At 73.7% G+C, this 57671-nt stretch carries 40 protein-coding genes, 4 tRNA genes and 1 pseudogene (1 of these 45 running past the window's edge); 26 read left to right on the top strand and 19 right to left on the bottom strand.

Annotated features, from left to right (window positions below):
• Together FM119_RS13970 and FM119_RS13765 are read right to left on the bottom strand one after the other, a co-directional pair.
• Positions 1-111: pseudogene (locus tag FM119_RS13970) on the bottom strand (hypothetical protein); its annotated part reaches 91 nt to the left of the window's first position; the annotation flags it as partial.
• Positions 108-281 (bottom strand): hypothetical protein, encoded by a 174-nt coding sequence (locus FM119_RS13765; RefSeq protein ID WP_179205136.1) that lies wholly within the window; start codon positions 279-281, stop codon positions 108-110. The gene FM119_RS13765 and the pseudogene FM119_RS13970, both read right to left, overlap by 4 nt.
• Before the next feature lie 131 nt (positions 282-412).
• Here FM119_RS13765 and FM119_RS13760 point away from each other — a divergent pair, with 131 nt between their 5' ends.
• The 4 genes from FM119_RS13760 to FM119_RS00280 are packed head-to-tail and all read left to right on the top strand — an operon-like array spanning position 413 to position 14260.
• Positions 413-7720 carry a hypothetical protein gene (locus FM119_RS13760; protein ID WP_087135696.1) on the top strand — a complete coding sequence of 2436 codons (7308 nt, stop codon included), beginning with the start codon at positions 413-415 and terminating at the stop codon, positions 7718-7720.
• Between the two features lie 48 nt (positions 7721-7768).
• Positions 7769-10792, top strand: coding sequence for a hypothetical protein (locus FM119_RS00290; protein ID WP_087135695.1), 3024 nt, complete (start codon positions 7769-7771; stop codon positions 10790-10792).
• Positions 10793-10802: 10 nt separating this feature from the next.
• Positions 10803-11276 carry a hypothetical protein gene (locus tag FM119_RS00285; RefSeq protein WP_087135694.1) on the top strand — a complete coding sequence of 158 codons (474 nt, stop codon included), beginning with the start codon at positions 10803-10805 and terminating at the stop codon, positions 11274-11276.
• Complete coding sequence (locus FM119_RS00280) at positions 11261-14260, top strand: AAA family ATPase (protein WP_087135693.1); 3000 nt, start codon at positions 11261-11263, stop codon at positions 14258-14260. The genes FM119_RS00285 and FM119_RS00280 overlap by 16 nt, the downstream gene beginning before the upstream one ends.
• A gap of 152 nt (positions 14261-14412) precedes the next feature.
• On the opposite strand, the gene FM119_RS00275 is transcribed toward FM119_RS00280, so the two are convergent.
• Entirely contained in the window at positions 14413-14937 is a 525-nt protein-coding gene (locus tag FM119_RS00275; protein ID WP_087135692.1) for a sigma-70 family RNA polymerase sigma factor, read from the bottom strand.
• A gap of 120 nt (positions 14938-15057) precedes the next feature.
• Positions 15058-16977, bottom strand: a complete 1920-nt coding sequence (locus FM119_RS00270) for an Hsp70 family protein (RefSeq protein WP_179205135.1) — start codon at positions 16975-16977, stop codon at positions 15058-15060.
• A 165-nt stretch (positions 16978-17142) separates the two neighbouring features.
• Here FM119_RS00270 and FM119_RS00265 point away from each other — a divergent pair, with 165 nt between their 5' ends.
• Both FM119_RS00265 and FM119_RS00260 read left to right on the top strand, forming a co-directional pair.
• Entirely contained in the window at positions 17143-17814 is a 672-nt protein-coding gene (locus tag FM119_RS00265; protein ID WP_087135690.1) for a response regulator transcription factor, read from the top strand.
• The gene (locus FM119_RS00260) at positions 17811-19613 is read left to right on the top strand and encodes a hypothetical protein (protein WP_143822581.1); all 1803 of its coding nucleotides are present in this window, start codon (positions 17811-17813) and stop codon (positions 19611-19613) included. The genes FM119_RS00265 and FM119_RS00260 overlap by 4 nt, the downstream gene beginning before the upstream one ends.
• 102 nt (positions 19614-19715) lie before the next feature.
• Here the strand turns inward: FM119_RS00260 and FM119_RS00255 are convergent, their stop codons facing one another.
• The 7 genes from FM119_RS00255 to ppa form a co-directional block, all read right to left on the bottom strand.
• The gene (locus tag FM119_RS00255) at positions 19716-20675 is read right to left on the bottom strand and encodes a sensor histidine kinase (protein ID WP_087135688.1); all 960 of its coding nucleotides are present in this window, start codon (positions 20673-20675) and stop codon (positions 19716-19718) included.
• A 68-nt stretch (positions 20676-20743) separates the two neighbouring features.
• Positions 20744-21925: a type II toxin-antitoxin system HipA family toxin gene (locus FM119_RS00250; protein WP_143822580.1), complete on the bottom strand. Its 1182-nt coding sequence runs from the start codon at positions 21923-21925 to the stop codon at positions 20744-20746.
• Positions 21918-22223 carry a helix-turn-helix domain-containing protein gene (locus FM119_RS00245; RefSeq protein WP_087135686.1) on the bottom strand — a complete coding sequence of 102 codons (306 nt, stop codon included), beginning with the start codon at positions 22221-22223 and terminating at the stop codon, positions 21918-21920. The genes FM119_RS00250 and FM119_RS00245 overlap by 8 nt, the downstream gene beginning before the upstream one ends.
• 378 nt (positions 22224-22601) lie before the next feature.
• Positions 22602-22674: transfer RNA gene (locus tag FM119_RS00240), tRNA-Phe, on the bottom strand.
• A gap of 64 nt (positions 22675-22738) precedes the next feature.
• Positions 22739-22815, bottom strand: a tRNA-Asp gene (locus tag FM119_RS00235).
• 66 nt (positions 22816-22881) lie between these two features.
• A tRNA-Glu gene (locus FM119_RS00230) sits at positions 22882-22954 on the bottom strand.
• 243 nt (positions 22955-23197) lie between these two features.
• Complete coding sequence (gene ppa, locus FM119_RS00225) at positions 23198-23692, bottom strand: inorganic diphosphatase (protein WP_087135685.1); 495 nt, start codon at positions 23690-23692, stop codon at positions 23198-23200.
• Positions 23693-23870: 178 nt separating this feature from the next.
• Here ppa and tilS point away from each other — a divergent pair, with 178 nt between their 5' ends.
• Positions 23871-24899: a tRNA lysidine(34) synthetase TilS gene (gene tilS, locus FM119_RS00220; protein ID WP_087135684.1), complete on the top strand. Its 1029-nt coding sequence runs from the start codon at positions 23871-23873 to the stop codon at positions 24897-24899.
• A 206-nt stretch (positions 24900-25105) separates the two neighbouring features.
• Entirely contained in the window at positions 25106-25657 is a 552-nt protein-coding gene (hpt, locus tag FM119_RS00215) for a hypoxanthine phosphoribosyltransferase (RefSeq protein ID WP_087135683.1), read from the top strand.
• A gap of 64 nt (positions 25658-25721) precedes the next feature.
• On the opposite strand, the gene FM119_RS00210 is transcribed toward hpt, so the two are convergent.
• Genes FM119_RS00210 through FM119_RS00185 form a run of 6 tightly spaced genes read right to left on the bottom strand, consistent with a single transcriptional unit; the run spans position 25722 to position 33465 of the window.
• Positions 25722-27236 carry a phytoene desaturase family protein gene (locus FM119_RS00210; RefSeq protein WP_087135682.1) on the bottom strand — a complete coding sequence of 505 codons (1515 nt, stop codon included), beginning with the start codon at positions 27234-27236 and terminating at the stop codon, positions 25722-25724.
• The gene (locus FM119_RS00205; protein ID WP_087135681.1) at positions 27233-28384 is read right to left on the bottom strand and encodes a glycosyltransferase family 2 protein; all 1152 of its coding nucleotides are present in this window, start codon (positions 28382-28384) and stop codon (positions 27233-27235) included. Before FM119_RS00205 ends, FM119_RS00210 begins: the two co-directional genes overlap by 4 nt.
• A complete protein-coding gene (locus tag FM119_RS00200; protein ID WP_143822579.1) occupies positions 28381-29937 on the bottom strand; it encodes a carotenoid biosynthesis protein in 1557 nt (518 codons plus the stop codon). Before FM119_RS00200 ends, FM119_RS00205 begins: the two co-directional genes overlap by 4 nt.
• Positions 29934-31544: a phytoene desaturase family protein gene (gene crtI / locus FM119_RS00195; protein ID WP_087135679.1), complete on the bottom strand. Its 1611-nt coding sequence runs from the start codon at positions 31542-31544 to the stop codon at positions 29934-29936. Before crtI ends, FM119_RS00200 begins: the two co-directional genes overlap by 4 nt.
• Complete coding sequence (locus tag FM119_RS00190) at positions 31532-32398, bottom strand: phytoene/squalene synthase family protein (RefSeq protein ID WP_087135678.1); 867 nt, start codon at positions 32396-32398, stop codon at positions 31532-31534. Before FM119_RS00190 ends, crtI begins: the two co-directional genes overlap by 13 nt.
• Entirely contained in the window at positions 32395-33465 is a 1071-nt protein-coding gene (locus FM119_RS00185) for a polyprenyl synthetase family protein (protein WP_087135677.1), read from the bottom strand. Before FM119_RS00185 ends, FM119_RS00190 begins: the two co-directional genes overlap by 4 nt.
• Before the next feature lie 228 nt (positions 33466-33693).
• On the opposite strand from FM119_RS00185, the gene ftsH reads away from it, so the two are divergent.
• The 17 genes from ftsH (at position 33694) to FM119_RS00105 (ending at position 55010) form a co-directional block, all read left to right on the top strand.
• Complete coding sequence (ftsH, locus tag FM119_RS00180) at positions 33694-35721, top strand: ATP-dependent zinc metalloprotease FtsH (protein WP_087135676.1); 2028 nt, start codon at positions 33694-33696, stop codon at positions 35719-35721.
• A 5-nt stretch (positions 35722-35726) separates the two neighbouring features.
• Complete coding sequence (gene folE, locus FM119_RS00175; RefSeq protein ID WP_087135675.1) at positions 35727-36359, top strand: GTP cyclohydrolase I FolE; 633 nt, start codon at positions 35727-35729, stop codon at positions 36357-36359.
• A 44-nt stretch (positions 36360-36403) separates the two neighbouring features.
• Positions 36404-37204, top strand: coding sequence for a dihydropteroate synthase (gene folP / locus FM119_RS00170; RefSeq protein WP_087135699.1), 801 nt, complete (start codon positions 36404-36406; stop codon positions 37202-37204).
• The gene (gene folB, locus FM119_RS00165; RefSeq protein WP_218778701.1) at positions 37191-37562 is read left to right on the top strand and encodes a dihydroneopterin aldolase; all 372 of its coding nucleotides are present in this window, start codon (positions 37191-37193) and stop codon (positions 37560-37562) included. The genes folP and folB overlap by 14 nt, the downstream gene beginning before the upstream one ends.
• A 2-nt stretch (positions 37563-37564) precedes the next feature.
• Positions 37565-38173, top strand: a complete 609-nt coding sequence (gene folK / locus FM119_RS00160) for a 2-amino-4-hydroxy-6-hydroxymethyldihydropteridine diphosphokinase (protein WP_218778700.1) — start codon at positions 37565-37567, stop codon at positions 38171-38173.
• Complete coding sequence (locus FM119_RS00155) at positions 38170-38646, top strand: DUF3180 family protein (protein WP_087135672.1); 477 nt, start codon at positions 38170-38172, stop codon at positions 38644-38646. Before folK ends, FM119_RS00155 begins: the two co-directional genes overlap by 4 nt.
• On the top strand, positions 38615-39757 hold the full coding sequence (locus FM119_RS14070) for a PH domain-containing protein (RefSeq protein ID WP_245827145.1): 1143 nt from the start codon (positions 38615-38617) through the stop codon (positions 39755-39757). The genes FM119_RS00155 and FM119_RS14070 overlap by 32 nt, the downstream gene beginning before the upstream one ends.
• Positions 39754-41367: a PH domain-containing protein gene (locus FM119_RS00145; protein ID WP_087135671.1), complete on the top strand. Its 1614-nt coding sequence runs from the start codon at positions 39754-39756 to the stop codon at positions 41365-41367. Before FM119_RS14070 ends, FM119_RS00145 begins: the two co-directional genes overlap by 4 nt.
• Positions 41364-42053: a Rossmann-like and DUF2520 domain-containing protein gene (locus FM119_RS00140; RefSeq protein WP_087135670.1), complete on the top strand. Its 690-nt coding sequence runs from the start codon at positions 41364-41366 to the stop codon at positions 42051-42053. The genes FM119_RS00145 and FM119_RS00140 overlap by 4 nt, the downstream gene beginning before the upstream one ends.
• A gap of 56 nt (positions 42054-42109) precedes the next feature.
• A complete protein-coding gene (gene lysS, locus FM119_RS00135) occupies positions 42110-43639 on the top strand; it encodes a lysine--tRNA ligase (protein ID WP_087135669.1) in 1530 nt (509 codons plus the stop codon).
• A gap of 18 nt (positions 43640-43657) precedes the next feature.
• Entirely contained in the window at positions 43658-43834 is a 177-nt protein-coding gene (locus FM119_RS13755; protein ID WP_179205134.1) for a hypothetical protein, read from the top strand.
• Positions 43835-43917: 83 nt separating this feature from the next.
• Positions 43918-45378, top strand: coding sequence for a cardiolipin synthase (gene cls / locus FM119_RS00130; RefSeq protein WP_087135668.1), 1461 nt, complete (start codon positions 43918-43920; stop codon positions 45376-45378).
• A gap of 132 nt (positions 45379-45510) precedes the next feature.
• Complete coding sequence (locus FM119_RS00125) at positions 45511-48039, top strand: ATP-dependent Clp protease ATP-binding subunit (protein WP_087135667.1); 2529 nt, start codon at positions 45511-45513, stop codon at positions 48037-48039.
• Between the two features lie 153 nt (positions 48040-48192).
• On the top strand, positions 48193-48711 hold the full coding sequence (locus FM119_RS00120; RefSeq protein WP_087135666.1) for an amino-acid N-acetyltransferase: 519 nt from the start codon (positions 48193-48195) through the stop codon (positions 48709-48711).
• A gap of 242 nt (positions 48712-48953) precedes the next feature.
• Entirely contained in the window at positions 48954-53597 is a 4644-nt protein-coding gene (locus FM119_RS00115) for an ExeM/NucH family extracellular endonuclease (protein ID WP_218778699.1), read from the top strand.
• A gap of 204 nt (positions 53598-53801) precedes the next feature.
• On the top strand, positions 53802-54467 hold the full coding sequence (locus FM119_RS00110; protein ID WP_143822578.1) for a hypothetical protein: 666 nt from the start codon (positions 53802-53804) through the stop codon (positions 54465-54467).
• 156 nt (positions 54468-54623) lie between these two features.
• On the top strand, positions 54624-55010 hold the full coding sequence (locus tag FM119_RS00105; protein ID WP_087135664.1) for a dehydrogenase: 387 nt from the start codon (positions 54624-54626) through the stop codon (positions 55008-55010).
• Between the two features lie 97 nt (positions 55011-55107).
• On the opposite strand, the gene radA is transcribed toward FM119_RS00105, so the two are convergent.
• Positions 55108-56460 (bottom strand): DNA repair protein RadA, encoded by a 1353-nt coding sequence (gene radA / locus FM119_RS00100; RefSeq protein WP_087135663.1) that lies wholly within the window; start codon positions 56458-56460, stop codon positions 55108-55110.
• A 175-nt stretch (positions 56461-56635) separates the two neighbouring features.
• On the opposite strand from radA, the gene FM119_RS00095 reads away from it, so the two are divergent.
• Positions 56636-56723 (top strand) — tRNA-Ser (locus FM119_RS00095).
• 102 nt (positions 56724-56825) lie between these two features.
• Here FM119_RS00095 and FM119_RS00090 read toward each other — a convergent pair.
• Positions 56826-57476 carry a VOC family protein gene (locus tag FM119_RS00090; protein ID WP_087135662.1) on the bottom strand — a complete coding sequence of 217 codons (651 nt, stop codon included), beginning with the start codon at positions 57474-57476 and terminating at the stop codon, positions 56826-56828.
• Between the last annotated feature and the right edge of the window lie 195 nt (positions 57477-57671).

The raw sequence follows: 57671 nt of genomic DNA, 5'->3' as shown, positions 1-57671 counted from the left end.
CGGCCCGGCCGGGTCCGGTTTGGTCGCGCCGGCCGTGTCCTCTTCTCTTCCTGCGGCGTCTGCCGCTGCGCCCTCGGCTGCGCCGTCTGCTGTTCCTGCCGCTGCGCTCACGGCGACTGGCCCCGATGCTGCGGCTGCGGCTGCGGCTGCGGCTGCCGCTGCGGCTGCTCCATCCACTTCCACTCCCACTTCCACTTCCACGTCCACTCCTGCTCCCGTTCCCGCTGCTCCGGGGTGGGCCGCGTCGGCTGCTCCGGAGCCAACTGCGCAGACCGCGGCATCCGATGCGCCATCCGTGATCACCACGCCGATGACACCCGTGCCCGCGGCGCCCGCGACGGTGTCAGGGGCCAGCCGAACGGGGCGCGTGGCCGACACGGCTGCGGCTGACACGGCTGCGACTGACACAGGCGTGGCCGAGACGGGTGCGACTGAGGCGGGTGCGGCTGGCACGGGTGCGGCTGACACGCGCGTCGCCGAGGCGGGCGTCGTGACCCCGGGTGCCCTGGGCGCTCGGTCGAGTGCGCACGCCGAGACGGGTGCGACTGAGGCGGGTGCGGTCGAAGGAACGGGGGGCCCCTCCACGGTCGCCGCGGCCGTCGCCGAGACGACCGCCTCCGCCGTTGACCGGACGGTTGCGGCCTCGGTGACGACCGACACGGTCGGCGCAAGGCCGAAGGCACCGATCATCGGTGCGATGTCGGCCGCCGCGGAGCCTCCGGCCAGCGGAACCGGAACGGGGACGGAGCCCGGCATCGTGTCCGGGGAGCCCGCGCCGCCCCTGGCGGGCACGGCGTCCACGGAGCCGACCGCGGGCACAGCAGACACGGTCGGCACGTCCGCGGCAGCGGACGCATCATCCCCCGCGGTTGCTGCCGACGCGGTGGGCACGGCGGACACGGTGGGGCCCACGGAGGCGGTGAGCACCGCGGACACCGCGGGGGCGGCGCTCACGGCGGACGCGGTGGGGCCCACGGAGGCGGTGAGCACCGCGGACACCGCGGGGGCGGCGCTCACGGCGGACGCGGTGGGGCCCACGGAGGCGGTGAGCACCGCGGACACCGCGGGGGCGGCGCGCACGGCGGACACGGTGGGGCCCACGGAGGCGGTGAGCACCGCGGACACCGCGGGGGCGGCGCTCACGGCGGACGCGGTGGGGCCCACGGAGGCGGTGAGCACCGCGGACACCGCGGGGGCGGCGCTCACGGCGGACGAGTCCGGCTCCGCGGGCACGTCCGGCACCTCGCCCGAGGGAGGCGTCTCCGACCCGACGGTCGCGGAGATGAGGGCCACCCCCGCGACGTCCACCGCCGACCCCGGGACGGGAACGCGCATGGACGCCACGCCGGACGGGGGCCCCGACGTTGCGGCCCCGGACGGTGGCCGGGAGCAGGCGTCCAGCCCCGGGACCAGCACGGGCTCCGAGACCGCGACAGGGGCGGTGGCATCAGCGACGGAGGCGACCCCGGTCGCGACCGCGCCGGACGGCGCTCACCTGATCGCCGACCACGGTGGCACCGGCGAAACAGAGCTCGCGGACACGGCCGAGAGTGTCGCGGAGGCGTCGGCGAAGCCCGAGATCCCCGGCACATCGGTGCTCCCGGAACCGTCGGATGCGTCGGTGCGCCCAGAGGCAGACGACACGTCAACCGTCTCAGCATCCTCCGACGCGCCGGAGGCGTCGAGCATCGCACCCGAGTCGGGCATCAGGTTCGACGCGGACGCGGACGCGGTCCAGACGGCCACCCCCGCGGGCACGACTCCTTCGGACACGACCCTCGCGGACACGACTCCCGTGGACGCGACTCCCGTGGACGCGACTTCCGCGGACACGACCCCCGCGAGCACGACTCCCGCGAGCACGACTCCCGCGAGCACGACTCCCGCGAGCACGGCAGCCGCGAACACCCCGGCGTCCGCGGACGCCGCGTCCACACCCCCCGTCGAGTCGGGGACCCCGCGCACCGATCACTCCGCGGTCCCGGGCCCCGACAACACCGGGGCACTGAACGCCGGCCACTCCGGGGTCGCGCAGGCCGATGGTTCCCCGCACCCGTCGGGACCGCCCGATGCGACGCCGGCCCCGGTCGAGACCTCCCGCCCCGCTCCCGACCAGGGCCCGCCGCCGGTGGCCGAGACGGCGGACGCCGGGAGCCCGCCCGCCGCCGGGTACCCCTGGGAGGCGATGCTCGCCGGTCAGCCCCTGCCGATCGTCAGCGTCGACGCCGACGGTCACGCTCGGCTCGTCTCGGCGATCGAGCAGCAGCTGATCGGTGGGGGGATGCCCGACGCCGTCGCCGCGGACGGGGTCCGGCACGCGCTCGGCCTGGGCGAGAACCCGACCGTCGCGGAGCTCGCCGCCGCCTGGCGTTCCGCGCTGGACGACGGCGGGATCAGCGTGGACGGCCACCGGGTGGGGCTACGGGTGGACCAGCTCGCCGATGCGGTCCCCGCTGCTGCGGCCCCGGACGACGGCGCCGCCCCCGCCGCTGCCGACGGCGCCGCCGCTGCCGACGGCGCCGCCGCTGCCGACGGCGCCGCCCCTGCCGACGGCGCCGCCCCTGCCGACGGCGCTGCCCCTGCCCCCGCGGCGACGGCCGCTCCCGCTGACGGCTACACGCGCACGACCTCGGCCGAGGCGTCGAGCAAGTCCGGTGCCAACCACTCCCGACGTATCGAGGTCCAGCTCCAGATGGGCCACTCGGCCGCACCGGTGTTCCCGACCGCCTCCGTCACGGCGGCCACCACCCGGGCCGAGGACGTCTCCGTCAAGGAGGCGCTCAAAGGCTCGCTGACCGCGACGGCGGTGGCGGAGGGGCTCCCTGCCACGGCGAGCATCCGGCTCGTCGACGCCGATCCCGCCCCGAGAGCGGAGGCCGCCGCGGACATCGCGCTGGACACCGTCGTCCCCGTCGACGTGCGCCTGTCGGTGCCCGAGCTTCGGCAGGTCGATGCGGCCGCTCAGCCGCAGCCGGTCGGGACACCCACCCCCGCCCGCGCCGGCGACGAGGGGACGGGGACGCCCCCGGACGCCGCCCCCGACCGCCCGCGCGGCGTCGATCTGCGCGACGTCGATCCCGTCCGCATCTCCCACCTGGACATCGGCGGCAGCCGGCACCGCGATGCATCGACGCTCGACGCGGCTGGCCGTCTCCTCCTCGCGGACGGCGACGTGACCGAGACGGTGGGGCCGCACCGGCTCCGCACCGTCGCCACGGAGCCGCCGACCGTGACCTTCGTCGCGCTCGCCGACGGATCCACCAGCCGCACCCGCAGCACGGCGGTCTCGCACGGGCAGTCGGCGACGAGCGAGCTCGGCGTCGGCGGAGGGGCGAGGGGCAGCGCGGGCGGCAGCATCGTCCGAGCGGGCGGTGTCGCCGACCTGGGGCTGAGCGGGCAGAACGGCCGGTCGACGGACGAGAAGCACACGCGGACCCGGCGCAGCGACGACGAGGTCGCCGTGTTCTCGATCAGCAGGACGCTCCGTCGCGAGACGCCCCCGGCGGGTGTGCTCGGCTCTGCCGTCGCCTCGGCGTTCGGGAGGCGCGCGGACGCGCGGAGTGAGGAGTTCGTGGTCAGGACCCGCCTGGAGCTGAGCGTGGCGGAGGCCGTGGAACGCGGTCTGCACGTGCCGGACGAGGTCAGGCGCGGGGCCGTCCAGGCGCCGGCGGCCGCGACGCGGACCGTCGACCGGTCCGCCGCACCCGGCGCCGGCACCGCCGGCACCGACGCCGCCGCCGCGGATGCCGCTGTCGATGCCGATTCCGCCGTCGCAGCGGTCGCCGATCCGGGCACCGTCGCGCCGGTCGTCGCCGATCCGGGCACCGTCGCCCCGGCTGTCGCCGATCCGGCCGCTGCCGATCGGGCCGCCGCTGCCCGCACGACGACTGATGTCGACCCCGCCCGTGACACCGTGGAGTCGGTGCCGGCCGACCTCGTCGACCGTCTCGTTGACGCCCTGCACCTCTCCGGGCGGGGGGCCGAGGCCGTTCGTGCCGCGTTCTCCGGCAGGAACGGCGTCGAGGCGCTGCACCGTGCGGCCACCGACACCACGACGGTCGTCTGGTCGGAGAAGGGACGCACCCACCGCATCGAGCTGACGGCGGACATGCGTTTCGGCGAGCTGCTGTCCCGGCGAGCCGACGCGACGCTCGGCACCGAGCACACCGTGGCACACAAGAGCGAGATGAGCACCGAGAGCAAGACGAGCCAGCGACTGTACGCCGGGGCGCAACTGCTCATCCCCGCCGGAGGGCGCTCGTCGATCGGGACGGGGACGGCGGGGGTCGCGTTCGGCATCCAGAGCACGGCGAAGAACTCGACATCGCACACCGACAAGGAGCAGCACGGCGCGGAGGGCACGGGCACGGTCAGCCGGAGGGCCGCCGCGACGGAGCTCAGGGCGGTCCACCGTTCCACGGCCGAGCCCTCGATCTGGCAGCGGTGGCTGCTGGGCGGTCGCCAGTTCGGCGGGTCGGCCGAGGACCGGCTGCGCGTGCACGACGAGGGCGCCCGCATCCCGCTCGACGGGACCGCGCGGGTGCGGCGCGAGGACGGCGGCGGCACGGTGCTGCCGCCCGGCCCCGCCCCCGCCCCCGGAGCTGGGGGACGCACGGTGGCCGGCGACGGCGACGGCGACGGCACGGTGTTCGCGGCGATCGATGCGGCGCAGCTCGGCCCCTTCGCGACTGTCGACCGGGTCGAGGGGGCTCGCCAGCATGCCGAGCTCGTCGAGGCCGCGCTGTCGAAGCGGAGCGGCGCGCTCGCAGGGAACGGAGGGTACCGCACCCCGCTCGGCAGCGGCAACTTCTCCAGCTGGGGGGCCACGGCGATCACGGTCGGCGGCGACGAGCACAGCTTCACGCTGTCGCCGCTGACACGTCCCGGCTCGACGACGGAGCCCGTCGTCGCACGTCTGGCGGGGGCGGACGGGCTGGCCGCCGTCGCCGAGGCCGGACTCCGCGGCGACGGGCTCGGCACCGGTGCTCTCGTGCTCCCCGGCACCCTCGGCGACCTGAGGGGGAGTGTGACGGTGCGGCAGAGCCTGGCGAACCCGGTGGTCGTCGAGACCCGCACCGGCCGGACCCTGTCCCGCGGTCACGCCGCGGAGCACGCCGTGGCGCGGTCGAGCGAGCGCAGCGTCACGCTCGGCGCGGACGGGACCGTCAGGGTGACGCCGCTGACGTCGCGTCCCGGAATGATGGCGCAGCTCGCGCTCAAGCTCGGCCTCAGCCATGGCCGCTCGAGGGACAGCGAGTACTCCACGGGAACGACGGTCTCGCACGGTTCTGCACAGGACACCGTCGTGCTGCGTTTCGACGCCAGGCGGGTGTACTCGCCGACGCTGACGATCGCGGGCATGGGGATGCGGCGCGACTTCGCCGCGGCGACGCTGACGCGCTTCGAGCCCGGCTCGGTCGACGTGGAGCTCCCCGTCAGCGACGCGGTCGCCTTCTACCGTGCGAACGGGCTGGAGGTCCCCGAGGCGCTGCGCCCGGCGGCGGAGGGGTCCGCGGCGCCGGACGTGCCCGGAGCGGCCGAGGGCGGCGATGCGGCTGCCGGGGCTGACGCGGTGGCCGGGGTCGTCGACGCCGCCCCCGTTCCCGCCGACGCGGCGATCGCGGACGATCCGGGCGATCCGCTCAATCTGGGCGATCCGCTCGATCCGGGCGATCCGCTCGATCCGCTGCGGGCGCACTCCGACGCCGCGGTGTCCTCCGTCGTCTCGGACGGGCTGGACGCCGCCGCGCGCACGCGCATCTCCGAGAGGGCGCACACGGCAGGGCTGTCGCCGGAGGACATCGACCTCGTGCTCGCCCGGGTCGACCGCCTGGTGAACGCCCCCGCGGGGTCGCCGTTCCTGCGCGACGCCCTGGTCGAGCCGGGCCGGGTGCTGGTCCCCCTCGCCCCCGGTCGGCTGCATCAGCGGGTCGCGAGCATCGAGGTCACGGTGTCGTCGCGCACGGAGGACGGGCCGCGCGGCGCCCGCCCTCCCGCGCGGCTGGAGGGTCGGACGATGACGACCGAGCGCGTGAGCGGTGCGACGACGAAGACGACCAGGTACACCCAGGTGACGGCCGGACTCGACGCGAGGGCGGGACTGCACGTGGCGCCGACGGAGACCCGCGGCCGTGTCACGGGAGGCGAGGTCGCCGGGCAGCTGGGCGTGACGCCGCTGAGCAGGCGATGGGACCGCAGTGCCACGGGCACCCCGCTGCCGTCGCTCACGGTCACGGCCGAGCACTCGACGCTGGAGCACAGCAGCCACCCCGTCGACATCGGTCTCCGCATCGACGTGCACGAACACCTCGCCGGAGCGGCCGACGCCCTCACGCCGCGGGCGGTGAGCGGGGGGACGACGACGTCGCTCGGCAGCTACGGAGTACCGGCGACCCTCGACGTCGTCGCGCCCGCGGGGACGCCCGCTGCCGCGCCCGCCTCCGATGCGGGCGTCGAGAACCCGGCGGACCGCGCCGGCGCCGCCGCTGCCGCTGCCGACGCGGACGCCGGTCCGAGCACGACGGTGCCGCTGTCGGACACCGGGGCCTGGCGTCCGCTGCGCTGGGAGGCGGACGGGGCGGCCGCGGTCAGGGAGGCGGTGGCCGGTCTGCTCGGCGACCGCGCCGCCGCGCGGCAGGGCGACGTGTACGACGACGCCCTGCGGACCGTGCTCTCCGGAACGTCGTTGTTCAGCGCGCTGCCCTCGATCATCGGCGGGCGTGAGCACCGCATCGACGGCCTGATCGCCCGGCACGGCGCGTTCCGTGACCGGCGCGTGTCGATCACGGTGTCAGGGGGCATCGCCGACCCCGCCGTCCGGCGCGGCGCCGTGGCGCCGGAGACGACGCTCAGCCACACCGTCGGCTCCTCGCACGGCGGCGGAACCGCGGTGAAGAGCGGCACCGAGGCGGGCGCGGCTGCCGCCGGGTCGGTGACCGGGCGTCCGGGGCCCGACACCCTCACGGGGACGGTCCTGCCGAGCGTCCGCCTGAGCGAGGGGCGCTCGACGGAGTCGTCCACCGAGGTGTCCACGTCCGAGAAGCATCGCCACGGGGGCGAGTCGGCGATCGTCGATGCCGAGCTCCGGCTGACCGTCAGGGTCGAGGTCGACAACTCCACCCCTGTCGGCCGCGCGGCCGACAGGCTCCGCGGCGGGTCGGGGCCGCAGGAGGTGACGGTGTCCAGCCCGGTCGTCCTGCAGATGTGGGCACAGCAGCTCGAGGCGCTCGGCCTGGTGGGCGGGCCGGGGCTCGAGCCCGGTGACGGCGTCGAGGCGGAGCGGGTGCCGGTACCCGCGACCGAGCCCGAGCCCGAACCCGAGCCCGAACCCGTGCACGGCGGCACTGCCGCAGGACTCGAGCCGGGAGATCCGGCGGACGGGCCCGAGCCGGACGACGTCTTCGCGGACTACCTGCTGTTCCAGGACCTGCTCGGGCTGGCGGACACCGCCCCTTCGGCCCCGTCCACGGCACCGCTGCACGGGGCGGGGCACGCCGTTCCTCCCGGTGACGTCCAGGCCGTCGCAGCCGTCGAGCCGTCGCCTGTCGCGCCCAGCGAGTCGTCCACGGCCGCAGCCGTCGAGGCGTCGCCGGGAGCGCCCGTCGAGGACGGGCTCGTCGACGTGCAGGAGCTCTTCGACTCCGCCTTCGCCGAAGCCGAGGCGGACGCCACGTCCGGCGACGTCCTCCCCGGCGACGGTTCCCGTCCGCCCGGCAGGTGAACCGGCGCACGCCCCGGGCACGTGTGCATGCTGAGGAAGGGAAGTGACGTGAGCCCGATCACCGTGGAACGCACCGACGGCGGCATCGTCGTCGCCGAGGCGAACGAGGCCCGTGACGCCGCAGCCACACTGCTGGACGGGCTGCCGCCGCTTTCCGCCGACCGCTACCTGGTGGCGCACACCTCGGCCGGGAATGCGCTCGCGTCCCCGGACGGGCTCCTGCTCGACACGCTCCGCCCTCTGGTCGGCGGCCGCGTCGTCGTCCCGGCCGCCGGGTTCGCCGCGGCGGAGGGGGACGAGGACCCCGCCGCGGCGCGGCTCGCCTCCGCACTCGGGGTTCCGGTCGTCGCTCCGACCGGACGGTTCATCCGCGCGGAGGGCGCGCTGTTCGCCGTCGGCGGCGGCGACGGCTGGGTCGCGCACGGGCCGGACGGGACGCGCACCGGCCTGGGCCGCCGCCAGCCCGCCCCGTCGTGGCAGAGCGGACTGGCGCCGCGCATCGACGGCTGCGCCCACATCCCCGCGGGGATCTGGGCGACGGCCGGATCCCCGCGCGCTCACGCGCTCACGCTGGCCCGCGTCGCGGTGCGTTCCGGGCGGATGCTGCTCGTCGTCGGCAGCCCGGCCGAGCCGGCGCCGTCGGTGGAACGGCTGGCCGGGGCGCTTCGCGCACTGCCGCCCGCCGCGGCCGATGCCGCCGTCCTCGTCGGCTACGGACGCCACAGTCTGACCTCCGCCACGGTGCGCGCGCTCGCCGACGAGCTGGCTCGGCCGATCCGGGTCGCGCACGGCGTCGAGATGAACGGGAGGGTGGTCCGGCTGGACGCCGCGCCCGAACGGTTCCCCGGGACCCTCGCCCTGGAGAGCGTCTGCGCCCCGCACGGTGAGCCGGTGCTGGAGCGCTGGACGGCTCCGGCCGGGCTGGCCGAGCGCGGGGGAGGGGTCTTCGCGCTCGCGCCCGGCTGGGTCGCGCAGGCGGTGCCCCAGGGGGTGATCGTCCGGCCCGTGTCGGACGCCCCCGACATCACGGAGGCGGATGCGACGACGCTCCCCGACGCGCTCGCGGTGTTCGTCCACGGCGACGGGGGAGACCTGTCGTGCCTGGCCGGGCCGCTCGGCCGGATGGTCGACGAGCTGGGCGCTCGCACCACCGTGCGGGTGATCCCCCGCGACGACCCGGCGAGGAGGATGCTCGTCGATGAGCTGCCCCGCCTCTGGGCGCCGAGCGTCGGTCTCGCGATGACGGACGACGGCAGGATCATCGCGGCCGAGACCGTCCCCGACGGTGACGGCGAGCCGGGAACGGGAGCCGAGCGGGGACCCGGAGCCGAGCCGGGAGCACGCACCGGAGCCGCACCGGCAGGAGGGGGCCGCCGCGGCGCGCGCTTCGCCGGGGGAGGGAGCGCCCCCGCGGCGGCGCGGCCGTCCGGCGGAGCCGACGACGTCCTCCCACGCACGGCGGCGGGTGTCGAGCCGGTGCTCGTCGTCGCGGAGTGGGGTGCGGTCGTCGCCGTCGCGGAGCAGAAGTCGGAATCGGAATCGGACCCGGACCCGGACCCGGAACCGGAACCGGACCTGGACCCGCACCCGAATTCGGAAAGCGACGCGACTCCGGCGCCGCGGACGCAGAGGGCCGGAGCGGGCGAGTCCCTGGCCGGCGCACTGCGCGGTCGATCCTCGACCGGCGTCCCCCGCTCGGAGGGACGATCGCGGCCCGCTCCTGTTCCCGCTCCTGTTCCCGCCGCGAGCGATCACACCATGAACGCTCTTGCCATGAACGCTCCCGCCACGACCGCGGACAGCGCGGATCGCTCGGCGCGGCCCGCGCTCGCGGACGCCGCCGTGCTCGGGGAACAGGCTCGCTCGGGCGCAGCCGGGGCGGTGGCCGCGCGACACCCCTCGCACGGCGTCGCCCTGTCGGCCCCTGGCTCCGCCTCGTCTGTCCCGACTCCGGCCCCTCGCTCCGCCTCGTCTGTCCCGACTCCGGCCCCTCGCTCCGCCTCGTCTGTCCCGACTCCGGCCCCTCGCTCCGCCTCGTCTGTCCCGACTCCGGCCCCTCGCTCCGCCTCGTCTGTCCCGACTCCGGCCCCTCGCTCCGCCTCGTCTGTCCCGACTCCGGCCTCTCGTCCCGCCTCGGCAGCCCCGACCTCTGCCACACCCGCGGCGGCCCAGCCGTCGGCCGAGCCCCCACCCGCACCCGCACCCGACCCTGCGGCGGTTCCGGACACCGCGTCGACCGCGGGGTCACGGGCGGCGCCCCCGGCGACCGAGGCCGCATCGGCCGGCCTGTCCGCGCCCGCACCGGCACGGGAGGCCGCCCCCGCGCCCGCACCGGCACCGGCACGGGAGGCCGCGCCCGTGCCCGCCCCGGAAGCGACGCCGGCGGACCCGACGGTGCCCCGCGACCTCGGCATCCCCACCCCGGCGCGCTCGACGCCGGAGCAGCGCCACCGGGTGCGTGCCGCCCTCGGCCCCCGCTACGACGTCGCGAGCCGCACCGTCGCGCAGTTGCTCGCGCAGCAGCCGGGGATGCGCGTCGCCGCCGACCGCTCCGCCCTGCTCACCTCGCTCTCCCTCGTGCGCGTGTTCGCCGCCGAACCGCGGTCCGGCTACGACCTCGACTTCCACACCTGCCTGGCGGAGGGCCTCGCGTTGCTGCCCACGGCCCGCGCCGTCGTGGTCAGGGGGCTGCCCTCGCTCGGCGACACCCGCATCGGGGACATGCTGAGCCTCGGCGAGCCGCTCGTGTCCGCCCCGGTCGACGGCCCGCGTACCGGCCCGGCGGAGGCCCTCATCTGGACGACGAGCGGCCGGCGCCTGGACCGGGTCCTCGCCCCCGCCGAGGGCGGGACCGACGTCGTCCTGCCCGCCCACACCCGATTGCGGGTGCTCGGCACCGTCGACGGGCCGGTCCCGCGGCTGCTGCTCGCCGAGCTCGGCTCGGACGAGGACGCCGCCTCGACGCGGCTGCGCGCCGCCGCGGACGGCCGGGCCGAGACGGGAGGGGACGCCGCCGTCCCCCGCCACGCCGATGACGACCGCTGGCTCGGCGCGCTGCCGATCGCCGGCTGAGAGGACCGCCATGACCGTGAGCATCGACAGGGCCGCCCCGTCCGAGGGACGGGGACGTGCACGCCGGGCCGTGACACCGGAGCCGACCGCCCCGCCGCGTGTCGCCCGGGTGTTCGACGGCTGCAGCGACGGGAAGCCGTGGTTCGCCGCGGCCCGGCCCCTCGTCGTCGACGAGCGCGAGCGCGCCGAGCTGCTGGCACTGCTCGCGACGGGGACGCCGCTGCTGCGCTCCGCCGCGCTGAGGGACGCCGTCACCGGTGAGGAGTCGGCCGTCCCGGCCGGGCTGCGCTCGGACGGCGTCTGGATCTGGAGCGACGCCTCTGCCTACTACGTGGACCAGCACTGGATCGCCCCCGATCCGGAGCTCGTCGCCCACCTCCGCGTCTCCGGCGAGCCCACGCCCGTCGACGCCCCGACCCGGCGGCGCCTGTACGCGGCGCTCCGCCCCGACAACTGGGAGAGCACGACATGGCCCCTCGCCTGACTGCCCCGGACCGAGCCGTCCTCACCGTCGCGGCCGGCAGCCCCGACTGCCACCAGACGATCGCCTCCGCCCTCGCCGCGGCGAGGGACGGCGACATCGTCTCCATCCGGCCCGGCGTGTACCCGGAGTCCCTGCTCGTCGACCGCTCGGTGACGCTCTCCGGTGTCGGCGACGCGGGCGGGGTGCGGATCGAGCCGGTCGCGGGCGCCGCCGTCCGCAGCAGGGCAGGGGTGGCGCGGATCTCCGGCATCACCGTCGCGCGCGCCTCCGGCGACGTCGCGGTCGACGTCGAGTCGGGCGCGCTGTCGTTGGACGAGTGCGTCGTCGAGGCGGCCACGGAGGTCGCCGTCGTGGTCAGGGCGGACGCACGGCTGGCGGTGACAGGCTCGCGGCTCGGCAACTCCTCCGGCGCGGGTGTGCTCGTCTTCGAGGGCGGCGCGGCCGAGCTCGCCGGCACGCGGCTGAGCGGCGTGGCCACGACCGCGCTCGTCGTCAGGGGGCCGAGCGAGGCGCAGCTGGACGACGTGCGGATCTCCGGCTGCGACGGCGGTGTGCTCGTCGCCGACGGGGCGCGGCTCGTCGTCACCGCGAGCCGCATCGACGGCGCCGGAGGCGCCGCGGCGACGGTCGAGGGCGGGGGCCGGCTGGAGATGAGTGACGTCGGCATCGGCGACGGCGCGGTCGGTGTCCTCGCCGGCTCCGGTGCGGAGGTCACCCTCACGGACGTGCGGATGGACGGGCTCGGCGCGCAGGGGGTCGTCGGGATGGGCGGCGCCGTGATCGCCCTGGAGCGGGTGATCGTCGCCGACGGTGCGGCCCACGCGGTCCAACTGGTCGAGGACGCCCGGCTGGACGCGGACTCCTGCCGTTTCACCGACGCGGGACACGACGCCGTCGTCGTGTCCGGCACCTCGGCGCTCCGCCTCGTGTCCTCGCGCATCGAGCGGGCGGACGGCGTGGGGGTGCTGGCGTCGGGCGAGGCGACGGCGAGCCTCGTCGACGTCGTCGTCGTCGCCGCGACGGCCGCTGGCGTCCTCGTCAGGGACGACGCCAGGGCCGACGTCGAGGGCGGTGCGCTGCGGGACTGCGGAGCGGGAAGCGTGTGGGAGGGCCGCGCCTCGGGCGCGGTCAGCGGAACGGTCGTGTCGGGGACGGAGCGACCGAGCGAGATCGGTGCCGAGACGGACGTGACGGTGACGCTCGGCGACGACGAGGGCGCCGGCGCCGAGGCCAGGGGCGCGGGCGGGGCACACGACGGCGCCGAAGACGAGGGAGCGCGGGCGAGCGGCGGGCAGGGGGGACGCGACGGGGAGGAGCTCGAGCGCCTCCTCGCCGAGCTCGACGCGCTCGTCGGCCTCGACGGGGTGAAACGGCAGGTGGAGACGCTCGTCCGCATGCACCAGATGGCCGAGAAGCGCGCCGAGGCGGGGCTGCCCTCGCCGCCGGTGTCCCGTCACCTCGTCTTCGCCGGCTCCCCCGGGACAGGGAAGACGACGGTCGCCCGCCTCTACGGCCGCATCCTCGCGGCGCTCGGCGTGGTCAGGACGGGGCAGCTGGTCGAGGTGGCCCGGCCCGACCTCGTGGCCGCCGTCATCGGAGGCACCGCGATCAAGACCTCGGAGCGCTTCACCGAGGCGCTCGGCGGCGTGCTGTTCATCGACGAGGCGTACGCGCTGTCGAAGGACTCGGGGTCGAGCAACGACTTCGGCGGCGAGGCGATCGACACGCTCGTCAAGCTGATGGAGGACCACCGCGACGACGTCGTCGTCATCGTCGCCGGGTACACGAACGACATGCGCAGCTTCATGGCCGCCAACCCCGGCCTGTCGTCGCGGTTCTCGCGGACGGTGGAGTTCAGCGATTACGCCTCGGCCGAGATGGTCACCATCGTCGAGGGGCTGTGCCGCGCCAACCACTACAGCCTCGAGTTCGAGACCCGCGCCGCCCTGCACAACTACTTCACCGAGCTGCCGCGTGACGAGACCTTCGGCAACGGCCGGACCGCGCGGAAGGTGTTCGAGGAGATGCTCGGCCGACAGGCGTACCGGCTCGGCTCGACCGCCGACGTCGACGCGCTGACGCTGACCCGGCTCATCCCCGACGACCTCGGCCCGCTTCCCGGCTCGTCGATCGGTGCGGGGGTGGGCCGGGTCGATGAGGAGAGGGTCGAGCAGCTGCTGGCGACGCTGCGCGAGCTCGTCGGGCTCGATGACGTCAAGGCCGAGGTGCAGGGCATGGTCGACCTGCTCACCTCCGCCCGGCGGCGTCAGGCCGCGGGGCTGCCCGCCCCCTCGCTCAGCAGGCACCTGATCTTCGCCGGTCCCCCCGGGACGGGCAAGACGACGGTCGCCCGGCTGTACGGCTCGCTGCTCACCGCCCTCGGCGTCCTCGCCCAGGGGCAGGTGACCGAGGTGTCGCGCGCCGACCTGGTCGGCGAGTACGTCGGGCACACGGCCAGGCGGACGACGGAGGCCTTCGACCGGGCGCGCGGCGGCGTGCTGTTCATCGACGAGGCCTACACGCTCTCCTCCGGAGGGGGAGGGGGCAACGACTTCGGCAAGGAGTCCGTGGACACGCTGGTGAAGCTCATGGAGGACCACCGCGACGAGGTCGTCGTCATCGCCGCGGGTTACGAGCGCGAGATGGGCGACTTCCTCGCCACCAACCCCGGGCTGGACTCGCGCTTCTCGCACCGGGTGCGCTTCGCGAACTACACCCCCGACGAGCTGGTCACCATCGTCAACCAGCACGCCACCGCCTCCGGCTACGAGTGCACCGGTCCGACCGTCGCCGCACTGCGCGGGCACTTCTCCTCCGTCGACCGCACGGCATCGTTCGGCAACGGCCGCTACGCCAGGCAGGTGATGGACGCCGCGATCGCCAACCACGCCAGGCGCACCCGCTCGATCACCGCCCCGTCGATGGACGACCTCGTCCTGCTGCTGCCGGAGGACGTGCCGGGACCCGGCGAGATCGGGGCGTGAGCCGCGGGGCCGAGCGAGATCGGGGCGTGAGCCGCGGGACCGGGCGAGGTCGGGGCGTGAGCGCCCGGCCGCGGGGCCGAGGCGCCCGCGCATGACGCTGCCCGCCCGGGGGGAACTCGGGCGGGCAGCGGGGGGACCGCGTCCGGCGCCGCTCAGGCGGCGAACGCGGCGCTCTGGGTGCGCATGCTGCGCAGCGCGTGGAACACGCGGCTCTTCACGGTGCCGACGGGGACGCCGAGCGTCGCGGCGGCGCCCGCGGCCGTGAGGTCGGAGAAGTACACCTCGTGGATGGTGCGGCGGTGCAGCTCGGAGACGTGCCCGAGGAGCTCGGCGACGACGATCCGGTCCTCGACCTCGTGGGCCGGGTCATGCGGTGCGGCGACGCGCTCGGTGTCCAGCTCGGACCAGGCGACCTCCGCCGGCCGGCACCGCCGGGCGCGCAGCTGGTCCATGGCGATGTTGTGGGTGACCCGGGTCAGCCAGCCCCGCACGGAGCCCTGCTGCTCGGTGAGCCGGTCCAGGTGCCGCCAGGCGCGCAGCCAGGTCTCCTGGACGACGTCCTCTGCCGCCGCCCTGTCGCCGTTCATCAGCCCGGTCGCGTAGCGCAGCAGGCCCGCACCGTGGGCCCTGACCAGCTCATCGACGGTCGTCGTCGTCGTTGCATCGCTCGTGCCCATCGTGGGCTCCCTCCGGTCGGTCGGCGTCTGATTCGATCGTCCGACCGCGCGGAGGCGGTGTCTCTGGGTGCACCCCCCGTTCAGGGGGCGGCATCCCCCGTCCGGGGGGTGGGGCTGTCCCTACCCCTCGCCGCAGGGCAGGGCGTCGGGGTCCGCCCCGGTGTTGTCCTCCCAGCGGACGTCGTCGACGCTCACGTCCAGGTCGCCGGTGCCGAAGGCCAGGAACGGCGTGTCCACACGCGACGGATCCAGGCCTGCCGCGGTGAAGCAGGAGGCGGGGACGACGAGCCGTCTCGTCCCGCCGTCGGGGATGGCGTTGACCGCGTCGGTGACGTCCACCGTGCCGCCACAGGGGTAGCCGCAGTGGGCGGCCAGCTGGAACGTCCCCGCCGTGCCGGAGGCGACCGTGACGTCGAGCACGAGGGCTCCGTCGTTCTCGGCGACGGGCGCGAGGTCGAGGGTCTCACCGGAGGCCTGCGCGTAGAACTGTGCGGGGTCGGCGGCGCCCGACCACTGCGCGTGCAGGCCGTCGGCCGACTCCGTGAGGGTGAGCTGGTCGCGTGCCGCCGTGCCGTCGTCGAGGGTGCTGACCTCCCAGTCGCCGGTGACGCCCGCGGACTGGACGAACCAGCCGAGCCCCTCCGCCGTCGCACCGTCCGTGAAGACGGGGGCGACGACGGTCGGCTCGGGGACGACGGCCGGCTCCGGCTCGATGACCGTCGCGTCCTCGCCCTGATCCTGGCCGTCCTGGTCCTGGTCCTGGTCCTGGTCGGCCGGTTGAGCGGGCGTCTGCTCCGCCGTGGTGAAACTGTTCGCCGCCTGGCCGAGCAGCGGGGGGATGGTGAGGGCCGCGGCCGCGAGGGCGACGACCGCGACGCCGGCGAGCGCGACAGTCCGGCGCCCCGGGCGGCGGCGGGCGCCGCCGCGCCCCGCGAGGGGAGCCGTCGCGTCGCGCGGGTCGGGCTCAGGCGACCCGACCGGCCCCGACTCGAGGAGCCGGCGGGCGACCTCCGCCGCCCCGAGTGCGACGGTCGTCGTCGGCCGGTGCGTGGCGTGGACCGGCCGGCCGATCGCGGCGACCTGGGCCGCCACGAGGGGGATGCGTGCCGAGCCCCCCGACAGGATGATCGTCGCGAGCGCGTCCTCGTCGACCCCCGCGGACGCCACCGACCGGCGCAGTGCGGCGACGGCCAGCTCCACGGTCGGTCGGATCGCCTCGTCGAACTCGTCCCTCGTGATCGTGACACGCCGCTCCCCGTCGGGCAGGGGGACGACGACGACCGTCTCTCTCCGCGACGAGAGCAGCTCCTTCGCCTCGGTGCACGCGGCGTCCACCGCGGCCAGGGCGGCGGCGTCGCCCTCCACGGCGGGGTCGAGGGCGGAGAGCAGACCGCCGAGCCTGCGGTCGACGAGCCCGCGCACGGCGTCGTCCAGGTCGTCGCCGCCTAGGTGCTCGATGCCCTCGGGGCTGCCGAGCGTCTCGATGCCCTCGGGCCCGACGCGGAGCACCGTCGCCTCGAAGGTGCTCCCGCCGAGGTCGAACACGGCCAGGAGCGCCCCCGTCCCCAGCCCCCGCTCGCTGACGACGTGCGTCGCCGTCGCGACCGGCTCGGTCACGACGGCCCGCACCGCGACGCCGGACAGCTCGGCAACGCGGTCGAAGCGTTCTCTCCGGTACGGACCCCACGCGGCCGGGGCGCTGAGGACCACGGCGGCGGGGGCCTCGCCCCTGGACTCGGTGAGCGCGGCGACGACGTCGCGCAGCTGGGCGGCCATGAGCTCCTCGGGGCTGCGGCTCGTCCCGCCGACGACGAGTGGCGTCGGGTCGCCGATGCGCCGCTTGAAGCCGGTGACCGTCCGTGCCGGGTCCCGCTCGGCCAGGGCCGCGGCGCCGGTGAGGATCGTGCCGTCCGCCGCGCAGTACACGACCGAGGGGAGGACGTCCCCCTCGGACAGGGCCACCGCCCGCGTCCCCCGCTCGTCGCCGATGGCGACCGCGACGGTGCTCGTTCCGAGGTCAACGCCGATGCTGTACCGCATGGATCCCTTCCCGGCCGCCGCGCAGCGGACGCACGACACCGTGACGCACATGTTATTCGGCCCGTGTGACGGCGACGGTACCGTGCACCGCCGCACAGGGGAGTCGGACGGGCGGTATCGTTGCGGTGTTCGGAGGGACCGGGCCGGAAGGGGCGTGGTGCGCCGGTGCGCGTAGCGATCGCAGACGACGGGACGCTGTTCCGCGAGGGGCTCGTCCTGCTGCTCGGCGCGGCCGACCACGAGGTCGTCGCCGCCCACTCCGACGGCGAGGCGCTCCTGGCCACGCTCGGCACCGAGCCCGTCGACATCGCGCTCCTGGACATCCGCATGCCCCCCGGCGAGGAGGGCGGCCTGACGACCGCTGCGCTCATCAGGGAACGCCACCCTGAGGTCGGCCTGCTGCTGCTGTCGCACTACTCCGAGACCCACTACCTGCGCCGCATGCTCGCCATCGGCACGGAGGGCATCGGCTACCGGCTGAAGGAGCGCATCGCCGGCGTCCAGATGCTCAACGACACGCTCGAGCGCATCGCCGCGCGCGAGATCGTCATCGAGCCGGTGCTGGCCGGCCGGCTCGTCGAGACGGGTGAGCGCGGCGACGGGCCGCTGAGCGTCCTCGCGCCCCGCGAGCTCGAGGTGCTCCGGCTGATGGCCGAGGGCCGGGCGAACAGCGCCATCGCGCGCGAGCTGTTCGTCTCCGTCAAGGCCGTCGAGAAGCACGTCGCGTCGCTGTTCGTGAAGCTCGGCATCCCCGGCGACGCGACCGTCCATCACCGGCGCGTGCTCGCGGTGCTGACCTATCTGCACTCGCAGGGGGTCGGCGGCGGACCGCGATGAGCCCGCGCGCCCGGCGCGTGCTCGACGTCGTCGCCTCCACCCCGCGTGAGGGCCTCGTCCCCGCTCTGCTGGAAAACCTGGCCAGGGGGGTTCGCCCCGAGCGGCACGGCCCGGCTCAGGTGCGGCTGGTCCGCTGCTTCGACGACGGCCACCGTCAGCAGCTCGCCGCGTGGCCCGACCGCGCGGGCGCGGAGCTCGCGCCGGAGGGCAGCCGGACGGTCGACGTCCCCGGCCTCGGCGTCCTCGTCGTCGACCCCGCACCGCGGATGACCTCCGCGCGCGCCCGGCTGCTGAGGGAGACGGCGGCCTGGCTCGGCGCGATCGTGCGCGCACTGACCGCGACGCGCGAGCTGCGCCGCGCCCAGGAGCAGGCGCACCGTGCGGGCGCGGCCGCTGAGGCGGCGCAGCTGCGGGCGGTGCGCGTCGGCGAGGGAGAGCGCATCCGGCTCGTCGAGACGGTGACGACCGCGACCGTCGGCGACCTCGCCGAGCTGAGGGGGATGCTCGCCGTTCCCGCCGGCGAGGTGCCGTGGGAGCGCGTCAACGCGTCCGCAGAGCGGCTCATCGACGAGCTGAGGGGCGCGGTCCGCGGCGTCTTCCCCGCGATGCTGCCCGAGCGGGGCGCGGCGGAGACGCTCGCCGAGCTCGCCTCCGGCCTGCCCGGCTCCGTCGTCGTCCGGGGCGACCTCGGCCGGCGGGCCGGCTGGGACGTCGAGTCGGGCTTCTACCACGCCGTCGCCGGGGTGCTGCGGGTCCTGGCGCGCGGCCCTGAGCGGGTGGAGGTGCGCCTGCGCGGGGGAGACGCCCTCGTCGCCCGGGTGACGCGCCGCACCGGGGGGCTCGCCGACGCGCTCGCGGGTGACGCGGCCGTCGCCGAGGTCGAAGCGGCGCTCGCCGCGGACAGGGAGCGGCTCGCCTCCCTCGGCGGCACGCTGCGGGTCGGCCCCGGACGCGAGCACGTCGAGGTCGTCGTCTCCCTGCCGACACGGGCCGAGGTCACCTCGCTGCCCCCGGGCCGGCGCCAGCTCGCCTCGCGGCCCGTCCACGGCCGGGTGGCGACGCTGCTGGAGTCCGCTGGACTGCCGGAGACGGTGAGGGAGCGGCTGCGCGTCCGGCTCACGGCGCCCGTCGCGCTCCTGGTCGTGCAGGGCCCGTCCCCCGTGCCGGCGCCCGGCGTGCGGACGATCGACTGCGACGAGGCGCCCGACGCGGCGCTCGCGGCGCGCATCCGCTCCGGCGAGGAGTGGGGCGGCGTCGACGCGGTGGTGTGCGCGCTCAGCCCCCGTGACGGCTTCGCCGCGGCGCTCGCCGGGGGACCGCTGCTGTTCGCCGACGGCACCGGGCCCGGCGAGGCGGTCGCCCTGCTCGCCGCCCGCGCGCCCGTCATCGCCGCGGTCAGGGTGGCCGACGAGCTGGCGCGGATCGCCGAGGACGAGGGGGAGAACGGCGTGCTGCGCTGGCAGCTGGAGCAGCTCGTCGTCGGAGCGCACGAGCTGGCCGAGCACGGCCTCCTCGACGCCGTGGCCGAGGGGCGAGCACCCCGGATCGTCGACGCCGATGCCGCTCGACTGGCCGGTTCCGCCGGCGGCGACGCCCGAACGCGACTCGGCCTGGACCGGAAGGCGGGCGACGACCTCGTCGCGGCGACGGCCGCGGCGGCGGCCGCACACTGGGCGGCGGTGGCGCGCCGCCCGGGGCTGGACGCCGCCTCGCGCCGTGCCGCGGAGCTGCTCGCCCGCAGCGCGGCCGGCATCGGGGCCGTGCCGCCGGCGTCGGCGTCGGCGTCGGCGTCGGCTTGAGCGTACGCGTGGGCGTCGGTGTCGGTGTCGGTGTCGGCGTGGGCGTAGGTGTAGGCCGTGCCGGTCTGCGCGGGTGGCGCGGGTGGCGCGGGTGCTCGGCCGTCAGCGGGGGGCGGACGCCGTGATGACGGTCCCCTCGCCCGGGGCCGAGACGACGTCCAGCTCGCCGCCGATCGCGGCCAGGCGCTCCGCCAGGTAGGCCAGCCCGCCCGCGCTGCCGCCCACGGCGAAGCCCGGCCCGTCGTCCGCGACGACCACCCGCACGCGCTCCCCCACGGCCGCCGCCGTGACGGTCACCGTCGCGCCCGGCGCGTACTTGAGGGCGTTGCTGATCGCCTCGAGCGCGATGAAGTACAGCGCCGACTCCACCGCGGGCATGACCCGGGGAACCTCGGCGTCCACGACGACGCCCGGCTCCCGCAGCGACCGCAGCGCACCGCCGAGCCCCTCCGCGGCGAGCACCCGCGGCAGCACGCCCCTCGCGGTCGCCAGCAGCAGCCGCTCCGCCTCGTCCAGCTGCGCGCGAAGCGCCGCGAGCCGCTGCTCCGCGCCGGGCTCGTCCCTGCGGTGCTCGGCGAGGGCGATCGCCATGCGCAGCGCGACGAGGTGGTGCTGCGCACCGTCGTGCAGGTCGCGCTCCAGCCGTCGCCGCTCGTGCTCCATGTCGGTCGAGGCGCGCCAGCGCACGTCGGCCAGGCGGCGAGCCGCGGCGGCCCCGGCCCGGTGGGAGGACTCGATGCCGTCCGCCACCGCGAGCGGCGCGACCAGGATGAGCAGCGGCTGCCACAGCACCCTCTCCGGCATCAGCCGGGACGGGGACAGCTCGACCACGACGAGCGGGTCCGACTGCAGCACCAGCCGCGCCGTGTCCTGCGGCTCGCCCGCGGTGTCGGGCAGGCGGGGCGAGAGCCAGCGTTCGGTCCGGGAGCCGAGCGTGATCGCGCAGGAGTCCGCCCGCAGCGTCGAGCCGACCACCCCGACCAGCTCGGGCAGCTCCGGGGCGACCCCGTGGTCGAGCAGCGCGGCGGTCAGCGCCGCCCTGACCCGCCGCCGTCCCCGCATACCGGCGACGTTAGCAGCGGCGTGGGGCGGGGACGCGCGCCGGACGTGGCGGCACGTGCCCGACGGGGCTAGAGCGCCTCCATCGCGGACGCGATGCGGCTCTCCATCACTGCCACCGATCGTGGGTCGGCACCGTTCGCGGCGGCCCGCGTGCCGGCGTCGGCGAGTGCGCTGCGCACCTCGCCCGCATAGCTGTCCGCCTCGGCAACACGAACGCCGAACAGCTGGAGTGCATCGCGCTGGCGGAGCGCCTCCACGGTGACGGTGCTCTCACCGCCCAGCGCGAGCTGATGCTCGTCGCCGTCGCCCCGCGGTTCAGGGTTGACGTCGAAGGCGGGGGAGAGCTGCCAGTCGTTTCCCCTGCGCAGGAACCCGTGGTTGCGCAGGTGATCGTCGAGGTTCCCGACGGCGGCGCCGAACAGGGCGCGCCGCCAGAGTTCTCGGGTGTCGGCACCGTTCAGGCGCGCGACGTCGACGAGGTCGACCCAGTCGCCGCCATCGCCGTCGGCCGACTCCAGAGCGGTCATCGCGGAGATGTACGGGATTCTGGTGCCCGTGTCTGAGCGGTCGAATCGCTTCAGCAGCAGGACGGTGCGTTGCTCGCCGTCAACGGTGATCTGCGTGGTGGTGTGCGTGGGGACGGTGATGCCGACGCGGCCCATGAGTTCGAGCATGGCCGCCTCCCACGCCATCTTGTTCCAGTGGTCGCCCTGGGGCTTCGGGAACTTGGCGAGCCACAGTTCCGTGCCGAGGCGAACGTTCGCCTTCGGGCGCGCACCGCCCAACGATCCGGTGGCGCGAAAGAGTCGGCGCACGGCGACGTTGTCGATGTCGCGCTCGTTGCGTTCGACCTGGTCGGCCACACGCAGCAGCTCGCTGAGCTCCGCTTCTGGCGGGACGCCGTGCTCGTCGGCGCGGGCGACTCCGTCTGTCCAGAACCTGGTGGCACCCTGGCGGCTCTCGTCGCTGACGCCGAGGAGCAGGCTGATTTCGTCGAGCGTCCTCCCGGCCGCGCGGTTGAGCACCTTGCGTCCCCACGTGTCCGGGGCGGAGTCGCTGAAAGGGTTCGCCACGGACAGGGGGAACGCTCCGCGGTGGAGCCCGAGCGCGGGTGCCAGGGCGAAGGCTGCGCGGTTGCGGAGGTAGTCGTCGTCGTAGGTGAAGGAGCCGGTGGCGCGCGTGCGGTGAATTCGGCCGGCCAGGACGTCCCGGCCCGCGATGACGGTGGTGACCTCGATCGGCTCAGGCATCGCCACGCACTCGCACGCGAACAGGGAGCGCCTCGTCCGCCATGAGGCGACCGCGGTCGGTCTGGTACGGGTCCGTGGCGGTGACCACCTCGGTCATAAGGCCCAGGACGCGGAGAACACTCATCGTGATCTCCAGAGACGCGCCGTCACCCCGCTCCAGCTTGCTGATGGTGGGCGGTGTGGTTCCCGCGCGCTCGGCGACCATCTTCGCGGTCAAGCCGAGCAGTTTGCGCTGCGTAGCGATGTTCTGGCCGATGGTGCGCAGCGCGCGCCGCACCGGCGGCGGGGTGGACTTCATGGCCTCAGTCTAAAGTGCAGAAACCATTATCTAAAGTATCTTTGGTTCACGTTTTCTTTATCTTAGGCACGTCGGGTCCTTGGCGGCGTTGGCGGATCGCGTCGTCACGAGCGGTCGTGACAGTTGCGCCTGCCTCGGTGCCTTCCTTGGCATCGCTCGCCGAGCTGAAGCTGCTCGTGTGAGGCGAGAGGGGTGAGGCGTGTGCGTGCGGCGGTGGGGATCAAGATCCGCGGCGCTCGATCAGCGATCGTCGTTCAGTGGCTGGGCGGAACTCCGCGGGGGAGCGAGCCGAAAGCCCCCGTCGCCAGGGCAAAGCAAAACCCCCGCCATGTAGAAGCTAGGCGAGGGTTTCTGGGCTGACTGTAATGATCAGCCTTGTGGCTCCGACGGGCGTCGATCCCGTGACCTCACGATTTTCAGTCGTGCGCTCTACCAACTGAGCTACAGAGCCTCACGGCGGTTGTGATGCCGCCGTGTCTGGAAAATGCCCTCCCGTGAGGAAGGGCATTTGACCATGGCGACCCTGACGGGACTTGAACCCGCGACCTCCGCCGTGACAGGGCGGCACGCTAACCAACTGCGCTACAGGGCCATACTGTGTTGCTGATACTACCGGTGTTGCTGTTCCTGCTGTGTTGTTCTCACTCGTCGGCAGCCGTGACCCCAACGGGATTCGAACCCGTGCTACCGCCGTGAAAGGGCGGCGTCCTAGGCCGCTAAACGATGGGGCCGGAGTCGAACCGGAGTTCGCAACTACCGAGTACCAAGAATAGGCAGAGATGTCCGGCCCTGGCAAATCGGTCCCCGCGGCGGCTGTTCCGGGCGTGTCGATCGCTGCCGCGGACGCGCGCCGACCCCGCGGGTGCGGGCTCGCCCGACGGTCCGGGGTCCGTGTGAAGTCGTACCGACCCACACACGCGGACGGGCCCCCGCCGACACGGCGGGGGCCCGGACCAGGCAGGGGGTGGGGAGGCTCAGTGGCCGCCCTCCTCCTTCAGCTTCGCGAAGCCGGCCTGCACGATCTGCTCGGCCTCGGCGGCGTCGCCCCAGCCCTCGATCTTCACGAACTTGCCGGGCTCGAGGTCCTTGTAGCGGGTGAAGAAGTGCTCGATCTCGTTGCGCGAGTGCTCCGGGACGTCGGTGATGTCCTGGATGTGGCTCCAGCGCGGGTCCTTGTGGGGGACGACGACGACCTTCGCGTCCGAGCCGGCCTCGTCCGACATGTTGAGCACGCCGACCGGGCGGACCTTCACGCCGACGCCGGGGAACACGGGGTACTCCAGCAGCACGAGGGCGTCGACCGGGTCGCCGTCCAGGCCGAGGGTGTTCTCGAAGAAGCCGTAGTCGGTCGGGTAGACGAAGGAGGTGAACAGCACGCGGTCGAGGAATACCCGCCCGGTCTCGTGGTCGACCTCGTACTTGTTGCGGCTCCCCTTGGGGATCTCGACGATGACGTCGTATGCGGCCATGTGCGGCTCCTTACGCTCTGAGTTGGTGTGCGTTGCTGTGCTTCGGTGAGCCGCGCGGGCGGCGGCGACCGGCCGGTGCGCCGTGGACCGCGGTCGCGGCGGCGCCCCAGGGCCCGCGGGAATTCTAGCCGCTCGGGATGGCGTTCGGCCCCGAGCGGCGCCGCGCTACCGTGGGGGCATGTCAGCCCCCCTGCCGCCCGCACCGGGTGACGGCCCTGTCCGCGCGCGGCTGGACCCGGCGCAGGCGCGCGTCCGGCTGGCGGTGCGCGAGACCGTCGAACGGTACCGCGACGGCGGCGGTTCGGCCGTCCTCGTCGCGCTCAGCGGGGGTGCGGACTCGCTCGCGCTCGCCTCGGCGACCGCCCACGTCGCGCCCCGCCTCGGCGTCGCGGCCGGCGCGCTCGTCGTCGATCACGGCCTGCAGCCCGGCTCCACCGGCGTCGCCGAGCGGGCGGCGGAGGCCGCCAGGGCGCTCGGACTCGACCCGGTGCGCGTGCTCACCGTCCGGCCGGGGAGCGAGGGCGGTCCGGAGGCGGCGGCCCGCGCGGCCCGATACGCGGCGCTGGAGCGCGAGGCGGAGGGACTGGGTGCCGCGCTGCTGCTCGGTCACACCCTCGACGACCAGGCCGAGACGGTGCTGCTCGGCCTGGCCAGGGGGTCGGGCGCCCGGAGCCTGAGCGGCATGGCGGCGGCGGACGGGCTGCGGCTGCGCCCGCTGCTCGGCGTCACCAGGGAGCAGACCCGGCGGCTCTGCCGCGTCGAGCGGCTGCCGGTGTGGGACGACCCGCACAACACCGACCCGTCCTACGCCCGCGTGCGGGTGCGCTCCACCGTGCTGCCCGTGCTGGAGGATGCGCTCGGCCCCGGGGTCGCCGCGGCCCTCGCCCGGACCGCGGCACAGCTGCGCGAGGACGCGGACGCGCTGGACGCGCTGGCGGCCGAGGCGCTCGACGGGCTGGCGGAGCGGGACGGCGACCTCGTCGCCCTGTCCGTGCCCGGCCTGGCCGCACTGCCCGCCGCGCTGCGGAACCGGGTCGTGCGCGCCGCGGTGCACGGTGACGGCGGTCGCTCGCTGAGCCGCCGCCACACCCTCGAGATCGTCGCGCTCGTGACCGACTGGCACGGCCAGGGCCCGATCGACGTGCCGGGGGTCGCCGTGTCGCGCAGCGGCGACCGGCTGCTGCTGCACCCCGCCGTCCGCCGCTGACCGGTGCGGCACCGCCGTCGTGCCCGCCGCCGACCGCGCGGCACCGTGGTCGTGCACCGCCGGTGCTCTGGCCGCGCCGGTGCCCTCACGCCGCCGGTGCGCCGACCCGGCCAGTGCTTCGACCCGGCCGGTGCCCTGACCCCGCCGGTGTGCCGACCCGGCCGGTGTGGTCGAGGGCGGCCGTCCGCGCTGTCTAGAATCGACGCATGGAATCCTCCCACCTGGGCGACGACCTCACGACGGTCCTCGTCACCGAGAAGCAGATCCAGGACAAGCTCGCTGAGCTCGCCGCACGGATCGACGACGACTACGCGGGCAAGGACGTCCTGCTCGTCGGTGTGCTGAAGGGCGCGGTCATGGTCATGGCCGACCTGTCGCGGCACCTGAGGAGCCACGTCGAGATCGACTGGATGGCGGTCAGCTCCTACGGTGCGGGAACCAAGTCCAGCGGTGTCGTGCAAATCCGTAAGGACCTGGACAGCGACCTCAGCGGCCGCCACGTCCTGATCGTCGAGGACATCATCGACTCGGGGCTGACGCTGTCCTGGCTGATCGACAACTTCCGCTCCCGCGGGGTCGCCTCGCTCGAGGTCTGCGCCCTGCTGCGCAAGCCGGAGGCGGCGAAGGTCGAGATCGACTGCAAGTACGTCGGCTTCGACATCCCCAACGACTTCGTCGTCGGCTACGGCCTCGACTACGCCGAGCGCTACCGCAACCTGCGCGACGTCGCGGTGCTCGCGCCGCACGTCTACTCCTAAGCGGCGGCATCGCGGCGGCACGGCCCGTTCCGGTCGCGCCGCCGCGGCTCGTCGGCCGCCGCGATCAGGCCGGGCCGATCTGCTCCGCCACGATCTGGGCCGACAGGGCGACCAGCGGCAGCCCGCCGCCGGGGTGCGCGGAGCCGCCGGCGAGGAACAGCCCCGCGAGCGGGGAGCGGTTGGACGGCCGGCGGAACGCCGCACGCGCGCCGTTCGACGACGAGCCGTAGATGGAGCCGCCGGGCGCACCGGTCTCGCGTTCCAGCACCGCGGGACTGCGCACCACGCGCCAGCGCAGGTACGGCCGCACGTCCAGCCCGCGCTCGGCCATGACCTCGAGCACCCGGTCGGCGTAGGCCTCGGCGACCCCGGGCGCGTCCCAGTCGACCCCGGAGGCCGGATCGTGCCGCGGCGCGTTGACCAGCACGAACCACGCGCCGTCCGTCTCTCCCGGAACGATCGCCGGATCGGCGGGGGCGGTGACGTACACGGTGGGGTCGGCGACGGGGCGGGGGCCGGTCACGGCGAAGCACCCCGTGCCGAACACGGCGTCGAACTCGGCGTCGTAGTCGTCGGTGAACAGCACGCGGTGGTGCGCGGAGGGGTCGCGCAGCTCCTCGGGCAGATCGTGCAGGGCGAGCAGCAGGACGAACCCCGACAGCGACGGCGTCGTCCTGGCCAGCGCGCGCCCCGCCGCCTCGGCCCGGCGTGATCCGCGCACCAGCCGGCCGTACACGGTGGCGGCGTCGGCGTTGGCGACGACGACGTCCGCCCCGATGAGCTCGCCGTCGGCGGTGCGCACGCCCGTCGCTCGCGACCCGTCGTGCTCGATGGCGACGACCTCGACCCCCGTCTCGAGGACGGCGCCGGCGGCGACCGCCCGTCCGGCGATCGCCTCGGCGATGCGGGAGAGCCCGCCGGGGACGTACCAGGAGCCGAACTGCTGCTCGGCGTAGGGCACGGTCGCCAGCGCGGACGGCGCCAGCCGCGGGTCGCTGCCGGTGTAGGTGGCGTAGCGGTCGAGCAGCTGCCCGAGCCGCGGGTCCCTCAGCGTCCGGGCGCCGTAGCCGCGCAGGCTGCGCCACGGCGCCAGGCGGGCCAGGCTCGCGGGTCGGGCGGCGAGCCGGACGATGGTCGGCCAGCTGATCGGCTCGCGCAGGAACGGCCCCTCCGCGACGTCCCACACCTGTTCGGCCTCGGAGAGGAACGCCGTCCACTGCGCACCCGCGTCGCCGCCGAGCGCCGCGTCGAGCGCCCCGGCGATGGCCTCCCTGTGGCCGGGCATGTCGAGGACGGTCCCGTCGGGGAACCGATAGCGGCAGGCGGTGTCCAGCCGGCGCAGAGGCAGCTCGGCCGCCAGGCTCGACCCGGTCGCCTCGAACAGCTCGGCGAAAACCTGCGGCATCGTCACCAGCGACGGGCCGGTGTCGAAGCGGTAGCCGTCGCGCTCCAGGACCCCGAGCTTGCCGCCGAGGGAGCCGGACGTCTCGAGCAGCCGCACCCGGTGGCCGGCGTGCGCGAGCCGGGCCGCGGCGGACAGGCCGCCGACGCCGCCGCCGATCACGACGACGCGGCTCACGGGTAGCTCCGTCCCCGCCAGCGGGCGGGACCGCCGAGCGCGCGCAGGTAGGCGGGGGCGACGAGCAGGGGGCTGAGCGGGCCGAGCAGTCCCTCGGCGAGGGAGGCCGGGTCCCTCCGGCCGGTGAGGGCTGCGACGACGGCGCGGTCGGCGATCGTGCAGAGGCGCGCGAGACGGACCGCGGGGGTCGGCGGCAGCAGCCAGGGGACCGTCCAGCAGATCAGCGCCGTCAGCCAGGCGGCGACCATGACGCTGCGGCGGTCGCCGTGCAGGCCGGGGATCGACTTCGCCAGCCCGAGCAGCGAGGAGCGGTAGCCGTCGTACATGCGCACGGCGATCCCGCGGCCGCCGCGGCACACGACGAGGGGCTCCCCCGCGTCGCGGACGCGCTCGGCCAGCCGGACGTCCTCGACGAGCTCCCCGGCGACGGCCTCGTGCCCGCCGACCCGGGCGTAGGCGTCCCTGCGGAACAGCATCACCTGGCCGTTGGCGACGACCGGCGCGGGCGCGGCCGTCAGCCGGGTGGGGACGAGGCCGAGCACGGCGGCGTCGATGAGCGGCGTGACCAGGCGCTCGCCCCCGCGCACCGTGAGCTGGCGGGGGAACACGGTCACGAGGGCGGCGTCGCGCCGGTCCGCGAGCGCGAGGAGCTCGTCGAGCGCCCCGGGAGACCAGACGACGTCGGCGTCGGTGAAGAGCAGGTAGTCGGGCGGGCCGTCGGGGTCCGGGGTATCGGCCGTGCCGAGCGCGGCGAGCTGGTGGCAGGCCCAGTTCTTTCCCGTCCACCCCGCGGGCAGCGGCTCCCCTGCGGCGACCTCGGCGCCGAGGGCGGCCGCGACGTCGGCCGTGCCGTCGGAGGAGTCGTCGTCCAGCACGACAACGCGGTCGGCGCCCTGCACGAGCAGCGTCGGGAGGCTGACCGGCAGGCGCCGCGCCTCGTCGCGCGCGGGCACGAGGGCGACCACGCGGCCACGCCGCCTCTCCGGCGTCGCCTCGACCCGTCGCCGGCCCGGCGTCGCCTCGACCCGTCCGAGTGAGGGCGAGGTCAGCGCGTTCACGGCGAGCACCACCGCCCTGACCGCGAAGACGCCCAGCGCGACGGCGGTCAGCGCGGACGCGACGCCCCGTCCCCGCGGCGGGGCGGTCATCCCCGTCGCCTCTCCGCGCCGGTCAGCCGCGCGAGCCAGCGCACCGCGGCGCGGTCGTCGTCGGCGGCCCGCCCCGACCCGCGCAGGACGACGGTGTAGCCGTTCGGCAGCTCCTCGGGGTCCGTCGCGTCCAGCTCCGCGTCGACGGCCGTCAGCAGCGCGCCCATGGCCGTGTGCAGGGCACGGGTGGTCTCCGCACGCGTGGCGCCTGGCGTGACCGGCTCGCCGAAGCGCAGGTACGCCTCCGGCCGCTGGCCGCCGCGCAGGACCACCCGGACGGCGAGGGGAACGAGCGGCGCGCCGCTGCGCTCGGCGGCCCAGGCCGCCCCGGCGCCGAGGGCGCCGACGCCCGGCCCCGTCCGCAGGGCCCCCTCGGGGAAGAGCACGGCCCAGCCGTCGCCGGACGCCGCCTCCGCGCGCGCCCGCTCGGCGAAGCCGCGCAGCTCACTCTCGTCGAGTGCTCCCGCCGTGCGCAGGAAGGGCATCCGGTCGAGCTGGGCGGCGGACATCAGCACCGTCAGCGGGCGGTCCTCACGGTCGGCGAGCCAGGCGAGGATCGAGCCATCCCACCAGCTGCCGTGCGTCGACGCGATCACGGCGCCGGAGGGCACCGGCCCGGCGACGGCGACCGCGTCGAGCCGTCGGCGCAGGTCGCCCTCCGTGCTGCGCGCCAGGGTCAGCCGGATCAGGCGGGGGCGCAGGGCGAGGACGCAGACGACGATCAGCGGAACGGCGACGGCGCCCATGGCCAGGCCGCCGGCGAGGGCGACGGAGGGGCGGTCCCAGAACGTCAGGTTCCCCACGATGCTGGTCAGCCAGGTCCACAGGTAGACCAGGTACGGCACGGCGTCGGCGCGGACCGTGTCTCGGACACCGAACGGCCGGGGCGGACGCGCCGAGCGCCCGGCCCGCGCGAGCGCCGCCTCGATGACGACGGCGATGAGCGCGGCCGTGAGGAACCAGCCGGCGTAGTTCGTCAGGGGGATGCCCGGCGTTCCGGGCAGCGAGGGCTCCGGGTTCGCCCAGCCCCAGTTGCCCGCGTCGACCATCTGCGCGTCGAGGAACACGTCCCAGGCCGTGAGCCCGTACGCGGCCAGCGCCACCCGGAGCACGACGCGGCGGCCGCCGCCCGTGCCCACGAGCAGCCGGGCTGCCACGACGGCGGGGTACGCCAGGGTGAGCCAGGCCAGCGGGACCAGAAGCGAGACCCCGAGCAGCTCCGGCCCGAGAGCCCCCGTGTAGGCGTACTCCCCGAAGGGGAAGCCGGTGGCGATGCCGACGGCCTCCGCCACGAGGGTGAGCACCGCCACGCCGCCGACGAGGGGGAGCGCGACCCGCAGGCCGCCCACGCTCGCGGCGTGCAGTGCGGCCGCAGCCGACAGTGACAGCACGCTCACGGCGGTCAGCGGGATCGAGTCGGCGAAGAGGGCGAACAGCGACTGGGCGACGAAGCCGACGAGCATCGCGACGACGGCGAGCCGTCCGGCCAGCACGCGGCCGGGGCTCGTGCCGGGACCCGCGGCGGGTGGGCGCGTCGTCGGCTGAGCGCTCACGCCCGTCCCCGCGGGTACTCCTCAGCGGGGATCGGGCCGGGGGAGGCGTCGCCGCGCAGCTCCTTGAGGATCAGCTCGGCAGAGATGAGGCACATCGGCACGCCGACGCCGGGGGTCGCGGTCGCGCCGGCGTAGAGCAGGCCCTCGACGCGGCGCGAGCGCGGTCCGCGGCGGAACAGCGCCGACTGGCGCAGGGTGTGCGCCGGTCCGAGCATGCCGTCCGCCCAGGAGTTGTAGTCGGTGCCGAAGTCGGCCGGCCCGATCGTGTGCCGGACGACGACCCGCTCGCCGAGGTCGTCGACCCCCGACCAGCGCTCCAGCTGCCGGACGGCCGCGTCGGCGATGGCGCGGACGCGCGGGTCATCCTCGCGCTCCCAGCCGGGTCCCCCCGTGCCGTGACCGAGCTCGATCTCGCCGGACACCGGGACGAGGATGAACAGGTTCTCGTCGCCGTCCGGGGCGACCGTGTCGTCGGTCCGCGACGGCGTGCACACGTACAGCGAGGTGACTTCGGGGGTGCTCGCTGCGCCGAACACGGCGTCGAGTTCGCGCTCCCAGTCGCGGGTGAGCAGCAGGGCGTGGTGCGGCAGCTCCGGGATACGACCGCGCACGCCGAGCATGACCAGCACGGCGGAGGGCCCGGGCTCGCTGCGCCGCCAGGCGCGCTCGGGGTAGCTGCGCTGGTCCTCCGGGAGCAGCCGCGTCTCGGTGTGGTGCAGGTCGGCGGCGGACACGACGACCTCGGCCCCGGTGCGGTGGCTCGCCCCGTCGCGGTCGACCCACTCGACGCCGCGGACGCGCGGCTTGCGGTGACCGCGGACGTGCTGGGCGACGATCCGCTCCACCCGGGCGCCGTAGACGATGCGGGCCCCCTGCGCCTCGGCCTGCGCGGTCAGCGCCTCGACGACGCTCGTGAAGCCGCCCTTCGGGTAGGCGACGCCCTCGACGAGGTCGACGTGGCTCATCAGGTGGTAGATCGCCGGCGCCCTCCGCGGGTCGACGCCGAGGAAGATCCCCGGGTACTGCAGCACCTGGCGCAGCGCCTCGCCCCGCACGCTCCGCTCCGAGAACGAGGCCAGGTCCTCGCTCAGCCAGCGCGTCAGCCGCGGCGCCTCACGCAGCACGGTCGGGGTGAGCAGGCTGCGCAGCGAGGCGAAGGGGTTGTAGAGGAACGAGTCCAGCGACAGCCGGAGGGCGTCCGCGGCGGAGTCCAGGTAGGTGCGCAGCGCCTGGCCGTCGCCGGGCTGGCGCAGCTCCGCCTCCGCGGTGACGGCGTCGGCGCCGAGGGGGATCGCCCAGCGGTCCACACCGGAGGCGTCGTCGCCCGCGGTGGCGCGCCAGAGCTCGTAGCCGGGGTCGAGGACCGACAGCTCGAGCAGCTCGTCGACGCTCGTGCCGAGCAGCGCGGCGAAGTGCTCGTAGACGCTCGGCATGAGATACCAGGACGGGCCCGTGTCGAAGCGGAACCCCTCCGACTCGATCAGCCCCGCCCGGCCGCCCGGCCGATCGTGCTGCTCGAGGACGGTCACGTCGTGCCCGTCGCGGGCGAGCAGTGCGGCGGTGGCCAACCCGGCGATGCCTGCTCCGATGACGATCACTTCTGCCATGGTGCTCCTGTCAGGACGGCCGCGGCGATGACCCTGCCCTTGACCGGCAGGGGGACGGAGACGCGTCGGCGGCGCAGCTCCTCGACGGGGGTGCGCGCGATGCGCCGGGTCAGCTCGCCGAACAGGCCGGTCGCGGCCGCGACGCCGGGCCGGCAGTCCCGCGGCAGCAGGGGGATGGTCGCCTGGGCGGCGTCGAAGTCGGCGCGGATGCGGCGGACCCACTCGTCCTTGCCGTCTTCGCTCAGCCGCTCGGCCTCGGTGGGCAGGTAGTCCCTACCCCTGTCGGTGTCGTCGGCGAGGTCGCGGAGGAAGTTGATGTTCTGGAACGCCGCGCCGAGCGCGCGGGCGCCCTCGTCGAGCCGGGCCCTGTCCGCCTCGGCGACGCGCTGACCGGCGAGGAACACCCTCAGGCACATGAGGCCGACGACCTCGGCCGAGCCGTGCACGTACTCGCGCTGCTCGGCCTCGTCGAGCGCGCGCGGGTCCAGGTCCATCTCCATCGAGTGGAAGAACGGCCGGGTGAGGCTGCGGTCGATGCCGCTGGCGCGTGCCGCCACGGCGAAGGCGTGCACGACGACGTTGCCGCTGAAGCCGGTCCTCGTGGCCTCCTCGACGTCCGCCTCGAGCCGGGCGAGGGCCTCTCGCTGCTGCCCGGTGTCCAGGCCGGCGCCCTCGCCGACGCCGTCGACGATCTCGTCGGCGACGCGCACGAGCGCGTACACGGAGGTCACCGCGGTCCGGCAGCGGGAGGGCAGCAGCCGGGTGGCCATGCTGAAGGAGGTGGAGTAGCCGCTGATGACGCGGGCCGCGGCGCCCTCGGCGATGCGGGTGTACTGGTCGAGCGCCGCGCTCATCCGCGCCGCCCCTCGATGGAGTCGACGATGCCGCCGAGGACGTCGTCGAACGGTGTGAGCTCGCGCGCCGCCGCCCTGGCCGCGTCGATGGCACCGGCGAGGTCGGACTCGGCGCTGGCGCGCGCGCCCCCGCCGTCGAGCAGCGCGATGATCGCGTCGCCCTCGGCGGGGTCGAGCAGCGCGGTCCCGAGCGCGGCCTCGATCCGGGGCCAGTCGGCGGTCCCGTAGGCGTGGGCGATGACGGCCGTGACCTTGCCCTCGCGCAGGTCGCTGTGCCTGTCCTTGCCGACGAGCTCGGGGTCGCCGAACAGGCCGAGCAGGTCGTCCTGGATCTGGAACGCGAGCCCCACCGCCCTGCTGTAGCGCTCGATCGCGCCGGCGTCGGGGGCCGCGCCGCTCAGCGCGAAGCCCCACTGCAGCGGCAGCCTCACGGTGTAGGCGCCGGTCTTGGCGTGCAGCATCTCGGCGACGCGGGCGGCGTCGGGCCGCTCGCCGTTCGCGGCGAAGGAGACGTCGTCGAGCTCGCCGGCGACCGACCACTGCAGCGCCTCGGCGAGGTCGTCGAGCAGTCGGTTCCGGAGCGGCGCGGGCACGTCCAGGCGCGCCACCAGGTCGTGCGCAGAGGCCAGCAGCAGGTCGCCGGCGAGGATCCCCGCGGCCTCGCCGCGGGTGACGGAGGGGTGGCCGCCCGACGCCTCGTCCTCGCCGCGGGAGAAGCGGCCGATGAGGTTGGGCGCGCCGCGCCGCACGGTGTCGTGGTCGATCACGTCGTCGTGCAGCAGGAACGCCTTGTGCAGCAGCTCGATGGCGGCGGCGAGGTCGATCGCGTCGTCGTCGACGCCCCTGTCGCTGCGGGCGACGACGGCCAGGAGCATCGCGGGCCGGATGAGCTTGCCGTCGGTGACCGTCCGCGCGATCTCGCGCCAGAGGGCGTCGACGCTCGTGCCCCGCAGTGCCGCGCCGGCGCCCGCTCGGGCGAGGCGGTCCAGGCGCTCGCGAACCCGGTCGACGGCAGAGGCGACGGCCCCCGTCGTCTGGGGGACGGCAACGTTCTGGGGCGCGGGCATGCGGTCTCGTCTCTGCTCCCGCACGAGCCTAGCAACGGCGGGCGACACCGGCGACGACGCGTGTCGCCCGGAGGCGGAGGGGGAGGGCCCCGTCGGAGCCGTTACGCCCACGGGGAACACAGTGCGGGCACCCAGCCCGGGACCGATAACCTGAATGACCACGGGGCCCTCGCCTCGTCCAAACCCTCCGGCAGAAAGGCGTCGAGTCCGCGCTCGATTCGCAAAACCATGAAACGACTCCTCAAGGGACCGCTGCCCTACATCCTTGTTGTTCTCGTGCTGTTCGCCGTCGGCATGAGCCTGCTGAACATCAACGGGGTGCGTGAGGTCACCACGGAGAAGGGCCTCGAGCTCCTCCGCGGCGACACCGTCACCGAGGTGACGCTGACCGAGGGCGAGAACAGGGCCGAGCTGACCCTGTCCAAGGGCGGCGACGAGGCGGCGGAGCGCGTCTGGTTCCAGTACGTGGACGCCCGCGCCGAGGCCGTCATCGACGCGGTCGACACGGCGGCGCCGACGAACGGCTTCAACGACAAGGTCCCGCAGTCCAACTGGTTCATGTCCCTGCTCGGGCTGCTGCTGCCCATCCTGCTGATCGGCGCGTTCTTCTGGTTCATGCTGTCCCGCATGCAGGGCGGCGGCAAGATGGCCCAGTTCGGCAAGTCCAAGGCCACCCTGGTGTCCAAGGAGTCGCCGCAGGTGACCTTCGCCGACGTCGCGGGCAGCGACGAGGCGCTCGAGGAGCTGCAGGAGATCAAGGACTTCCTCAAGGAGCCGGCCAAGTTCCAGGCGGTCGGCGCCCGCATCCCGAAGGGTGTGCTGCTGTACGGCCCTCCCGGAACGGGTAAGACGCTGCTCGCCCGTGCCGTGGCCGGCGAGGCCGGCGTGCCGTTCTACTCCATCTCCGGCTCCGACTTCGTCGAGATGTTCGTCGGCGTCGGCGCGAGCCGCGTGCGCGACCTGTTCCAGCAGGCCAAGGAGAACTCGCCCGCGATCATCTTCGTCGACGAGATCGACGCCGTCGGCCGCCACCGCGGCGCCGGCATGGGCGGAGGGCACGACGAGCGCGAGCAGACGCTCAACCAGCTGCTGGTCGAGATGGACGGCTTCGACCCCAAGACCAACGTCATCATGATCGCGGCGACCAACCGGCCCGACATCCTCGACCCGGCACTGCTGCGCCCCGGCCGCTTCGACCGCCAGATCGGCGTCGACGCCCCCGACCTGCAGGGTAGGACGAAGATCCTCGAGGTGCACGGCAGGGGCAAGCCGCTCGCCGACAACGTCGACCTGGCCGTCGTCGCCCGCAAGACCCCCGGCTTCACCGGTGCCGACCTGGCCAACGTGCTCAACGAGGCGGCCCTGCTGACGGCCCGCTCCAACGCGCAGCTCATCGACGACCGCGCCCTCGACGAGGCCATCGACCGCGTCATCGCCGGCCCGCAGCGGCGCACCCGCCGCATGAACGACAACGAGAAGCTCATCACCGCCTACCACGAGGGCGGACACGCGCTCGCCGCCGCGGCGATGCGCCACACCGACCCGGTGACGAAGATCACCATCCTGCCGCGCGGCCGTGCGCTCGGCTACACGATGGTGCTTCCGCTTGAGGACAAGTACTCCGTCACCCGCAACGAGCTGCTCGACCAGCTCACCTACGCCATGGGTGGGCGCGTCGCCGAGGAGATCGTGTTCCACGACCCCACGACGGGCGCCTCGAACGACATCGAGAAGGCCACCTCGACCGCGCGCAAGATGGTCACCGACTACGGCATGACCACCTCCGTCGGCCCGGTCAAGCTCGGCCAGTCCAGCGGCGAGATGTTCCTCGGCCGCGACATGGGCCAGTCGAGGGACTACTCGGAGAAGATCGCCGAGAGCGTCGACGCGGAGGTCCGTGCCCTGCTCGAGCAGGCGCACACCGAGGCCTGGCAGGTGCTCAATGCCAACAGGGACATCCTCGACCGGCTCGCCAGCGAGCTGCTCGAGAAGGAGACCCTCGACCACAAGCAGCTCGAGGAGATCTTCCGCGACGTCGTCAAGATCGACGAGCGACAGCTGTGGCTCTCCAGCGACGACCGGCCCGTGTCGCACCGGCCGCCCGTGGCATTCCCCGAGCCGAAGACGGCCCCCGTCGACCCGGAGGCCACCGACGGTGTCGTGCGGTCGGCCGTCGACGAGGGCCAGGCCGAGGCGACCGTGACGGGCGAGGGCGACGAGAACCCCGGGCTGGGCCGCGGTCCGGCGACGGTCTGACGCGGATGGCGGTCGACGCTGAGCGGGTCAGGGCGGCGGTCGCCGAGCTGATCGCTGCCATCGGGGAGGACCCCTCCCGCCCCGGTCTCGAGGACACCCCCCGCCGGGTGGCGGAGTCGTACGCGGAGTTCTTCGCCGGCGTCGACCAGGACCCGGCGCAGGCCCTGGCCAACACGATCGCCGTCGGCGAGCACGACGGCGCCACCGTCGTCATGAGGGACATCGCGCTGCGCTCGGTGTGCGAGCACCACCTGCTGCCGTTCCTCGGGACGGCGCACATCGCCTACGCCCCCGCCGAACGGGTCGTCGGTCTCGGCAGCCTCCCGCGCGTCGTCGGCGTGCTGGCCGCGCGGCCCCAGGTGCAGGAGCGGCTGACCGAGCAGATCGCGGCGGCGATCGACGAGGCGCTCGACCCGCGCGGCGTCCTCGTCGTCATCGAGGCAGCCCACGGCTGCGTGACGATGCGCGGGCCGCGCCAGATCGGCTCGACGACGGTCACGCTCGCGGCGAGGGGCTCGTTCGCCGCCCCCGCGGAGCAGGCGGCCGCGCTCGCCCTCATCGGCCGCCCGACCCCGGCGACGGGCAGCGGCCTCGGCCCGCACCCCCTGACCGTCCCCGTGGCGGAGACCGGCCCGTGAGCACGCAGCCGTCGCCCGCGGGCACGGCGCTGCCCGCGGTGATCATGGCGGTGCTCAACACCACGCCCGACTCCTTCAGCGACGGCGGGCGCTTCGCCGCCATCGACGATGCCCTTGCCCACGCGCGGCTCCTGCGTGAGCAGGGCGCCGACCTCATCGACGTCGGTGGGGAGTCGACCCGGCCGGGGGCGGACCGTGTCGCCCCCGTCGAGGAGCGCCGACGCACCGAGCCGGTGGTGGCGGCCCTCGCCGCCGAGGGCGCCGCGGTGAGCATCGACACCTTCAATGCGTCGACCGCGGCGGCGGCGATCGAGGCGGGCGCGGTCATCGTCAACGACGTCTCCGGGGGACTGGCCGACCCGGCGATGCTCGGCACGGTCGCCGCGTCGGAGGCGGACTACGTGCTCGGTCACTGGCGCGGCCACGCCGACCGGATGGCGCAGCGCGCGCACTACGCGGACGCCGCCGTCGAGGTCCGCGACGAGCTGGCACGCCGTCGCGATGTGGCCGTCGCCGCCGGGATCGCGCCGGAACGCATCGTTCTCGACCCCGGCCTCGGCTTCGCCAAGACCGCGGAGCACAACTGGCGGGTCCTGGCGCGGCTCGATCTGCTGACGGCGCTCGGCCACCGCGTGCTCGTCGGGGCGAGCCGCAAGCGCTTCGTCGCCGAGCTGCTGCCGGAGGGCTCGGAGGCGATGGCCGCCCGCGACGCACCGAGCGCGCTCGTCCACGCCCTCGCCGCCCAGGCCGGCGCCTGGGGTGTGCGGGCGCACAGTGTGCCCGACAGCGTCGTCGCGCTGCGGGCGCTCCGCGCATGGCAGAGTGGGTCCCGTGGCGGACAGTGACCTCATCGAGCTGACCGGGCTGCGCGTGTTCGCGCGGCACGGCGTCTTCGAGCACGAGCGACGGGACGGCCAGGAGTTCCTCATCGACGTGGCCGTGTGGACCGACCTGGAGCGGGCGGCGACCAGCGACGACCTCGCCGACACGATCCATTACGGCGTCCTCGCCGAGCGGGTCGTGGCGGCGGCCGAGGGGGAGCCGGTCGACCTCATCGAGACCCTCGCCGAGCGGATCGCCTCCGTCGTCCTGGAGCACCCCGCCGCGCGGCGCACCCGCGTGACCGTGCACAAGCCGGAGGCGCCGATCCGGGTGCCCTTCGCCGACGTCGCCGTCACCATCACGCGCGAGCCGAGGCGGTGACCGTGTCCAGCCCGCTGGGCTCCTCTGGCGCGGTCGACGTCGTCCTCGCCCTCGGCAGCAACCTCGGCAGCCGCCGCGCGACCCTCGACGAGGCGGTGGCGGCGCTCGCGCGGGCCGGGGGACTCGAGGTCGTCGCCGTGTCGCCCGTCGTCGAGACGGTCGCGGTCACGGTCGACGGGCCCGACCCCTCCGCCCCGCGCTACCTCAACGCCGTCGCGCTCGCGCGGACGACGCTCGACCCGGACGCACTGCTCGATCTCGCCCACCGGGTCGAGGCGGAGCTCGGCCGGGTCAGGGATCGGCGGTGGGGGGACCGGACCATCGACATCGACATCGTCACCATGGACGGCGTGCTCAGGGACGACGCCCGTCTCGTCCTGCCCCACCCGCGCGCGGCGGAGCGCGACTTCGTGCTCGAGCCGTGGCTCCTGCTCGACCCGGATGCGGAGCTGCCGGGGGCGGGCAGGGTCGACGCGCTGCTTGCCGGCCTCCGCGCGGGTGCGGCCGACGCGGACATGGCCGTGGCCGTCGACGGCGCGGCCGGTGCAGGGGCGGGCGCGGCCGGCGCCGGCGCGGACGCCGCCACCGGTGCCGAGGGGGCGGAGCGATGAAGCGCAGTGCACCGGGAACGCTCGCCGTGCTCGTCCTCGTCGGGGCGGCGCTGGCCTACCTGGGGGAGCGGCTGCTCCTGCAGCTCGGCGCCGCCATGTTCGTCCCGCCGCTGACCCTCCCGCTCACCCTCGTCACCGTGGCCGCGGTCCTGCTCATCGCCGCCGTGCCCATCCGGCGCTCCGTGACCGGGGCGTCGCGGCGCAGGGTGGAGCCGCTGCGTGCCGCCCGGGTTGCCCTGCTGGCCGTCGCCTCGGCGCACGCGGCGGCCCTGCTGACCGGTGCGTCGGCGGGTGTCGTGGCCTACATGCTGCTGAGAACGGTGCTCCCGGCGGTAGGCTCGGTATGGCTCGCGGTGGGGGCGCTCGCAGCCGCCATCGTCTTGCTGGCCTCCGCTGTGGTGGCCGAGTCCCTGTGCACCCTGCCGAAAGATGATGACGACGATGACCCCTCCGGAGTCCCCGAAGCCAGTTGACCCCACGCCGACCCCCGACGGTGCGGTCGCGGGCCGCTCCGACGGGCAGGGGGAGGCGGCAGCCCCGCCTCTCACGCGGCGCGAGGCGCGGGAGCGTGCGGCCGCGCTGAAGACGCAGGCGCTCGACATGGCGGCCGTGGTCGCCGAGCAGGACCGTGCGGCCGATGCCGATGCCGATGCCGATGCCGATGCCGATGCCGATGCCGATGCCGATGCGGCGGCGAGTGTCGTCGCTGACGGCGCGCAGGGGGAGGACGGAGCCGCGACCGCGGAGGACCGTGCAGCGAACGAGCAGCGCGCGAGCGCCGCGGAGAGCGAGGACACTGTGACCGCGAGCGACGGCGCCACCGAGGGCGCCGCTGACGCCACTGCGCCTGACGTGGCACCTGCTCCTGACGCGGTGTCCGTCCCCGATGCCGCCCCCGCGGCTGAGGCGGCCGCCGACGTTGAGGCGGCGCCCGCCCCCGATACGGCCCCCGCCGAGCCCTTCGTCGTCGACCCGATCTCGACGCCGAACCCCGCCGAGGCGCAGGACGGCGACACCGCCGCACCGGGGCTCGACGCGACCGCGGCCGGCGGCGAGAAGCCCGCCCCCGCGCCGGTCGACGACGCCCCCGTGAGCCCGGGGCGGCTGACCGTCGCCGGCGAGGGCTGGGTCGGCGTCTCACCCCGCTACATCGTGTCGGAGATGATCGGCTCGGCCATCGCCCTGCTCGTCATCGTCGGCGCCTCCATCGGCGTCATCCTGCTCTTCGACTGGTCGCCCGTCATCGTCGGCTGGATCGGCGGGGCGCTCGCGGCCCTCTCACTCCTCGAGCTCGCGATCACCCCGCGGCGGGTGCGCTCCATCCGCTACCTGCTGCGCGAGGACGACCTCATCTTCCGCAAGGGCATCATGTGGCAGCGCATCGTTGCCGTCCCCTACGGTCGCATGCAGCTGGTCGACATCAACCGCGGGCCGATCGCGCGGATGTTCGGGCTGTCCGAGCTCAAGTTCGTCACCGCCTCGTCGGGAAGCGACATCACCATCCCCGGCCTGCCGGAGGCTCAGGCCGTCGAGCTGCGCGATCACCTGGTGGCCGTCGCGGAGTCGCGCAGGAGCGGGCTGTGAGCGACGACGCCAGCCGGAACGAGCCGGAAGCAGAGCCCGTCGACACGGCAGCAGGGCACGCGACGGCGGCCGACTCGGCAGCGCCGTCCGCCACGGCCCCGACGACCCTGGCCGACGGGGAGTGGCACCGCGTCCACCCCGCCACCCCGTTCCTGCGCGGCGGGATCTTCTTCCTCGCCATCATCGGCTTCGTGATCGCCAATCTGCGTGAACGGTTCATCTCGATCTTCGTCGGGCCGGGTGAGAACACCAGCGGCGACCCGGTCGACTTCATCCTCGCCGAGGGACTGCTCGGCGTCGCCGCGCTCGTCGTGTTCGGTGTGGTCCTGCTCATCGTCGGCTACTCGTACCTGTCCTGGCGGATGAACAGCTACCGGGTGACGGGGGACTCCGTCGAGCTGCGCCGCGGCATCGTGTTCCGCACGCACCGGCAGGCGAAGCTCGACCGCATCCAGGGCGTCGAGATCAACCGGCCGTTCATCCCGCGGCTGTTCGGGGCCGCCAAGCTCGACGTCTCGGTCGCGGGCCAGGACGGCAAGGTCTCGCTCGAATACCTGCGCAGCGCCGAGGCCGACAGCCTGAGGTCCGACATCCTCACCCTGGCCTCCGGCCGCTCCCTCTCCGGCGCGGCTGACGGCGCCGCCGCCGAGGGCCGCGGCGGCCTCGGCCAGGCGGTGCACGCGCGCGTCGAGGACCTGCTCTCCCGCGAGGCCGACTCCGGCGTCGCCGACTGGCGCACCGCCGTGCGGGTGCCGACGGGCCGCGTCATCGGCTCCACCCTGGTCGGCTGGACGACCGTCTTCGCGATCCTGCTCGTCGCCGCCTTCATCGTCATCGCGATCGTCGGCTCCAGCTGGGCGCTGTTCTCGCTGATCCCCGCCGCGATCGGCTTCGGCAGCTACTACTGGGGGACGATCACGCGCTCCCTCAAATACTCGATCGCGCAGACGCCCTCCGGCGTACGCGTCGCCTCCGGGCTGCTGTCGACGGTGTCCGAGACGGTCGCCCCCGGTCGCATCCACGCCGTCGAGGTGCTGCAGCCGCTGCTGTGGCGCCCCTTCGGCTGGTGGACCGTGCGGGTCACCAAGGCGGGCGTCAGCCTCGAGGACCAGATGAAGGCGAGCGTCAACGTGCTGCCCGTCGGACGACTGGAGGACGCCGAGGCTGTCCTGCTCCTGTTGCTGCGCGAGGGCCACGGACGCCGCGCCGCCGGAGTCCTGCCCGAGCTGATCGCCGACCCTGCGGGGCAGGGGCTCACCATGAGCCCGCGGCGGGCGCGCTGGCTGTCGCCGTTCGCCTGGCGTCGCACCGGCCTGGCCATCGCCGACGGAGCGGTGGTCTCCCGTCGCGGAGTGATGTGGCGCAGGCTCGTCATCGTCCCGCTGGTGCGGGTGCAGTCACTGCAGCTGACGCAGGGGCCGGTGGCCCGGCTGTTCCGTGTCGCGGCGGCGACGCTGCACACGGTGCCCGGTCCGGTGTCGGCGACGATGCCGCAGATCGACGTCCGCACCGCCGAGGCGCTGCTGTTCACGGCGATCGGCCGCGTCGTCGGGCAGATGCGCTCCGACGCGGGGGAGCGCTGGGACGCCGAGGGGAGAGGGAGCGCGTGAGCGCCTCCGGCCGTCTCGGCGTCGGTGTCATCGGTGCGGGCAGGGTCGGGCCGGTGGTCGCGCTCGCGCTCGCCGGCGTGGGGCACGCGGTCACCGGCATCGCGACCGTGTCGGACGAGGGGCGTGAGCGCGCCGCGACGCTGCTGCCCGACGTTCCCGTGCTCGACATCCCCGAGGTGGTGAGGCGGAGCGAGCTCGTCGTCCTCGCCATCCCCGGCGACCAGCTGACAGGCCTCGTCACGGGCCTCGCGGACGTGGGCGTGTGGGTCCAGGGGCAGCTGGTGCTGCACACCTCGCCCGACCACGGCACCGCCGTGCTCGCGCCGGCCGCGGCGTCCGGCGCCATCCCCCTCGCGATCCACCCGGCGATGGAGTTCACCGGCACGAGCCTGGACCTGTCCCGCCTCGCCGGGAGCTACGCGGCCGTGACCGCCCCGGCGCCCGTGCTGCCGATCGCGCAGGCGCTCGCGGTGGAGATGGGGGCCGAGCCGGTCGTGATCGCCGAGGGCGATCGCCCCGCCTACGCCGAGGCGATCGCGACGGCGACGGAGTTCTCCCGCTCCATCGTCGGGCAGTCCAGCGCCCTGCTGTCGGGCATCGGCGTGGCCGAGCCGGGGCCGTTCCTCGCCTCGCTCGTGCACTCCAGCGTCGACAACGCGCTCCGTCGCATCCCGCCGGTGGGCTGAGACCCCGGGGCGATCGGTAGACTGGGGGCTTCAGCCACCAAGGAGCCGCAGCCCACATGAGCGACACCCCCTACGACGACGACACCAGCGAGCAGAAGGCCGTCCGCCTGGCCAAGCGCGAACGCCTCATCGCCGAGGCTGCCGACGCGGCGGGCGGGGCCTACCCCGTCGCCGTTCCCGTCACCAGGACGATCCCGTCGGTGCGCGAGGAGTTCACCGGGCTGGAGCCGGGCGAGGAGTCCGGCGTCGTCGTCGGCCTGGCCGGCCGCGTGGTGTTCCAGCGCAACACGGGCAAGCTCTGCTTCGCCTCCCTGCAGTCCGGGGACGGGTCCCGGATCCAGGCCATGGTCTCGCTCGCCGCCGTCGGCGAGGAGTCGCTGCAGCGCTGGAAGGAGCTCGTCGACCTCGGCGACCACGTCTTCGTCAGCGGCGAGATCGTCGCGAGCCGCCGCGGCGAGCTGTCCGTGATGGTCGCGGAGTGGTCGATCGCCGCGAAGTCGCTGCTGCCGCTGCCGACCCTGCACAACGAGCTCAGCGAGGAGAGCCGCGTCCGTCAGCGCTACCTCGACCTCATCGTGCGCGAGCAGGCGAGGGAGAACGTCAGGGCCCGGGCCGCCGTGATGGCGAGCCTGCGCGGAACCTTCGCCGGGCACGACTACCTCGAGGTCGAGACGCCCATGCTCCAGGTGCAGCACGGCGGGGCCGCGGCCCGGCCGTTCGTGACCCACTCGAACGCCTTCGACACCGAGCTCTACCTGCGCATCGCACCGGAGCTGTACCTCAAGCGCGCCGTCGTCGGCGGCATCGACCGGGTGTTCGAGATCAACCGCAACTTCCGCAACGAGGGCGCCGACTCCACGCACAGCCCCGAGTTCGCGATGGTCGAGGCCTACCAGGCCTACGGCGACTACCGGCAGATGGCGGACCTCACCCAGGAGCTCATCCAGAACGCCGCGCTCGCGGTCGCCGGCTCGCACGTCGTCACCCTCGTCGACGGCACGGAGTACGACTTCGGCGGCGAGTGGGACCGCATCAGCATGTACGACTCGCTGAATGAGGCGCGTGCCGCTCGCGAGGCGGCGGCCGGGCGCTCCGCGCCCGCCGTCATCACGCCGCAGACCCCGGCGGAGGAGCTGGCCGTCATCGCCGAGGCCGAGGGCATCCAGGTGACGCACCCCACGCACGGCAAGTACGTGGAGGAGCTGTGGGAGCACCTCGTCATCGACTCGCTCACCCGGCCGACCTTCGTGATGGACTTCCCCGTCGACACCTCGCCGCTCACGCGCGACCACCGCAGCATCCCCGGCGTCGTCGAGAAGTGGGACCTCTATGTCCGCGGCTTCGAGCTCGCGACGGCGTACTCGGAGCTGGTCGACCCGGTCATCCAGCGTGAGCGCTTCGTCGCGCAGGCGCGCCTGGCCTCCGCCGGCGACGACGAGGCGATGCGGGTCGACGAGGAGTTCCTCCGTGCGCTCGAGCACGGCATGCCACCGTCGGGCGGCATGGGCATGGGGATCGACCGGCTGATGATGGCGCTGACCGGGCTCGGCGTGCGCGAGACCATCCTGTTCCCGCTGGTCAAGTAGCGCGGGTACTCTGGGCTCATGGACGAATTCTGGCAGCAGGCGCTCTGGTCGCTGGCGCCCACGGTGCTGGTCGGCCTGCTCTTCTGGTACATCATGCGCGTCATCATCCGCTCCGACTCGAAGGAGCGTCAGGCCTACGACGAGATCCTGCGTGAGCAGGACGCGGCAGGGAACGACGACGCCTCCCGCCGCTAGACTGCGCGGCGCCGGGGCGATGGCCCGACGGGTACCGCTCCGATAGCCTGGTCCGAACACCCGTTCACGGCGAGAAGGCACACATGTTCCTCAACATCGGCGGCTGGCTCGGTGTCGTCGTGCTCGTGATCGACCTCACCATCCGCGTCCTGGCGATCATCGTCGTGCCCCGCAACCGCAAGCCGACGGCCGGGATGGCCTGGCTGCTGGCGATCTTCCTCATCCCCTTCGCGGGGATATTCGTGTTCCTGCTCATCGGCAACCCGAAGCTCCCGCGCAAGCGCCGCCGCATGCAGGAGGACATCGATGACTACATCAGGGAGACGACGAAGGAGCTCGCGAGCGAAACGGAGGGCGGTGACGCGCCCGAGTGGTTCAAGGGGGCGGTGCGGCTCAACCGGACGCTCTCCGCGATGCCGCTGCAGGCGGGGAACGCGGTCCGGCTCGTGTCCGACTACCAGGCCTCCCTCGACCAGATGGCCGAGGCGATCGACCAGGCGGTCGACTTCGTGCACGTCGAGTTCTACATCCTTCAGTGCGACCAGACGACGGCCCCGTTCTTCGACGCCCTCGAGCGGGCCTGCGCCCGCGGCGTCGCCGTGCACGTGCTGCTCGACCACTGGGCGAACCTGATCAGGCCCAACTACCGCCACACCAGGGACCGGCTCACGAGCATGGGTGCGGACTGGAAGCTCATGCTCCCGCTGCAGCCGCTGCAGGGCAAGTTCCAGCGCCCGGACCTGCGAAACCACCGCAAGATCCTCGTCGTCGACGGCAGGACCGCCGTCATCGGCTCCCAGAACGTCCTGGACCGCTCCTACAACAAGAAGGCCAACATCCGACGCGGGCTGCAGTGGGAGGAGCTCGTCGCCGTGGTCGAGGGGCCGGCCGTCGGCGCCCTCAACGCCGTGTTCCTCGCCGACTGGTACGCCGAGACCGAGCAGGTGCTCGACGACGAGCTCGGCATCGAGGCCAGCGCCACCGGCCAGGGCTCCCTCGACTGCCAGATCGTGCCGAGCGGGCCCGGCTACAACGCCGAGAACAACCTGAGGCTGTTCCTCGCTCTGCTCTATGCCGCGCAGCGCCGCATCGTCATCACGAGCCCCTACTTCGTGCCGGACGAGTCGCTCATGTATGCGGTCACCTCCGCCGTGCAGCGCGGCGTCGCCGTGGACCTGTTCGTCTCGGAGATCGGCGACCAGGCCATGGTCTGGCACGCCCAGCGCTCCTACTACGAGGAGCTGCTGCGGGCCGGCGTGCGCATCTACCTGTACCCCGCGCCGTACATCCTGCACTCGAAGTGCTTCTCCATCGACGACGACGTCGCCGTCGTGGGGTCGAGCAACATGGACATGCGCTCCTTCGGCCTCAACCAGGAGATCTCGATGATGGTGCGCGGTGCGAGCTTCGTGAGCGAGATGCGCGCCGTCGAGGACCGCTACCGGGCGATGAGCAAGGAGCTCACCCTCGACGAGTGGCTGACGCAGCCGCTGCGCTCGACCGTGCTGGACAACCTGGCCCGCCTCACCAGCGCCCTGCAGTAGCGCCGTTCCCGCCCGCGCGGCCGGGCGTCGCGGCAGGTCACGCCCACGGCGAACAGCGGACTATTCGCCCCGCCTGCTCGTTACTCTTTCCATGAAGGCGTCCACCTCCGCCCGGGCGCCGAAGGAGTGACAATGTTCGAGAGATTCACGGACCGAGCCCGTCGGGTTGTCGTCTTGGCGCAAGAAGAGGCCAAGATGCTCAACCACAACTACATCGGCACCGAGCACATCCTGCTCGGCCTCATCCACGAGGGTGAGGGCGTCGCCGCGAAGGCGCTGGAGTCGCTGGGGATCTCCCTCGACGCCGTGCGCGAGCAGGTCCAGGACATCATCGGCCAGGGCCAGCAGCAGCCGACCGGCCACATCCCCTTCACCCCGAGGGCCAAGAAGGTCCTCGAGCTGAGCCTGCGCGAGGCGCTGCAGCTCGGCCACAACTACATCGGCACGGAGCACATCCTGCTCGGCCTCATCCGTGAGGGCGAGGGCGTCGCCGCCCAGGTGCTGGTCAAGCTGGGGGCCGACCTCAACCGCGTCCGCCAGCAGGTGATCCAGCTGCTCTCCGGCTACCAGGGCAAGGAGCAGACGCCGGTCGGCGCCGGTGCCCCCGAGCAGCAGGCGCAGGGCGGCTCGCAGATCCTCGACCAGTTCGGCAAGAACCTCACGCAGTCCGCGAGGGACAACAAGCTCGACCCGGTCATCGGACGCGAGAAGGAGATCGAGCGGGTCATGCAGATCCTCTCCCGCCGGTCCAAGAACAACCCCGTCCTCATCGGCGAGCCCGGCGTCGGCAAGACGGCCGTCGTGGAGGGGCTGGCCCAGGCCATCGTCAAGGGCGAGGTGCCCGAGACGCTGAAGGACAAGCAGGTCTACGCGCTCGACCTCGGCTCGCTCATCGCCGGATCCCGCTACCGCGGTGACTTCGAGGAGCGGCTGAAGAAGGTCACCAAGGAGATCCGCACCCGCGGCGACATCATCATCTTCATCGATGAGATCCACACGCTGGTGGGTGCTGGTGCCGCGGAGGGCGCCATCGACGCCGCGAACATCCTCAAGCCGCTGCTGGCCCGCGGCGAGCTTCAGACCATCGGCGCGACCACGCTCGACGAGTACCGCAAGCACTTCGAGAAGGACGCCGCCCTGGAGCGGCGCTTCCAGCAGGTCATGGTGAACGAGCCGAGCCTGCCGCACACGATCAACATCCTCAAGGGCCTGCGCGACCGCTACGAGGCGCACCACAAGGTGTCGATCACGGACGGTGCCCTCGTGGCCGCGGCCAACCTGGCCGACCGCTACGTCTCCGACCGCTACCTGCCCGACAAGGCGATCGACCTGATCGACGAGGCGGGTGCCCGCCTGCGGCTGTCGATCCTGTCCAGCCCGCCCGAGCTGCGCGAGTTCGACGAGAAGATCGCCGGCGTTCGCGAGTCGAAGGAGGCCGCCATCGAGGGGCAGGACTTCGAGAAGGCCGCGAGCCTGCGCGACGAGGAGAAGAACCTGCTCGGCGAGCGGCTGCGGCTGGAGAAGAAGTGGCGCTCCGGCGAGGTCCAGGCGACTGCGACGGTCGACGAGGGACTCATCGCCGAGGTGCTTGCCCAGGCGACCGGCATCCCCGTGTTCAAGCTGACGGAGGAGGAGTCCGCCCGGCTGGTGTTCATGGAGAAGGCCCTGCACCAGCGGGTCATCGGCCAGGACGAGGCGATCAACGCCCTCGCCCGCACCATCCGCCGCACCCGTGCGGGGCTGAAGGACCCGAAGCGCCCCAGCGGCTCGTTCATCTTCGCCGGCCCGACCGGCGTCGGAAAGACCGAGCTGGCCAAGGCGCTCGCCGAGTTCCTGTTCGACGACGAGGACGCCATGATCTCGCTCGACATGAGCGAGTACGGCGAGAAGCACACGGTGTCCCGGCTGTTCGGAGCCCCTCCCGGCTTCGTCGGCTTCGAGGAGGGCGGCCAGCTGACGGAGAAGGTTCGTCGCAAGCCGTTCAGCGTCGTCCTGTTCGACGAGATCGAGAAGGCCCACCCCGACATCTTCAACTCGCTGCTCCAGATCCTGGAGGAGGGTCGTCTCACCGACGGCCAGGGTCGCGTCGTGGACTTCAAGAACACGGTCATCATCATGACGACGAACCTCGGCTCGAAGGGCATCGCCGGGGGTCCCGTCGGCTTCCAGGTGGAGGGCAACGCGGGCACGAGCTACGACATCATGCGCGGCAAGGTGAACGAGGAGCTGAAGCGTCACTTCAAGCCCGAGTTCCTCAACCGCGTCGACGACACGATCGTGTTCCCGCAGCTGTCCAAGCCGGAGCTGCTGCAGATCGTCGACCTGTTCGTCAAGCGGCTGGGCGACCGGCTGCTCGACCGCGACATGACGATCGACGTGTCGCCCGCGGCGAAGGAGCGGCTCATCGACGTCGGCTTCGACCCGGCGCTCGGCGCACGCCCGCTGCGCAGGGCCATCCAGCAGCGCGTCGAGGACCAGCTCAGCGAGCGGATCCTCAACGGCGAGCTGAACCCCGGCGACCACGTGGACGTCGACGTGGTGAACGGCGAGTTCACCTTCGCCACGCGCACACGGCCCGAGTCGGCCACCGCGGCGATCAACGCTCAGGCGGCCATCGGTGCGGGACTGGCGACGCCGGACCTCGCCGCCAACGGCGACTAGCGCGACCGACCACGAGCGGCCAGGGGTGTTCCCCTGGCCGCTTCGTCGTGTCCGGCCGGATTCCGCCTGCCGGCGTGGTGCGGCCCCGGCGCGGCCGGGGTGGGCCCCGGTCCCGGCCCGGCCGCGCCCGCGCCCGGGTCTAGTGTTGAGCGCATGACCGGCTTCACGATCCGACCCGCTCGCACCACCGACGTCATCGAGATCGAGAGGCTGATCCAGCCGCTGGTGGACCGGCGGATCCTCCTCGGCAAGGATCGGGTCGTCTTCTACGAGGCGGTGCAGGAGTTCCGCGTCGCGGTGGACGCCGACGGGCGGCTGGTCGGCTGCGGCGCTCTGCACGTCATCTGGGAGGACCTCGGCGAGGTGCGCACGCTCGCCGTCGCCGAGGACCAGCTCGGACGCGGCATCGGCAGTGCGCTCGTCGAACGGCTGGAGGTGGACGCCGTCGCCCTCGGGCTGCGCCGGCTGTTCTGCCTGACCTTCGAGACGGCGTTCTTCGGACGGCACGGTTTCGCCCCGATGGGAGAGGACCCGCTCGAGCCGCACGTCTACCACGAGATCGTGCGTTCCTCCGACGAGGGCGTCGCCGAGTTCCTCGACCTGGCGAGGGTGAAGCCGAACACCCTCGGGAACACCCGCATGCTGAAGTGGCTGGACGGCCGGGACCGGTGAACGGGGCATGACGGTCGGGTGACGACAGCCGCGCACGTGCTCACGCGAGCGCGGTTGCGGCGAGGTTCTGCTCGTGCGCGGGTGCGGCCAGGGCGTGGCCCCCGAACGGGTTAGCTTTCACCCAGGGTTCACGAAGACGAAACGCAACGGTGCCTTTGCCTTCATAGCCTGACCGTGCGTCCCCGTGCCCGCGACGACTGCGTGCGCGCTGGGGTGCTCCGTTCACACAGCAGAGGAGTCCCATGTCCCCCTCGTCCCCCCGCTGGCGCGCGCTCGCGCTGGCGACGTCGCTCGGCGTACTGGCCGCGCCGCTCGCGGCCGTGCCGGCGACCGCCGCGCCGTCCGTCGCCGAGACCCCCGCGCCGGAGGCCGCCGACACTGCGGTCGTCGACTCGTCTGTCGCGCCCGACGCGGCCACGGCCGACGAGCAGCAGGCCGAGAGCGCCCCCGCCGCTGTGGAGGAGTCGCCGGCGGCTGAGACCCCCGATGCGCCGACCCCCGATGCGCCGACCCCTGACGCGCCGACCCCTGACGCGCCGAGCGCCGACGTCGACGCCTCCGCTCAGGACCCGGCCGAGGACGCCGGGGCCGAGGAGCCGGCCGCCGCCGCACGCGCGGCCGCCGACATCACCCCGATCGCCGAGATCCAGGGCACGGGCGAGACGACCCCCCTGGCGGGCCAGACCGTCACGACCGAGGGCGTCGTCACCGCCGCCTACCCCGACGGCGGCTTCAACGGCTACTACATCCAGACCCCCGGCACCGGGGGCGACATCGACCTGAGCACCCACGCCGCCTCCGACGCGATCTTCGTGTACTCGCCGTCGACCGTCGCCACGGTCTCCGTCGGCGACCTCGTCCAGGTGACCGGAACCGCCTCCGAGTACAACAAGCTCACCCAGATCACCGTCTCGGGCGCTGCGGGCCTGACCGTCGTCGACGGCGAGGCCGAGCCCGTCCTGCCCGCGCGCGTGGGCTACCCCGCGACCGACGCCGAGCGCGAGCGGCTCGAGGGCATGCTCCTGCAGCCGGCGGAGGCGCTGACCGTCACCGACGTCTACGACGCCAACAGCTTCGGCCAGATCGGCCTCGTCACCGGTGACGAGCCGCTCGTGAACCCGACCGCCCTCGGCCTGCCCGGCAGCGCGGAGCACACCGCCGCGACGGAGCGGGCGGCGGCCGAGCGGGTGCTGCTCGACGACGGCGCGACCGCGAACTACACCACCAACACGGCCGCGAAGTCCGTCCCGCTGCCGTACCTGTCGACGACCGACCCGGTCAGGGTGGGGGCGAAGGCGAGCTTCACCTCGCCGGTGATCCTCGACTTCCGCTACTCGAACTGGTCCTTCCAGCCGCTGACCCGCCTCACCGGCGACAACGCGGCCACCGTCCAGCCGGTCACCTTCGAGAACACCCGCACCTCGGTGCCCGCCGAGGTCGGCGGCTCGGCGACCGTGGCCACGTTCAACGTGCTCAACTACTTCACGACGACGGGCGACGCGGTCGGCGGCTGCACCTTCTACACGGACCGTGCCGGCACCCCGATCACGGTGAACACCGGCTGTGACGCCCGCGGCGCGGCCACCGCCGAGAGCCTCGAGCGCCAGGAGGCGAAGATCGTCGCCGCGATCAACGCCCTCGACGCCGACGTCGTCTCGCTGGAGGAGATCGAGAACTCCGCCGTCTTCGGCCGCGATCGCGACGCGGCGCTCGACACCCTCGTCGAGCGCCTCAACGCCGCGGCGGGTCAGGCGCGCTGGACCGCGGTGGCCTCGCCCGAGGTCCTGCCCGAGTCCGAGGACGTCATCCGCACCGCGTTCATCTACCGCTCGGACAGCATCGAGACGGTCGGCGAGAGCCACATCCTCACCGGCTCGCCCGCCTTCGACAACGCCCGCGAGCCGAACGCCCAGGGCTTCAAGGTCCGCGGCGCGTCCGACGACGAGGCCTTCGTCGTCATCGCCAACCACTTCAAGTCGAAGGGCTCCACCGGGGCCACCGGGGACAACGTCGATAGCGGACAGGGCGCCTACACCGCGGACCGCGTCCGTCAGGCGACCGCGCTCGTGGACTTCGCCGACACCGTCAGCGACGAGGTCGGGACCGACGCGGTGCTGCTGGTCGGCGACTTCAACTCCTACGCCGCCGAGGACCCGCTCAGCGTGCTGGAGGACGCGGACTACACGAACGTGTCGGCGGCCACCGGCAAGTACAGCTACGCGTTCAGCGGCTCGGTCGGCTCCCTCGACCACGTTTTCGCCTCGCCCGCCGCCCTCGAGATGGTCACGGGCGCCGACATCTGGAACATCAACTCGGTCGAGTCGATCGCCCTCGAGTACTCGCGTTACAACTACAACGCCGCCGATCTCTACGAGCCCGGCGTGTACCGCTCCAGCGACCACGATCCCGTCCTGGTCGGCCTCGACCCGTCGGCGGCCGCGGAGGGCAGCGCGAGCATCGACCTGCTGAACCTCAACGACTTCCACGGTCGGATCGACTCCAACACCGTGGCCTTCGCCGGCACCATCGAGCAGCTCAAGGCGCAGAACCCCGACGGGACCGTCCTGCTGTCCGCGGGCGACAACATCGGGGCGAGCCTGTTCGCCTCCTCGTCGCTGAAGGACCAGCCGACCATCGACGTCCTCAACGAGCTCGGGCTGGCAGCCAGCGCCGTCGGCAACCACGAGTTCGACCAGGGCTACGACGACCTCGTCGATCGCGTGATGGCCGACGGTGACAACGCCGCCTTCCCGTACCTGGGCGCGAACGTCTACACCGAGGGGACGACGGAGCCGGCACTCGACGAGTACGCGCTCGTCGAGGCCGACGGCCTCACCGTCGGCGTGATCGGCGTCGTCACGGAGGAGACCCCGACCCTCGTCGCCGGTGCCGGCATCGCCGGGCTGGAGTTCGGCGACCCCGTCGAGGCCATGAACCGCGTCGCCGCTCAGCTGAGCGACGGTGACCCGTCCAACGGCGAGGCCGACGTGATCGTGGCCGAGTACCACGAGGGCGCGGGCGCGGGCACGCCCGACGGCGCCACGCTCGAGGAGGAGGTCGCCGCGGGCGGCGTCTTCGCCGACATCGTCACCAAGACCTCGCCCGAGGTCGACGTGATCTTCACCGGGCACACGCACAAGCAGTACGCCTGGACCGCCCCCGTGCCCGGCGACGCGACGCGCGAGCGACCCGTCCTGCAGACCGGCAGCTACGGCGAGTACATCGGCCACGTCTCCCTCACGGTCGACGCGGACGGCACCGTCACCCTCGACGACGCCGTCAACGTCCCGCGCCTGAAGACGGCGGCGGACGAGCTGATCGCCACCTACCCCGCGGTCGCCGCGGTCAACGCGATCGTCGAGAAGGCGCTCGCCGAGTCGGCCGTCATCGGGAACCAGAAGATCGGCGAGCAGACCTCGGATATCACCCGCGCCATCAAGGACGGCACGAGTGACGACAGGGCCAGCGAGTCGGCGCTCGGCACGCTGGTGGCCAACTCGCTGCGCGACACCCTCGCCAGCGACGAGCTGGGCGGCGCTGAGATCGGCATCGTCAACCCCGGCGGCATGCGCTCGGACCTCATCCGCAGCGCCGACGGCTCGATCACCTACGCGCAGGCGAACGCCGTCCTGCCGTTCGTCAACAACCTGTGGACGACGACGCTGACGGGCGAGCAGTTCGTCACCGCGCTGGAGCAGCAGTGGCAGCTCGACGCCGACGGCAACGTCCCCTCGCGTCCCTACCTGCAGCTGGGGCTCAGCGACAACGTGAGCTACACCTTCGACGCCTCGCGTGACCAGGGCGACCGGATCACCTCGGTGACCGTCGACGGCGAGCCGATCGAGCTGGACCGCGAGTACCGCGTCGGGTCGTTCAGCTTCCTGCTCGGCGGCGGGGACAACTTCCGCGTCCTCGCCGACGGGAAGGACACGAGGGACTCCGGGCTCGTCGACCGCGACGGCTGGATCGAGTACCTGGGGGCGAACTCGCCGGTCAGCCCGGCGACGGACCGCCGATCGGTGGCGGTCAGCGGGATCCCCGAGGCCGTGGTCGAGGCGGGCAGCTCGATCGATCTCACGGTCGGTGCCCTCAGCCTCACCTCGAAGGACGCCCCGGCCAGCACCACGCTGACCGCGAGCATCGCGGGCGAGGACGTCGCGAGCACGCCCGTCACGGGAACCTCGACGGCCATCACCGTCCCCGTCCCCGCGACGGCCGACGGCGAGCAGACGCTCGTGCTGACGGCCGAGGGCTCGGGCACAGTGGTGAGCATCCCGCTCACGGTCAGCGGAGGCAGCGAGGAGCCCGGCGCTCCCGGCACCGCGCCCGTCCCGGCCGACGAGGGGCAGCTCTCCCCGTCGCTCGAGGGCCTCATCGAGGTTCCGGACGAGCTGGTGCGCGGCGAGTCCGCGACCGTGACGCTCAGCGCGGAGACCGCGGGCGCCTGGGTGTCGGCTTGGCTGCACTCGGAGCCGATCGCCCTCACCGACGGGTGGGTGCGGGTTCCGGCGAGCGGTGAGATCACCGTGACGGTTCCGGCGGACGCCCCGCTCGGCGAGCACCGTCTCGCCGTGCAGAATGCGGACGACGAGGTCATCGGCTGGCAGACGACCACGGTCGTCGAGGCCGACGGCGGCTCGGGCTCCGACGGTGGTTCCGGTTCCGACGGTGGTTCCGGTTCCGACGGTGGTTCCGTTTCGGACGGTGCCTCCGGCTCCGACGGCGCGTCCGGCTCGTCCGGTTCGTCCGGCTCGGCCGCGGGCTCCGGCTCGGCCGGTGCGCCGCTGGCGAGCACGGGTCAGGACGTCGCGTCGCTGCTGGCGATCAGCATCCTGCTGCTCGGCGCGGGAGCGTGCATGATGATCTCGCGTCGCCGCTCCGCCTAGACGCGGTGCGTGAGTGAGGGGCCGGAATCCGCGGGTTCTGGCCCCTCGGCATGTCCGCACGGGGTCGCAGCGGTTCCGCCGCCTCGCTCGGCGCTCGCGCCCGGCCTCGTGTTGGCCCTGCGTCGTCTCCGCCCCGCCCGAACGGAGACGCGGCCGGCATCGGTCCGCGCGGACCGCGGCTCTCGCGCACGTAGGCTGGATGCCATGACAATGCCCGGATCCGGTCGAGTGAGCCCAGCCGTCTACCGCAGGCGTCGGCTCGTCGCATTCCTGCTGCTGGCGGCGGTCGTGACGGTGGTGGGCCTGCTGATCGTGCGCCCCTGGGCGGGAGCCGGTCCGACGGACACCTCGGCCAGCCCTGCCGTGACGGCGTCGCCCTCGCCGACGGCGTCTGCGGCGCCCGACACCGAGACCTCCGCCCCGAGCGAGACCACCTCGGCCACCCCGGCGGAGGAGGGCGATCCCCAGCCCTGCGACGAGTCGGTCGTCAGCGTGGGGGCGTCGACGGACGCCGACGACTACGCCGCCGAGGCGAAGCCCGAGCTGTCCCTGTCGGTGACCAACACCGGCGCGGCCGCGTGCACGCTCAACGTCGGCACGAGTCAGCAGCAGTTCATCATCACCCGCGGGTCGGAGACGGTCTGGCGCTCGACCGACTGCCAGACAGAGTCGTCGGATGCCGTGGTCGTCCTGGAACCCGATGCGACGGTCGCGTCGGCGGAACCGGTGACCTGGGAGCGCATCCACTCCAGCCCCGGCAGCTGTGACGGCGAGAGGGAGGCGGCGGAGGCGGGCGGAACCGACTATCGGCTGACCACGTCGATCGGCGGGATCGAGAGCGCGGAGACGACGGACTTCGTCCTCGACTGAGCGGCGGGATCGCGAGGGTGGCTGCAACGGGCCGCCTCCTCGGCTGAGCGGCGGGTCGGGTGCCGCAGGGGCGCGCTCCTCCGAGTGCTCCGCCCCACCCTGACGATCCGAACCGGCCGGTCGGTGATCGGTGCCCGCGGATGCTTGAATGGGACCATGGGTCGTAAGGGTCAACCGGAGTTTCGTTCGGAGCAGCTGGCTGCTGCGCTCGCCGCGGGGGATATGGTCGCCGTGGCACTCGCGCTGCGCAACGGATCGGTCGTCGTTCCGGTGATGCCGGGTTCGGTGTCGAAGCGGGGCAGCTACGACGAGGTGTGGACCTACCGCAGTCCTGAGTCGGGCGACGTCGCGCTGCTGCTGTTCTCCGATGCGGCGAACAAGCCGGAGCAGCTGCCGCAGACCGTCGCCCTTCACGACGGCGCCTGGCTGCACGAGTTCCTTCGTGTGCACGGCAGCTCGGTGACGACGGTGTTCTTCGACATCGCCGGCCCTCACCCCGTGCAGGCCACGCCGGATGAGCTGATGCGGGTCCTCGACCTGTAACGCCGGCTGACGTGGCGTCGCTGCGGCGGGCTTGCCCGTGCCGCCGTCGCCCGCGGTGCCGTCACGGGCGAGCAGTGCTGCTACTGGCGAGCCGTGCTCAGAACGCTGTGCTGAGCTCCCGCTCCCGTGAGCTCTCTCCCGCGGATAGCGCCTCCCTGACGGCGTCGCGGAGCAGAGGAGTGTCATCGTCGACGTGCCGGGTGTAGCCGAGCCGGCCCGACTCCGCGCGGCGTTGCTTGCCCGCGGTGACGGGACGGATCTCGCCGGCGAGGCTGATCTCGCCGAAGGCGATCATCTCGTGGGGGATCGGCACGTCGCGGGCCGCGCTGGCGATCGCCACGGCGATGGCCAGGTCCGCGGCGGGTTCCGTGAGTCTGACCCCGCCGACGGTCGACACGTAGACGTCCTTGTCGGTGAGGGGGATGCCCACCCGTCGCTCGAGCACGGCGATGAGCATCGCGACCCTGGCCGAGTCGACCCCGTTCGTGACGCGGCGGGGGTTCGGCGCCGAGCTGTTGGTCACCAGCGCCTGGATCTCGACGGGCAGGAGCCGGCGGCCCTCCGCCGCGAGCGTCACGCAGGTCCCCGACACGGCTGCACCCCTGCTGAGGAACAGCCCGCTCGGGTCCGCCACCTCGCTGATGCCCTCCGCGGTCATCTCGAAGCAGCCGACCTCGTCCGTCGGGCCGAAACGGTTCTTCAGCGCGCGGATGAACCGGAGGGAGGTGTCCCTGTCGCCCTCGAAGTGGCACACCACGTCGACGAGGTGCTCGAGGATCCGCGGCCCGGCGACGGAGCCGTCCTTCGTCACATGACCGACGATGATCGTCGGCATGTCACGCTCCTTCGCGATGCGCACGAGCGCTCCGGCGACCTCCCGCACCTGCGCCGGCTGGCCCGGTTGCCCGTCGAGCGCCGCGCTGGCGATGGTCTGCACCGAGTCGACGATCAGCAGGGACGGGGACACCTGATCGATGTGGCCGAGGACGGTGCCGAGGTCGGTCTCGCTCGCGAGCAGCAGCGACTCGTGCAGAGTTTGTGTTCGCGACGCCCTCAGCCGGATCTGGTTGCTCGACTCTTCACCGCTGATGTACAGCACGGTCGCCCCCTGCCCCGCCACGCGGGCGGCGACGTCGAGCAGCAGCGTGGACTTCCCGACGCCGGGTTCGCCCGACAGCAGAACGGCCGCCCCGGGGACGATGCCCCCGCCGAGAACCCGGTCGAACTCGCCGATGCCGATCGCCCTGTGCCCGCTGCGCTCGGGCTGCAGGGTGGTGATCGGTTGCGCTCTCCGGTCAGGGGGCACGGGGGAGGCGGCGGTCGTCGGCGCGCGGACCGCCCCGAGCTCGGTGACCGTGCCCCACTGCTGGCACTCGCCGCAGCGCCCCACCCACTTGGTGGTGCGCCACCCGCACTCGCTGCACTGGTAGCCGGTCATCGTCTTCGCCATGGGCGCAACGCTATCGCCGACCACCGACACAGCGCCGAGGGGAGACGCGGGCGAGCCTGCGTCGGAACGGCGCCGCACGGTGATGCGGAAGGCCTCGCCCGTCCGGTGCCGAGAGCATCGCCCGTCCGACATGCCGATTGGCGGATCGCCCCGGCCGTGCCTTACACTCGAACCCGGTGACGTGTCCGAGCGGCCGAAGGTGCAACTCTCGAAAAGTTGTGTAGGGTAACCCCCTACCGTGGGTTCAAATCCCACCGTCACCGCTCAGAACGAAGGCCCCGTCGATGATCATCGACGGGGCCTTCGTCACGTCGCCGCGGTGCTCGCTGTCGCCGGGATGCCGATTCTCGGTCCGGGACGTCCGGTCAGGACACGACGACACGACCGGCTGGGCCGACGAGCTCGGCGCGCACAGCGGCCGGCCCGGGGGACACGGTGACGTCGTGCACGCCGAGCGCGTCGAGAACCGATTCCGCCCACAGCGGCTCGGGATGGCTGACGACGATGGACGCCAGCTCGAGCTCCGGCTCGGTGTCCACTGACGGGTGGGGCGTGGGCCCCCAATCGATCAGGAACGGGATCGTCGGCGCATCCGCGCCGCCCCTCGTCAGTAGCCATTCGAGCAGCACGCCGTCGGGCCGGTGCCGGGACAGCGCCTCGACGGGCCCGGTGGCGTGCCCCAGCGCGAACGCTCGCTCCGATGCGGCTGCGATGTCGTCCGGGTGCACCGCCCAGGCTGCCAGCCGAGGATGGTCGAGCGTCCGGATGCCGAACGTCGTCACGTCACCGACGGCTAGGGAACCGTCGGGATCTGGCCCGATCAGTTCCAGGTAGTGTCCCCGCCGCGCACCATCGACGGTGAGCGCAATCAGCCGGTTCGCGGTTCCTCCCGGGTGCGAGCCTCCCGCCTGCGCGAGGACCCCTGTCGAACGGTGGACGTGGTCGGTGAGCTCTGCAAGGGACGGGCCGGCCACGACGAGGTGGTCGAGAGTCGCGGGTACTGCCTGAGCTGCCATGGTGATCCCTTCATCGTGTGCTGACCGGACGGCCGTCGCACCGACCGTAGAACCGGAGGGTCGTCAGTGCGAGTGGCGGCGTCGTGGGGGGTCATCTTCTCCTTGGAAGAAACGGGTTCTGGGGGCGTCGGTGTGCTGCGCGGTGTGTGTGACACGCCCGGGTGGTGGTGGGGTTTGGTGGTGGGGTTGGGTGCG

It is taken from the genome of Mycetocola reblochoni REB411 (assembly GCF_900163835.1).
Classification (GTDB): domain Bacteria; phylum Actinomycetota; class Actinomycetes; order Actinomycetales; family Microbacteriaceae; genus Mycetocola_B; species Mycetocola_B reblochoni.
The sequence above is the reverse complement of the archived record's forward strand: the minus strand, read 5'-3'. Positions and strand labels throughout refer to the sequence as shown.

Bases quoted from the DNA above. Each gene is read 5' to 3' on its own strand.
- FM119_RS13765 (WP_179205136.1), bottom strand. From the start codon at position 281: ATGCCGCGGTCTGCGCAGTTGGCTCCGGAGCAGCCGACGCGGCCCACC.
- FM119_RS00285 (WP_087135694.1), top strand. From the start codon at position 10,803: ATGACCGTGAGCATCGACAGGGCCGCCCCGTCCGAGGGACGGGGACGT.
- FM119_RS00280 (WP_087135693.1), top strand. From the start codon at position 11,261: ATGGCCCCTCGCCTGACTGCCCCGGACCGAGCCGTCCTCACCGTCGCG.
- FM119_RS00275 (WP_087135692.1), bottom strand. From the start codon at position 14,937: ATGGGCACGAGCGATGCAACGACGACGACGACCGTCGATGAGCTGGTC.
- FM119_RS00270 (WP_179205135.1), bottom strand. From the start codon at position 16,977: ATGCGGTACAGCATCGGCGTTGACCTCGGAACGAGCACCGTCGCGGTC.
- FM119_RS00260 (WP_143822581.1), top strand. From the start codon at position 17,811: ATGAGCCCGCGCGCCCGGCGCGTGCTCGACGTCGTCGCCTCCACCCCG.
- FM119_RS00255 (WP_087135688.1), bottom strand. From the start codon at position 20,675: ATGCGGGGACGGCGGCGGGTCAGGGCGGCGCTGACCGCCGCGCTGCTC.
- FM119_RS00250 (WP_143822580.1), bottom strand. From the start codon at position 21,925: ATGCCTGAGCCGATCGAGGTCACCACCGTCATCGCGGGCCGGGACGTC.
- FM119_RS00245 (WP_087135686.1), bottom strand. From the start codon at position 22,223: ATGAAGTCCACCCCGCCGCCGGTGCGGCGCGCGCTGCGCACCATCGGC.
- ppa (WP_087135685.1), bottom strand. From the start codon at position 23,692: ATGGCCGCATACGACGTCATCGTCGAGATCCCCAAGGGGAGCCGCAAC.
- tilS (WP_087135684.1), top strand. From the start codon at position 23,871: ATGTCAGCCCCCCTGCCGCCCGCACCGGGTGACGGCCCTGTCCGCGCG.
- hpt (WP_087135683.1), top strand. From the start codon at position 25,106: ATGGAATCCTCCCACCTGGGCGACGACCTCACGACGGTCCTCGTCACC.
- FM119_RS00205 (WP_087135681.1), bottom strand. From the start codon at position 28,384: ATGACCGCCCCGCCGCGGGGACGGGGCGTCGCGTCCGCGCTGACCGCC.
- crtI (WP_087135679.1), bottom strand. From the start codon at position 31,544: ATGGCAGAAGTGATCGTCATCGGAGCAGGCATCGCCGGGTTGGCCACC.
- FM119_RS00190 (WP_087135678.1), bottom strand. From the start codon at position 32,398: ATGAGCGCGGCGCTCGACCAGTACACCCGCATCGCCGAGGGCGCCGCG.
- FM119_RS00185 (WP_087135677.1), bottom strand. From the start codon at position 33,465: ATGCCCGCGCCCCAGAACGTTGCCGTCCCCCAGACGACGGGGGCCGTC.
- ftsH (WP_087135676.1), top strand. From the start codon at position 33,694: ATGAAACGACTCCTCAAGGGACCGCTGCCCTACATCCTTGTTGTTCTC.
- folE (WP_087135675.1), top strand. From the start codon at position 35,727: ATGGCGGTCGACGCTGAGCGGGTCAGGGCGGCGGTCGCCGAGCTGATC.
- folP (WP_087135699.1), top strand. From the start codon at position 36,404: ATGGCGGTGCTCAACACCACGCCCGACTCCTTCAGCGACGGCGGGCGC.
- FM119_RS00155 (WP_087135672.1), top strand. From the start codon at position 38,170: ATGAAGCGCAGTGCACCGGGAACGCTCGCCGTGCTCGTCCTCGTCGGG.
- FM119_RS14070 (WP_245827145.1), top strand. From the start codon at position 38,615: ATGACCCCTCCGGAGTCCCCGAAGCCAGTTGACCCCACGCCGACCCCC.
- lysS (WP_087135669.1), top strand. From the start codon at position 42,110: ATGAGCGACACCCCCTACGACGACGACACCAGCGAGCAGAAGGCCGTC.
- FM119_RS13755 (WP_179205134.1), top strand. From the start codon at position 43,658: ATGGACGAATTCTGGCAGCAGGCGCTCTGGTCGCTGGCGCCCACGGTG.
- cls (WP_087135668.1), top strand. From the start codon at position 43,918: ATGTTCCTCAACATCGGCGGCTGGCTCGGTGTCGTCGTGCTCGTGATC.
- FM119_RS00125 (WP_087135667.1), top strand. From the start codon at position 45,511: ATGTTCGAGAGATTCACGGACCGAGCCCGTCGGGTTGTCGTCTTGGCG.
- FM119_RS00120 (WP_087135666.1), top strand. From the start codon at position 48,193: ATGACCGGCTTCACGATCCGACCCGCTCGCACCACCGACGTCATCGAG.
- FM119_RS00115 (WP_218778699.1), top strand. From the start codon at position 48,954: ATGTCCCCCTCGTCCCCCCGCTGGCGCGCGCTCGCGCTGGCGACGTCG.
- FM119_RS00110 (WP_143822578.1), top strand. From the start codon at position 53,802: ATGACAATGCCCGGATCCGGTCGAGTGAGCCCAGCCGTCTACCGCAGG.
- FM119_RS00105 (WP_087135664.1), top strand. From the start codon at position 54,624: ATGGGTCGTAAGGGTCAACCGGAGTTTCGTTCGGAGCAGCTGGCTGCT.
- radA (WP_087135663.1), bottom strand. From the start codon at position 56,460: ATGGCGAAGACGATGACCGGCTACCAGTGCAGCGAGTGCGGGTGGCGC.
- FM119_RS00090 (WP_087135662.1), bottom strand. From the start codon at position 57,476: ATGGCAGCTCAGGCAGTACCCGCGACTCTCGACCACCTCGTCGTGGCC.